This window comes from Maribacter sp. Asnod1-A12 (assembly GCF_045063735.1).
Lineage (GTDB): Bacteria > Bacteroidota > Bacteroidia > Flavobacteriales > Flavobacteriaceae > Maribacter.
In genome coordinates this window covers 1324043-1381713 of record NZ_JBEFNZ010000006.1, presented here as the reverse complement: position 1 = coordinate 1381713, position 57671 = coordinate 1324043, and the positions used below count along the sequence as shown (strand labels likewise).

Below are 57671 nucleotides of genomic sequence, written 5' to 3'. Positions count from 1 at the left end.
GTCGGTGTCTAGTTGTGATATTCTAATACCATTAAATGCTAATCTTTTTAGAAATTCCACTGGTCGTACAGGGTCGCGTTGTTTTTGTTTTATAAAATAAGCATATGGTGGTTCTTGCTTATACTTGTTGATAGTATTTATACCTGCTTGATACTTATTAAAAAGTAAGGTTTCTTTATATTTTGATGCATAATCCAAAACCGCGACTGAGGCTGTTTCCATATATTTTACAGCATTGCCTAAACGCCACCATCCACCTTTCCATGGGCTAGAATACAAGGATTCTACTCGTAAATCCGCTCTTTCTCTGGGAAAATCCTTAATGGTATAAAAATGAGGTGTAGCAAATTTGTACAGAGAAGTCTCCGTCCAAAATGATGGTATGTTCTGCATCATTGGCATGTAGTCAATATAACCTGGGTACCAAGCATCAAAACCCTTACCCATATGTACTGCACCTGGCAAACCTTCAGTTTCTAACTTTTGAGCCATAGCCATGCCAATCATATTTACTTCTCGTGCCATTAATGGTGGAGTTTGGGGAGCAACTGGTTCTGCAAAAGGAGGTAACCATATTCTAGTGGGAAAAGGAGAAGATTGATGATGTACATGAATAATACTTGGTTCCCACTCTCGCCAGATACTACCAACTACGCGAGATTCAAGTTGATTTAACATATATGCATCTCGATTGTTATCATGACCAACATATTTTTGGTATAACCATGGTGTAGACGCTACTTCATAAGGTGTTCCAACATTACCTAAATACCAGTTTGCAATAATATCTTGCCCGTCAGGATTTAATGATGGCCAAAGAATTAAGATAACATCTTCAAAAATTGCGCTATACTTTTCTGATTTGGCATTGTTAACCAGGTCATATGCCAAGGTAATTATGTGTTGTGCTCCTGCTACTTCAGAAGCATGCAAACCACCACTAATATCTACAATGGCCTTTCCTTCTTTTGCTAGTGCTTTTGCCATTTCTCTAGATAGATTTTCTGGATGAGCTAATTGTTGTGAAATAGATTTGTAATGCTCTATTTTTTCTATATTTTCAGGAGTTGATATCATTACATATTGCCATACTCTTCCTTCAGAGGTTTTTCCGGCAGATTTCATCTCTACCATATCACTTGCCGAAGCTAATTTTTCAAAATAAGTAATCGATTGTTCGTAAGTAGCTAGGTGAAAGTCCGACCCAATCTCAAAACCTATAACATTTGTTGGGTTTGGTATGTTCTGTGCATTTGTATTTTGTAAGAAAAAACACACTAAAACCAGAGACAATGACGTTAGGTATTTGAATTTGTTAAATAGAGACAATAAATTTTTAATAGGAGATTCCCTAAAGGAAAGTACGTTCATTAGTTTGAGTCGTTAGTTTGTCTTACTAAATTATTAAATATGAGATAGGTGCAGTTATAAAGCTGGTATAAGTTGTTATCTTTATGATATTCATTATTTTAAAGGTTAAACGAAATCAGTTTGATAATTATATGACATGAATACCAAAGCATATAATATTGCACCATAGATATTATCTATTAGAAACATTAAAACAATAGACAAAATGTTTATAGTTTTGTGTTTAAGAATTAGAAACAACTTAAAATTTATATAATCATGAGTAGTACTAACGATAAAGGTGAAGCTTGGGATGTTAATGATCCTGCTGCAGCGAATTGTCCATTTTTAAATGGCGAAATGCATCAAGCAGCTGGCGGTGGAACAACGAATAGAGATTGGTGGCCAAATATGTTGAATCTTAATATATTAAGATTGCATTCCAAAATGGCGGATCCAATGGACGACGACTTTAATTATACTGAAGAGTTTAAATCTTTGGATTTAGCGGCAATTAAGAAAGATTTGACTGATTTAATGACTACTAGTCAAGATTGGTGGCCTGCGGATTACGGTCATTACGGACCATTCTTTATACGTATGGCTTGGCACAGTGCTGGTACATACCGTATTTCTGATGGTAGAGGTGGTGCTAGTGCGGGTAACCAACGCTTTGCTCCATTAAACAGTTGGCCTGATAATGCCAATTTAGATAAGGCAAGATTATTATTATGGCCTATTAAACAAAAATATGGTAAGAAGATTTCTTGGGCAGATTTACTGATTCTTACAGGTAATGTTGCTCACGAAAGTATGGGCTTACCAATGTTTGGTTTTGCAGGCGGACGTGAAGATATATGGCAACCAGAAGAAGATATTTACTGGGGTTCTGAAACAGAGTGGTTAGGAAACAAAGAGCGATATGACGAAAAAGGAGATAAATTAGAAAATCCATTAGGTGCTGCACATATGGGATTAATTTATGTGAATCCAGAAGGGCATAATGCTAATCCTGATCCTTTAGAAGCTGCTCATTATATAAGACAGACATTCAAAAGAATGGCTATGGATGATTATGAAACGGTTGCTTTAATTGCAGGTGGTCATACATTTGGTAAAACACATGGTGCCGCCAACCCTGATGATTATGTGAGTTCGGAACCTGCTGCTGCAGATATTACGGAACAAGGTTTAGGATGGAAGAATAGCTATGGTACTGGTTCTGGTGCAGATACTATTACTAGTGGTATAGAAGGTGCTTGGTCTCAAACACCTACAAAATGGAGTCATTACTTCTTTGAAAATCTATTCGGATTCGAATGGGAATTAACAAAGAGTCCTGCTGGTGCTTGGCAATATAAGCCAGTTGGCGATGCAGGTGCTGGTGAAATGCCAGATGCCCATATTCCAGGAAAGACACATCAGCCTTTTATGTTGGTTACAGATATGTCTTTACGTATAGATCCAGCTTATGAAGAAATTTCTAGAAACTTCTTAGAAAATCCAGATGAGTTTAAAGATGCTTATGCAAGAGCTTGGTATAAATTAACGCACCGTGACATGGGTCCTGTTGATCGTTATTTAGGTCCTGAAGTACCAAAAGAAGAATTACTTTGGCAAGATCCAGTGCCAGCGGTTGATTTTGATTTGATTGATGATGCTGATATAGAAACGTTGAAGAAAACAATTTTATCTTCAGGTCTTTCTACAGCAGAATTAGTTTCTACTGCTTGGGCTTCTGCTTCAACTTATAGAGGTTCAGATAAACGTGGTGGTGCCAATGGTGGTCGTGTTCGTTTAGCGCCTCAAAAAGGTTGGAAAGTGAATAACCCTACACAATTGGCTAAGGTTACTACCATGTTAGAGAAGATTCAGAAAGAATTTAATGACAGTCAGTCTGGTAATAAGATAGTTACTTTTGCCGACTTAGTTGTTCTAGCTGGTACAGCCGCTGTTGAAAATGCCGCTAAACTTGCTGGTTTTGATACTAAAGTGACATTTAACGCTGGTCGTACGGATGCGACTCAAGAGAAAACGGATATTGAGGCTTTTGATGCACTTGAACCACTTGCGGACGGATTTAGAAATTATACCAATAAGAATGTTTCTATTCAACCAGAAGAGTTATTAATTGATAAAGCGAATTTATTAACCTTAACTGCGCCAGAAATGACCGTATTAGTTGGTGGTCTTCGTGTGCTAGGAGCTAACTATGACGGTTCTAATAACGGAGTGTTTACTGATAAACCGGGGTTACTTACAAATGATTTCTTTATCAATTTATTAGATATGGGTACGACTTGGAAGGCAGCTTCTGATGATGATACTGTGTTTGAAGGAAGTGATCGTAAAACAGGTACAGTTAAATGGACTGGTACTAGAGCAGATTTAATATTCGGCTCTAATTCAGAATTACGTGCTTTAGCAGAAGTTTATGGTACAGAAGATGCGAAACAAAAATTTGTACGCGACTTTAGTAGAACATGGACTAAAGTGATGAATTTAGATCGTTTTGATATCTAATGGATACATTTAATATATAAAAAAAGGCAGCTCGAAAGAGCTGCCTTTTTCTTTTGCTTACAAATCTATTTCTTGATTGATTCTCCGAAAGTTAATAGATTATGATCTGGGTCTAAAAGAGAAAATTCCTTTTGCCCCCAGGGTTTTATTTCTAAGGCGCCATTTGGATGTATGGGCACCCTTGTATTTAATAACGATTGGTATAGGGAATCAATTTCATTAGTACGAATATATACTTGACCGTAATTTTCTTCAGGCTCAAGGGCTCTAAACAAAAAGAAATGTATTTCAATTCCATCCTTTTCTATTATTAAATAGTCAGGATAATCCATTGTACCTACTTTTTTAAATTCGAGCGAATCAATATAATAGGATATAGTATTGTCCCTGTTTCGCATTGGTAGCTTGGGGATTATGGCTGTAAGCATATGTTATATATTACGGTGATGTCAAATTACTAAAACCAAATTACAATTGTGGATGTTGTACTATCTTAGTATGGTAAGAAGTACAATTGTTAAAGCTTAATACATTGATATATCTTTTTTAATTGGCGCTGTTTTGTAACAAATGTGTAAGAAATGCTACTAATTGTATGAAGGCTTTTAGTATCTTCCAATATTAACTTTAAAAGAAAAAAGTATGGGCTCATTTATTTGGATTCCGGTTGCGTTATTAGTGATTTTCACTATTCTGTCGGGTGTATTTATTGTAAAACAACAAACAGCTGTTTTAATTGAAACTTTTGGAAAGTTTACCAGCGTTAGACAATCTGGTATTCAATTTAAGATTCCTTTTGTACAAAGAATCGCAGCAAGAATAGGATTAAAGATTCAGCAATTAGATGTTATCATAGAAACAAAAACTTTAGATGACGTATTTGTAAAGTTGAAAGTATCTGTACAATATGTTGTAATTAGAGAAAAGGTATATGATGCCTACTATAAACTGGAATATCCGCATGAGCAAATTACTTCTTATGTATTTGATGTAGTTAGGGCAGAAGTACCTAAAATGAAATTGGATGATGTGTTCGTGAAGAAAGATGATATTGCTATAGCTGTAAAATCTGAATTACAAGAAGCCATGCTGGATTATGGTTTTGATATTATAAAGACTTTGGTTACCGATATTGATCCAGATGCACAGGTGAAAGAAGCCATGAACCGTATTAACGCTTCTGAACGTCAAAAGACCGCTGCACAGTTTGAAGGTGATGCTGCTCGTATCTTAATTGTAGAAAAGGCAAAAGCCGAAGCAGAAAGTAAAAGATTGCAAGGTCAAGGTATAGCAGATCAAAGAAGAGAAATTGCTCGTGGTTTGGAAGAGTCGGTTGAGGTACTAAATAAAGTAGGTATTAATTCACAAGAAGCTTCTGCCTTAATTGTCGTAACACAACATTATGATACTTTACAAAGTATAGGTGAAGAAACAAATACGAATTTGATTTTATTACCAAATTCTCCGCAAGCGGGTAGTGACATGTTAAACAACATGGTGGCAAGTTTTACCGCTAGTAATATGATCGGTGAAAGCATGAAGAAAACCAATAAGCCTAAACTAAAGGAATAAGTAATTTTACTTTTATCATTTTAAGATACAACCCGAGAATTTTTCTTCTCGGGTTTTTTTATGCTTTTTTAATTCAGTATTTAGCAATATACTTCTTAAGACAAATAACCTGCTCAATCGTCTATTTTAAAGCCAATAGCGAACACTTTTGTTTATATTAATACCAATTAGTCTAAAAAAGAAAAACCACCTTGTAGACAACATGCCTAAAGATGGTTTTTAATAGCGAACCTTAATTAAAACCCGTTTTAACTATAAGATATACCTATACTGCTTTTTTTATTGAATTTTAGCCCAAGAGTCGCGTAAACCAACCGTTCTGTTAAAAACCAATTTATCAGCTGTGGTGTCTGGATCAACACAAAAATATCCGATGCGTTGAAATTGAACTCGGTCTCCAATTTTGGCATCCTTAAGATGAGGTTCTACAAACCCGGTTATTACCTCTAAGGAATTAGGATTTACAAATTCCATAAAATCTTTGTCCTTATGGGTATCTGGACTAGCATCTGTAAATAAACGATCGTATAAACGAACTTCTGCTTCAACAGCATGTTTTATAGATACCCAATGTAAAGTTCCTTTTACTTTACGTAAACTCTCTTCCGTACCACTACCACTTTTGCTTTTTGGGTCATAGGTACATTGTACCTCTATAATATTCCCATCAGTATCTTTTGTACAAGACTCAGCTTTTATAATATATGCGTTCTTTAAACGAACTTCTTTTCCAAGTTTTAATCTAAAGAACTTCTTGTTAGCTTCTTCTCTAAAATCTTCCTTTTCTATGTAGAATTCTCTTGAAAAAGGAACTTTTCTAGAACCTGCACTTTCATCTTCTGGGTTGTTTTCGGCATCTAACCACTCTTCTTCACCTTCTGGGTAATTTGTGATGACCACTTTTAAAGGATCTAAAACACCCATAACCCTAGGAGCAACTTTATTTAAGTGATCTCGTACTTGAAATTCTAATAAAGAAACATCTATTAAGTTATCCCTTTTTGCTATACCTATAGTATCTGTAAAATTGCGGATAGATTCTGGAGTATAACCCCTTCTTCTTAAACCAGAAATAGTTGGCATTCTAGGGTCGTCCCAAGAATCAACAACACCATTTTCTACTAATTTTGCCAATTTTCTTTTACTAACTACGGTGTGGCTTAAATTTCTACGAGCAAATTCACGTTGTTTAGGTCTTACTTTAGTTTGGTCATATACTTGATCTAAAAACCAGTTGTATAGCTCACGGTGCATTGCAAATTCTAAAGTACAGAATGAATGGGATACTTGCTCTATATAATCGCTTTCTCCATGTGTCCAATCATACATCGGATAAATACACCAATCGGTATTTGTTCTGTGATGTGCTTTATGCAGTATACGGTACATAATAGGGTCTCTCATTAACATATTAGAAGAAGCCATATCTATTTTGGCTCTTAATACATGAGTACCCTCTTCAAAGTCTCCGTTTTTCATCTTTTCAAAGAGCTCTAAATTCTCTTCAATAGATCTATTTCTATTTGGACTATCGGTTCCTGGTTCTGTTGGCGTGCCTTTTTGAACGGCCATATCTTCAGATGATTGATTATCGACATAAGCTTTGCCCTTTTTAACCAATTCAACGGACCAATCATATAATTGTTGGAAATAATCTGACGCATACCGTTCGGTATCCCACCTAAAACCTAACCATTCTACATCCTTTTTGATGGCATCTACAAATTCTTGTTCCTCTTTTGCTGGGTTGGTGTCGTCAAACCTCAGATTTACAGGTGCATTATATCTTAGACCTAAACCAAAGTTTAAGCAAATAGAGCTTGCATGCCCAATATGAAGGTAACCATTAGGCTCTGGAGGAAAACGAAAACGTAATTCGTCTTTGGTATAACCATTTACCAAGTCCTCTTCAACAATTTGTTCAATAAAATTCAAAGACTTCGTTGTCTCGCTCATGTCATTATTTTTCAAGGTACAAAAGTAGCAAAATTGCCTTAATTGGTAGGTTTAAAATAAGTACACCTTGTATAAAATGAGTTTCACAACAGAAATCTTCCTTCCGACAACAATAAATTTCACTTCGTCGTATTAAATAACATATTTGTCTATGAAATGATGGAATAGTGAAATTATTTATTAACCGACTTTTCAACCGTAGTGGCCCCCATAACTACAAATACCTATGAAAACCTTGAACAAATTTACCGTATTTACAGCACTATCCATGCTATTTTGCGCTTTTCAATTAACGGCGCAAGCAATAGTAATTAATGCACCCGAACCTGCAGATAATCCGAATTTATCTGGAAGTACGCCATGGTCTGCCGTTTGTGCAGGTAGTGGTGGATTCAATGAATATTTTGTAAATATTACCTGGATCGGTACCGCTAACGCAGGCAATGAGTTTATACTTGAATTGTCTGATGCCAGTGGTAGCTTTTCAAATGCTCAAACTTTGCAAACTATTACGGATCAAAATGATGTAAAAGATTTTGATACGAGTTTTGCTATACCAACAGATACTCGTGGTGAGGGCTATAAGATGCGAGTTAGAAGTACAGATCCTGTAAAAGTAGGTTCTGAATCAGAAGCCTATAATATGTATTATATGGATGTTACTTCGAATTTGAATATTAGTGAATTAGGTGATGGTGTTCCACCTGGTACCGTTTGTAGTACTGGTGCTATAACATTACAGGTAGATAACATAGCCAATCCAGAAACATATCAATATATATGGTTTCGAAGTGGAACTGAATTAACCTCTGAAACTGGGCACACTTTGAATGTATCGCAATCTGGTATGTATAACGTTTATATTGATTATGGACCAAGATGTACTGGATCTGGTAATACAGATTCTAATATTGTTGACGTTACCATAGGTGGATCTGGAACCGGTATTGCAGTTACGGCTCCAACTAAAACTTCTTTATGTAGTACAGATACTGAAACTTTGACTATTGACCAAACAGATGCTTCTTGGAGCTACCAATGGTTTAAAGATGATGTTGAGATTGTTGGTGCTACTTCAACTTCTTATAGTGTTAATGCTGCTAATGCAGGTTTTGAAGGAGACTATGCAGTAGAGATTTCAGGTACAGGAATCTGTAATGAAAGATCGGCCGTAGTAACCATAACCAATGCTGAACTATATACCGTAACTGTAGAGAATGAAATCAACATGGTTTTATTACCTACACAAAATGAAGTTTTATCAGTTAGTACAACAGCAGTTACACCAAGTTATAAGTGGTTTAGAAATACTGTTGAGATTTCTGGTGAGACTGGTAGCTCTATAACAATTACTGAAGATGGTGAGTACTATGCAGAAGTTATACAAACAGGCGGTGCATGTTCTGTGTCTTCTAAAAACTCTGATGTGACTACTGTTGTGTCTCCTGCTTCTTTTGAAATGACCATAAATTATACTGATGCGTATACATCTTGTGAAACCACTAGTACTACATTAAGTGTTGAGCTTATAAACGCAGTTGCAGCAGATGGAACAAAAACAGATGTTACCAGTGCGTTACTTGACGGATTTACCTATGAATGGAGTAAAGATAGTGCTGCCATAAGTGGCGCAACTAGCAACAGTATTAGTCTGGCTTCAAATTCTGAAAATGGTGATTATGATTTAAATGCAACCATTGGCAGTTTTGATGTAGATAGCAATGTTTTACCTGTTCAGTTATTAACTAATGAAACAGTTAGTATTACAAGTTCAGGAACTGTTTTCTGTAGTGGTGGCGAAACTATTACGTTAAGCACAACAACCGACTTAAGTTCTGCTACATACCAGTGGCAATTAGACGGTGCATCCATTAATACTACAGATGCTGTATTAACGGTTTCTACTGCAGGTACATATACTTTAGCAATAGATATAGATGGTTGTTCTCTTATCTCTAATGAGATTGTGGTAACACCGTTAGATGAAAACTTAATTACCCTTGATCCCGGTACAGAAATAGTAATGCCAGAAGGTACTTCTAGAGTAGTTACGGCAAGTGGAGGAACTGCTTACAGATGGTTAGACGAGAATAGTATAGAATTAAGCAACTCCGACAGTATTACCCTTACTGAAGCCGGTACTTATACTTTAATAGCTTCTATAGACAATTGTGAGATTGTTAGACAAGTAGAGGTTACTTATCTAGACACCTTTAAAGTGCCCAATGTAATTACCGTGAATGGAGATGGTATTAATGATCAATGGATCATTCCAAACTCATATTCCAATCAAGCAGATGTTAATGTAATTATTTACAATGAACAGGGTCAGGAACTAGTAAACGAATTTGATTATAAAAATAATTGGCCGCAGTCAACTACTGCGTTCACTAAACAAAACATGGTATTCTACTATAAAATTAGAAATGCCAGTGAAGTACTAAAACAAGGTACGATCACAGTAATACGTTAAGCTCACCATGCTAAAGAAAAGTGTTTTATATCTGTTGTTATTTGTGTTAGCTATCATGAAGGTTAGCGGGCAAGAGGAAAATCCGTTTGTATCATACGATGTTCCTGCTCAGAATCTACTGAAGTATAACCGATTCTTAATTAACCCAACGTTTTCAACCGTTAGGGAAGATAAATCGTATATCAACTTGTTACACCGAAACCAATCGGTACAATTTGATGATAACAACCAAAACTATTTTTTAAGCTATAGTGGACGTATCAATGATAAAACCGGATTAGGTCTTAGTCTATATTCTCAAAGAGAAGGTATTTTAAGCAACTTTGGTGTTTTAGCAAATTATGCCTACGGTATTAAACTGAACGACAAAAGTAATTTTACTTTTGGTGCAAATGTTTCTTACTACCAGAGTGGGTTTGATAACGGCAGAGCATCTACTGTAGAAGAGGATCCTTTCTTAGCAGGTTTACAAGATCAGAACCTTTTATCATTTCAACCTGGTTTTAACCTTTCTTATGGTAAATTCGATGTTGGTGTATTTGCTGAAAACCTTTTTGATTACAACTTAAAGACAAGCGAATCTGTAACGGAGTTTAAAGACAAAACATATTCTGGTCACCTACAATATACTCATCAGTTTGAAAAGCAAGATGGTATTTTTGAGCAAGGGCGTTTAATGCCTTTGGCAAGAGTTAGAAAAGTAGGAGAAGAAGATGTTACTCTTGGAGGAAGTTTAATTCTTGACCTTCCAAAACTAGGATGGATCCAGGGTGGATATGATAGTTTTTATGGTGCAGCCGCAGGTGTAGGTTTTAACCTGAACCAAAGAATTTCTTTAGGCTACACCATGGAAAAAGGTTTGTCTAGCAACTTTGATAATTTCGGTGTTACCCATGAAATCTCTTTTGCATATTCTTTCTCTCCAAATCTTACTGAAGATAGGGTAATGTTAGAAGATGACTTTGAAGATGATTTAGTGCAGAATGATGAGGAGCCGGAGAATATCGCTAGCAATGAAGAAATAGAAGAGTTGAAGATGAAATTGGCAGAGAACGATGCCATCATCGAAGAATTGATGTTTCGTCAAGATTCTTTAGAAGCTATTCGCCAATCAGATTTAGAAAGACGTTTTGCCATGGTTATGCGTATGGTTCGTAATGAAACGAACGGGGAAAGACCAGACCTTGAAAACAAGGCAAAAGAACTGTTCTTGGATGAAGACAGTAATACTGCGGTTGCTTCTAACTATAACCCAAGCAATTCTGGTACTCCAAAAGTTGCGTCTAATTACAATCCAAATAATTCAGGTGAGGCGGTTTCAAGCAATCAAGCAGCAAGTCAAATACAACAAGATAGGGTAGCAGGGGTAACAAACTATAGAAAAGATCCTGTTGCAGAAAGGCAAGAAGTTGCAGAGACCAATACAAATTCAAATACGAATTCTTCAGTTGATAGCAGATTTAAGGAACAAGTTCAACCAAAAGATGCAGTAGTTACAAATAGAGCACGAAATACTTCTACGCCCGTTGCTAAAGCAACTAGAGAAGTAGCTCAGGACGGAGTGAAAAGTAGAAGGTTTAAAGATTTACCTGACGTTACAGATGGCTATTATGTAGTTGCCAATGTATACAAAGGTGGACAGTATATGAACAACTTTATTGACGACCTTAATGGACAAGGCATTAACGCCGATTATATCGACAACCCTAATACTGGTTTAAAGTATGTATACTTAGAACGTTATGACACTTTTGAAGAAGCGGTAGCGGCTCACGATAATAAACTGAACGGTACATATGATGGTGCTACTTGGATTATGAACGTTGATAACAGATACACTAATGATGCTTACGCAAGCAATGTTAATAAAATCAAAGAGAAGTCTTCGAAGTATGACTCTAATGTTCTTACCTCAAATGAGGTGGTTAGAGATAATGTTGCCTCTACCGATACTGATTCTAAAAACATAATTATTGAGGGAGCCGGTTCTGGCTATTACTTAATTGCCAATGTATTTGCCAACCCTAGCAATGCTAAAAAGTTTGTTTCGCTTTTAAACTCATTCGGGTTAAATGCGAGTTACTTCATCAATCCTAAGAACAATTACAGATACGTATACCTTAAAAAGCATGACTCTTGGACCAACGCTTTAATATCTTATTACTCTAAGCTAAACGACGCTTATGATGAGAAGATGTGGATTATGCGAGTCAATAAAGAACTACTCGTGTAGTTGACTATATGTGAACATGACGATTATACAAAGCCCTTATCATCTTAGATGATAAGGGCTTTGTATTTTCATAGATTGAGTTTCATCTCTAATATGAAATATTTAAAAACCAACCATTATATTTTAAGAAGTTGTTTCGGGGTCATTTCATCAAGTTTAACTTATGTAAACTTGAAATGTTTTGATGGAGGGCTTATTAAAAATACCGATGTATTGGCAAACACTTATTCTTATTTTCTTTTTAAAAGAGAGAAGATATTTTATGTTTCAATGCCATCACCTTTTAAAATTTTTAAGTCTTAAATAGCAGATAAAAATTGTTTTTAAGACTTCTTGGTTTTAGCTGTTTTTCTTTGATTTAAGAACGATAATCTTCTTGAGGGCTTTTAGATTTTATAACCATCTTCTAAATACCAAATTATTTCTTCGTTATAATTAAACTAAAATTAGTTGCTTTTTTGAAGTCACCAATAGTTGTCTTTCTGTAAATTCAAAATTAGTCCCAATCATTATGTAAAAACGGTTCTTGTTTTATCTGATTTATGAGAGATTCAATAATATTGCTTATTCTTTTTTTACTCCAAATGAATTCTGGTCAAGTACAATAAGTTTCTGAATCTTATCTGATCGGTAGTTGGACGGTTGATCAGAAACTTCAAGAAAGTGATACTGAAACTACAGTTTATAAACGGAGCAGAACTTTGAAAATCGTTAGTGAACTTGTTTTTTTACTACCAGTGAATTTCGCATAACCTTTAATTCTGGAAGGAGAATCGGGCGGTGATGTGGAAATGAAATTCACCAAGGAGGAATCAATGGATATTATCGTTTTAATACTCAAGATCAATCATTAACTCTTGAAAGCTACAATACTGATCCTAATATGAATTGGAACCTTTTTTTGGGTTGATGAAAGCTCATTTGGAGTTATAAAAGCAAAAGACAATAGTACTTATGATTAAGAAGGTCTTTTTTTGTAGGTGTTTGCCAATCGACACTAAAAAAACACTTTGCAAGTAACCGGAAACCAAATAGATTTCCGGATGTTACTTGTTATATTAAATCTTAATAATCAAGATTATTACCATTGAAAACCAACTCGTCTAAATTGATTTTCAATAGCTCCTATTCCTTTTATTTATAACCCGATAATTACAAATACTATGTTTATCATATTTAATTCTATGCTCAGATAACAGTTGTGTAATTATTTCTCTGGTTTCCTTTTCATCTAGTTGAATTTTTTCTCCCAAGTCGAGAGCATTTAATTGACCTTGGTTTTCAATGAGTGCTTTAAAATATCTTTCTTTATTTTCCATGAATTTGTTTTTTTACGGCTATCATCATGTGCGGACTAAATGGCAAAATGTAGCTATCGTTTTCTGTAACTTGTAGTAGTTCAATTAATGTCTTTCTCTTTTTATGATTTCCCATGTTCGCAAAGAAGTCTTTGTCAAGCCAAGCCATACCTTCAACTGCATATGTGTTTAAGTACGTTAAATCTTGCTGTAAAAATTCCTCTTTTAGTTGTTCGGGTTTGTGATAATAGGCTTCGGTCAAGAGCCAGGGAAAATCATCTGGTGGATTGTGTATTCCTGTCGTCAATTCATTCTTGCACATTTCAAAGAAGGATCTTTTATGTATGAGACCATTTAAGAGCCCAACTAAAGTCGATGCCGTATAATTGATAGCAAATCCTAAAATGATTCCGCCATTTTTTAAAACGCGCCTAGCTTCTATAATGGTTGATTCTCGATCTTCTTTTCTCTGAAGATGATAAAGAGGACCATGAAGTAAGATGAGGTCTGCATAATTATTTGGGAAGTCTAATTTTCTAGATTCGCCCAAATGAACCCAGAACTTGTTCTTTAATTTCTTTGACCTATTTTCTGCTACTTGCAAATGTTTAGCAACGGGTTCTACCAAATGAACTTCATGACCTTTTTTGGCAAGCCACTCAGCATACTTACCTGTACCGCCACCAACATCTATAATTTTAGAAGATGATGTAGAAAGGTATTTTTCAATGAGCGATTTTATTCTTTCAAACTCAAATATACCCATGCCTTTTTCAAGTCTGGTTTCTTCAGATGCTTTGTTATAGAATACTTCTATATTTCTTGATATTAACTGTTCACTTTTCATTTTTGATTTAAGGTAAGAGCATCGCATTTTTGATTGTGTACTACAATTGAAAGAGATACTGCAATCGATTTTTCAATCAATTGTTTTTGTTTAAAATTTTATAAATAATGGGTTGTTATTATGTGTGCATTAGAAAGTATCTATGCACTAAGTACTCGTTGGTCGAGTTCGTCTTTTTAGAAAGACCTAGATAATATGTAGAATTAATATAACAGATTTTAAAGATAGCCTTTCTTAATATATAATTGGCGGGGCTAAAGATTTAAAAAGGTTGTTTGATACACTTTACAGCCTTTTTTAGAGATTATGAATTAGATACCCAACAAAGTAGCTTAAAATTGACAACTGTTCTTTAGAGCGGCTAATTCGCACCTGAATAAGTATATTTTAATGCGTTGTATTACAGATTAATTTTGAGTGCATTATTCTTATTTCTACATCCTTTTTTTATCTATTTAAAGATAATGTCGTAATTAATTTGAGGTGCTTTTGAAGAAAAAATTGACTCTAAAACCCTTATATTTTTAATAGTATTATCTCAATTTTTCTTATAAAAAACCGGGTCTTTCTAATATTTTATTCATCACTTTAAAAGTCAAAAACAGTTAGTTTTTTCGGGAGTTTTCACAACTAAATTTTATCGAGTTATCATAAAAGGCAAAATTTAAAAGTTGCGCTAGTACTTATCTAATCGTTGAAATACACTCTTTTTAAAAAATCACAAACCCAATCTATTTGATGTTTCACAACAGAAATGCTTGTTACTACAACAATTAATTCTTAACCCAACTAGTATGGATAATATTTGTTAATGGAGAATTACCCTGTTGAACGATACTAAATGGATATCGAATGATTGGAAGGCTTCAACAAATTCATAAAATGACCAGACTGACTCGCTTTTTATCTATTACAAAATACATTTCTCTTATGGGAAAACATTACTCCAAATGTTTGTTGTTTATTTTATTCTTGGCGTTAGGTTTACAGACTTCCTTTTCTCAGGTAAAAGAGGAATTTGCTCCGCGTTATAAGGCTGATATTCGTGGTGAACTTACTTTTATCGCTAATAGCATTGTAGGTCGCCAACAGGATGCATATTGTGAAGGCAGAGGAAGAAGGGAAGTTTGCTACCCAGAACAGACCCCCAATGACGCCTTTAATGACATAGGAACCTCATCTACTTCCAATGATTCATTTGATATGAATTATATTGATATAGATGGTGATTCTTCAACATTCAGTTCAAGTGGTGCCACCCTTACAATACCTAATATCGAATGCGCTTTAGTTAGATATGCTGGTCTTTATTGGTCTGCGGTTTATACAAATAGCGATAGAAGCGATTTAGGTGATATTAAATTTAAATTACCAGGAGGTAGCTACCAAGATATTACTGGGGCAGAGGAAATTTATGATGGATTCGGTGATAGTGATTTCGGATATTATTCCCCTTATGTTTATTATAAAGACATTACTTCAATGGTTACGGCAATGCCAAACCCAAATGGGGAGTACTTTGTTGCAAATGTTCGTGCAGATAATGGTAATAGTATAAGAGGAGGGGTATCTGGAGGTTGGAAAATGGTTGTTGTTTATGAAGATCCAAATCTACCTGGTGATAAATTTATTACCACTTTTGATGGTTACGCAGGTATTGCATCAGGTGAAAGTGTCGATATTCTTATAGATGGTTTTACCACTTTACCAGCACCTTTTCCTGTTTTTGCAAATATGGGCGTGGCGGCACTAGAAGGTGATAATGGTATCACTGGTGATGCTCTACAAATAAATGCCAATGGTACTTTTAGTACATTAAGAAACGATAGAAATGAATTAAACAACTTTTTTAATTCTAGTATTACAAATAATGATGTTCAATTTACGGACAGAAATCCAAACAGTGTAAATACCTTGGGTTGGGATGTAGATTATTTTAAGATTGAAAATGGAGGTACAAGTAATACAGTAATACCAAACGGTGCTACCAGTGCTATTTTAAGAGCCAGTTCTTCTCAAGATAAATATGATATCTTTTTTGCTTCTTTTGATGTAGATATTATTGCTCCGAATATTGTGTTGAAGAAAGTTGTAAGAGAACATGGTACCAATATTAATATTACAGGAGAAGGTGTAAACCTAGCTCAGATTATAGATTACGAACTTAATTTTGAAAATATAGGTAATGATGATGGTACTGGTTATACTATTAGAGATATTTTACCTGTTAATGTAGGTCCACAAAATAATCGCAGTTTTTTTAATGCATCAGATTTTTCATTTCCTGCACCAATTTGTGAGGGTTCACCTAGAACGTGTCATGAAATTACATATTCTTATGATCCATTAACTAGGGAAATAATCTTTTATATCCCTGATGTTTTTGTAAATCAAGACGACGGTGATTACTCTATATTATTTACTGTTCAAGTTGCAGAAGATTGTTTTGATTTTATTGATGCTTGTTCAGATAAAATTGAAAATTTAGCTTATGGTACGTATGCAGGTGTACAAAACTCGGCTGTTGTAACAGATGACCCGAGTGTTTCTGATTTTACAGATTGTGGCTTTACGGTTCCTGGAGCAACAAACTTTCTTTTAGACGACCTTGCCGCTTGTAATTTTGAAAGAACTACAGAGCTTTGTGGATTAAATACGTTATTAAATGCAGGTAATGGTTTTGACTCTTATGTGTGGTATCGTGATATTGATAATAATGGCGAACTTGATACGGCAATAGATATTGTAGTTACCGATAGTGATTCAGATAATGATCCAAGCACGCTTTTAGTTACAGACGTCGGCACTTATATCGTTGATAAAATTGTTGCTGACCCATGTAAAGGGTTTAAAGAAATTATAACTGTAGTGCCTTTTGGTTCTGGAGCAACACAAAACCCGGTAATAGAATATTTTAATGAAGTTAATAGCGATACAGATCCAAATAACGATATACCGGGTGAAATAGTTAATTGTGTAGATGGTACTGAACTTCCAAAAATATTCTTGTGTGGTATTAATGATACACAACCATTAGTCGTTAATATAGTTGATGCGCAAAGTGTATCATGGGAACTACTAGACGAGGGTAGTTGTGGTGTAAATGCCGAGGCAGGTGAAGATTGTGCTAATAGAGCTCTTACCTGTACATGGACAGAAGTTGGAACAGGAAGTAACTATACGTTAAACGCACCTGGTGAATATAGACTTTCTGTTATATACACTAATGGTTGTATAAGTCGTTTTTATTTCAAAGCTTTTCAAAACACCGTTGATTTTGGCGAGCCTACCACTAGGGATATCGTTTGTAATACTGATGGTAATATTACTATTCCTGCAAGTGATGGATATGCCTTTCAATTGGTTGATGCATTGACCAATACTATTTTAATTCCTTTTAGTGCGAATAATGGTGCCAGTTTCGATTTTGGAACAGGAGAAGCAGGTTCTTACAGAGTAGAATATACGCCTGTCGATACAAATGGAGACCCAATTGAAAATGCATGTGTGTATTCTACTGAGGCTATCGGTATTCGTGAACGTACGGTAACTTATGATGCAAGCGTAACCCCAGAAACGTGTCTCAATTTAGGTACTGTTACGCTACAGATTACAGATGCTGACCCACCATATTCTTTTGAACTTAGAAGAAATGATGGTGCAGATAGTGGTTTAGGTACTTTAATAGACAGTCAAGATGGTAATGGAGACAACAATCATACGTTTAGAGATGTTAGTGCCGGAGATTATATTGCCTATATTTCCACAGATGATGGTTGTACTTTTAATCAAGCAATAACAGTTTTAGATGAGAATGATTTAGAATTAACTGCTAGTGTAACACAACATATTACCTGTGAAGACGGTATTATTTTAATGGATGCCGATGGTGGTAACCCAGACTACTCATACGTAATTTGGCGTTATGTTAATGAAGGCGGAACTACGATTACTTCGTATTCGGATTTTGCAGATATTCCTGCAACGAATTTTCAGTCTAGCGAAACATTTAATATTTCATCAGCTGGTGACTATACTTTTTTAGTGTTAGACGAAACTGGGTGTTATGTGGAATCTAATACGGTTACCATCGAATTTCAACCAACAGCAGACTTTGATCCAACAACAGTAGATGATGTAGCTTGTTTCGGTGAAGCAAACGGTCGTATTCAGTACAACATTAACAATGCCAACGGGTATACTTTGTCGTTCTCCTTATTTGATTCAAATGATCAGGAATTAGCAACAAACAGTACAGGTAGTTTTCCAAATCTAGTAGCAGGAGACTATTATGTGCAAATAACTCAAACGCGAGGAACTGCTTCATGTGAATCAGAAGATATATTTACATTAAATACACCTACGGATGCCATAAGTGGCGATGCTGTTTTAGTACAAGATTATACTTGTTTACAAGAAGGTATTATTGAAGCTCAGAATGTTGCTGGCGGTACTGCTCCTTATTCATATAGTATTGACGGAATCACTTTTATTTCAGATACAACAGTTAACGCAAATCGGTTTGAAAATCTTACAGATGGTACCTACACCATTACCATAAGAGATGCGAGCGACTGTCCTTTTATTACAAACCAAATAGTAATTGACAGACCAAATCCGCCTACAGATTTAGACATTGTAGAATCTCAAATTACGTGTCCTACAGGTACATCTAACTTAACAGTAAACGCAATAAATGGTACTGCACCTTACGTATATTCTATTACTGCACCCTCTGCCATTGGTCCAACAAGTACTTCGGGGAACGAGGCTGTTTTTGAAGGCTTGGCTCCAAATACATATACGGTACGAGTTATCGATGCCGATGGTTGTTTTTATGAAGAAAATTATACGATAAATTCGATTAACCCAATATCGGCTAGTGGGCAAACTACACAACCAATTAGTTGTTTTGGTGCTGCAGATGGTGTTATCCGTTTTAATGTAAACTTCCAAGCAGGTCAAAACTTTACATATACCATTACAGGTCCTTCAGGAGTGGAAAGAACCGGGGGTACTGAAGCTTTAATTGATAATATCGACAATTTAGCGGCCGGTGTTTATACAATAGAAATTGTAGACACTGATACCAATTGTACATATACTGCTACTCACGAGTTAGAAGGTCCGGCTTCGGCATTGACTATTTCAAGCTTAACCGAAACACAACCCACTTGTACTTCAGCAGGTAGTATAAGTGTTCTTGCCGATGGCGGATGGGGAAGTTATGTATATGTACTTAATAATCCAGATAATTCTGTATTTGGTTCTAATTCTACAGGTTCTTTTACAGGTTTAACAGAACCTGGAACATATAACGGTACGGTAACAGATGCTAATAACTGTAGTGTTTCGTTCACGTTCGATTTGGATGCTGCTGAAGCTCCTGTTCTAGTAATAACACCAAATCAAGATTGTTTTGATAATGCTGTATTATTGACCTTGACCGCTAGTGTTTCTTCTGGTGGTGACGGTACTTTTGAATATAGTTTAAATGGTGGTGCATTTAGTAGTACCAATGTTTTTCCAGATTTGTCCGCAGGAACGTATACTATAGATGTTAGAGATGGAAACAACTGTACAGATACGGAGAGTATTACTGTAAATCCCGCACTAACGGTAACGGCAAGCGTAAGTAACATTATTGCTTGTGGTACCGAAACCGATATAAATATTTCTGCAGCTGGCGGAGATGGTAATTATGTGTATGCAGTAGTTGCTGACGGAGATACTCTAAATGCAGGTGACTTTGACCCAAATACTACTGTGACAGTTACTAGTACAGGTGTATATGATGTATATGTAAGAGATAATAGTGGTAATGCTGATTTCTGTGAATCTTCATATGAGATTACAATAGACCAAGATAATCCATTAGCATTATCTATTTCTAATACAGATATACTTTGTAGTGGAGAAAATCAATCTACTTTAACGATAGTTGCTTCTGGTGGAGAGGCACCATATATGTATAGTATTAATAATGGTGCAAATTATCAAACTCCGAATACTTTTAATAACCTTGGCGCAGGAACTTATAACATTCTTGTTAGAGATGTAAATAATTGCGAGGTTACTCAAGTTTATACTGTTTCTGAACCATTTACACTTTCTGCATCTGCTGCTGTTACGCAACTAGTGGAATGTAACCCAAGTGATGGTGCTGAGGTAAGAATAACGAATGCACAAGGTGGTACTGCACCCTATACTTATAGTTTTGATGGTGGTAGTACTTATGATACTGGTGCAATAGGGTACCTTTTAGCGGGATCACATACTGTAATTATTCGAGATGTAAATAATTGTACATACTCTATGGATGTTACTATTGAGCAGGCTCCAACTCCTCCAAATGTAGTATTGACTCCCGAGGTCGATTATTCATGCGATGGTACCGGTATTGTAACTATATCTCCAGACAACCCAAATTTAGAGTATACTTATAACCTTAATGGAGCGGTAAATACACCAGCTGATTCTAATGTTTTTACGAATGTACCAGTAGGTACGCATACAATTACGGTTGATTATATCAGTAATACCCCACCCGCAAGAAGTGAATTATTACGAGAAGATTTTGGAACGGGACCAAATGTTTCTATTCCTCAAATTGATACTACCTACTATTGTTACGAATCTCAAGATGCCTCGTTAGGTACATGCCCAGATGCAAATTTAAATATCAACGATTTACAATATAGTGTTACTAGTACCATTGTTGCTCCTTTTGGTACTTGGCTAAGCCCTGTAGATAATTCGGGCGACCCTAATGGTAGATATTTAGCTGTTAATGTTGGTGACCCAGGGGTAAATACCATTGTGTATAGTAAAACAGATATTGAAATAGTACCGAATAGAGATGTTGAGGTAGATTTAGATGTCATTAACTTAGTTAGACAAGGGTCGAACTTGATTAGGCCAAATATTTTGGTAGAGATTGTAGACCCCTCAGGAAATGTTATTGATAGTGGCACTACTGGTCTTATTGATGAAAACACTGGTGTAAATGATTGGAGAAATGTAAATATTCCTCCTTTAGATCCAGGTGCAAATAGTACAATTGATATTGTAATCAGAACAATTGCTACAGGAACTAACGGTAATGATGTTGCTATTGACAACATCAAGGCTTTTCAAAGTCCAGAACAATGTTCACAAACGGTTTCCATCGATGTTACTGTAGAAGATGGTAATGCTTTTGAAGCTTCGTTGCTTTCTTCTAAAGATTTGGATTGTAATGCAGATAATTCTGGTTCAATAACTTTTGAAGTTGATAATTACGGTACAAGTGGATTTGAATATAGCTTAGATAATTTTACTAATATTTTAGGTAGTACTACGGTATCTCCCCAAACCATATCAGGACTTTCGGCTGGTAGCTATAGAATATATGTTAGAGAGGTAGGAAGTTCTTTGCCAGGTTGTACTACATTTATCGATGAAACTATTGAGGAACCAACCCTAGTAGTTGCCAGTGCAAACTTGTCACAAGAATATACTTGTGATAACGGCGGAGCAGAAATTACAGCAAGTGCAACAGGTGGCACACCAGGGTATGAGTATCAATTAGAAGAAGATGCTCTTGGAATTGTAACCGCATATCAAACAAGTACAATTTTTAACGGATTGCCGGCAGGTACATACAATGTTAGTGTTAGGGATGCCAATGGATGTACTGATTTAACAGATACGCCTATTGTTGTAACAGATCCAGAAACACCAACTTTTACTTTACTAGAAACAAGTTGTTATAGTGGTAGTAATGATGCTACGATCGTTGTAAATGTTACAGCTGGTAATGGAGATTACCAATTTAGAATTAATTCAGGACCTTGGCTGACACCAACGCCAAGCAATGCATTAAGTTATACATTTAGTAATCTTGCAAACGGAACCTACAACATAGATGTAAAAGATAGTTATGGCTGTCCTTCTGCTCAACAAAGTATTACCATAGAGCCACAATTGCAAGCTTTTGTTGATGTTGTGGATATAAGTAATTGTGCAGACGGTTCCATTACGGTAACAGCTACTGGAGGTGATGGTAACTATGAATATGCTTTTGTGTCAACTACGGTTAACCCTACCGGCTTGTTTGGACCATCAAACTCATTTGCGGTAACCTCAGGTAATGAAGGTATATATGATGTATATGTAAGAGACAATGGGGGCAGTACACCTTTCTGTGAATATGTTGAAACGGTAGAGGTAGACCCAGCATTAGCTTTAGCTTTTACTGCAACACCCACAGATCCAATTTGTCATGATGGTTTAGGAAATATAGAAGTTAATGTTACTTCTGGTGAGAATCCGTTTACTATTGAAATTATCGATTTAGATAATGGTGGAGCATCAAATGAAACTTTGACCAATGTTGTTACCTCAATTACTACATTTTACAATCTTTCACCAGGAAATTATACTATTAATGTAAGAGATACCGATGGTTGTTTGGTTTCTGACACGCCTATAACAATTGATAACCCTGATGAATTAACAGCAGATTTTGATCCTATTTTACCCCCTGGATGTGATCCTGATCCAAACCAGTACGGCTTTAGACTAATTAATTACCCTACCACTTTAGGAACTTTAGAATTTAGTGCAAATGGCGGGTCAACATGGCAGTCAAGCGATTCTTTCGTAGGTGCATCTTACGCTTCTGGAACGGAAGTAGAACCTGCTATTAGGGTAGTTGGTACTAATTGTCGTATCGATTTATCAAGATATACAATACCTTATCCCTTAGATGATCTAAATATTGACCTTACCGCTAATCTTATTAGCTGTAATAACCTTGAGGTTACTGTGCAAGGTACGGCAGGTTTGGCACCTTATCAGTATACATACTCCGAAGATCCGGCAAATTTTGACCCATCTACAGCTGTATGGACTGCTTATACACCAGGAAACCATGTGTATTCTGGATTGATACCTGGGCGTACGTATGTTTTTTATGTGCGTGATAGTAGTCCTTGTCTACGACAAAGTAGTGTTAATGTAAATGACATTGTGCCTCCACCAGTGCAAATAGATGCCTTGGTAATCCCAACATGCGACGGGTTTAACAATGGGCAAATCACATACACTGTCACCGAAAATACATCAGGGGAGCTAGGTGGTTCTTTCGATTGGGATTTTTATCGCCTTGAGCCTTCTTCAACACCGACACTTGTAGATACAGGAACTGTTGCTTCATTTACTTCTGGAGATAGTTTTGTAGTACCAACCCCTGCAAGTTTGCCAGAGGGCGATTACTATGTGGAAATTAGAGGTTCGGCTCCTAATAATTGTATAATTGGAGGTGAAAATATTCGTGTTAGGGAATTAGACCCAATAACGTATACACCAGCTGTTTTAAACCATATTACATGTGCGAATCATGGAATAATTGAGATTCAGAACATTCAAGGAGGAGGTGGAATATATAATTACACTCTTACGAGTAGTAATTTTACCTCGAATATTGTAACAGCGTTACGTTCAATAGAAGTTCCAATTTCTAATCTAGTAGATGTTACAGCAACTCCTTTTGATATAAATATTGATGTAACGGATCAGTATGGCTGTACAGTGGCAACACAGACTGTTTCAATTAATATTGCTCAAAGCCCATCAATTGATAGTATCTCAATTGCAAATTGTGCAACTCCGCTCAGTTTGACAGTAAATGCTTCTGGTGGAACAGGGTCATATTTATACTCAATTGATGGAGGCTCTAATTATTTGGATAATGGAGGCATATTTAACAATATAGCTTCGGGTACATACAATGTATCTATCATTGATGGAAATGGGTGTACTGATACCGATACCGTAGATGTTAACCCTGTTTTAGAAGCTGATGTTAGTCTTACTAAATTATTGGATTGTTCTACTTTACCTGATGCAGAGATTACGATTGATGTGAATTTTGGTTCTGGTAATTATGATTATGAGATTTCAAATGGATTGGGCTCCGTTGTAACAAGGACCAACCTGTCTAGTAACCCATATGTTTTTAATACGTTGGTGCCAGAAGATTATATTATTACGATATATGACAATGACACTTCATTACCTGAATGTAATAGGATGTATACTATTACAGTTCCACCGGCTGTAATGCCAGTTTTATCAATTGACGCTTATTTTGATGCTAATTGTTATGGTTCTGATGATGGAATTATTACGGTATCTGTATTAGATAGTGGTATTAGTCCTTTTACTTTTGAGATTATTTCAGGACCAGGAAGCGGTGCAATCTTTCCAATTACGGCAACATCGTCTACAGCTACAAGGGCTACCTTTGAAGGTCTGGAAGGTGCCGTTACAACAGGTATTACTTACACAATTAGGGCAACGGCAGCTAATGGTTGTTTTGATGATATAACCCAAAGCATTTTAGAACCAGATGCTATTAGTAATATCAATGCTTCGGTAATAGAATTTATCTGTACTGTTGGCAATAATGATAATAATGCTTCTATTACTATAGATGATACCTTGATAGACGGAGGTTCTGGAAATTATGTACGATATGAATTTATTGAAGAGGATGATCCCAATACCGCTACTGTTGAAACGCCTGTAGTTGTTCAGTCAGGTTCTAATACAGTGTATACCGAAACTGATATTGCTGGTGGAGTTTACACCATCAATGTATATGATGACAAAGGCTGTTCTGGTAGTACTATTGCTACAATACTTCCTTTTGATGAGATTACTAATGCAGTTGCAAATGTTTCCAATACGGTTACTTGTGATCCAATTAGTGATGGAGAATTAACAGTAGTCGTAACTTCAACCTTAGGTGATGCTACTAAATTCGAGTATAGTATTGATAATGGTGCAAACTACCAAGTATCTAACGAGTTCGGCGGATTATCTGCGGGATCGTATACGATTCTTGTGAAGCATTTAGATACAGATTGTATCGTTTCTGCGACTCAAACTTTAGAAGAGCCAAATACATTTACCATTGATGTTGTTAAAACAAGTGATGTTATATGTTATGGTACGGCAACTGGTGCAGTGAACTTTGCATTGGTAGACGCTACATACCCTGGCGGATTTACTTGGACTATCTATGATACCAATGGTACTTTAGCAGATGTTAGCGATGATACAACTGTGATTTCTGGCACAGAAGCTACAACAAACGGTCCTACAGCAGATATTAACTTATTTGCAGGTAGTTACTATGTTTCTATAAGGCAAGATAACAACCCGTTCTGTACAAATACGGAAGCGTTCACTATTAACGGTCCAACAGCTGATATTAGTGGATCTACGGTAGTGACGGATATTACTTGTGCTTTAGGCGATGGTTCAATAACGATTACTGACGTAGTTGGTGGTTGGGGTGGCTATGAGTATTATGTAGGCTTACAGTCTGCAGGCATTCCTGCAACTACAGATTTTGTCGTAGATGCTAGATTCGCTCCACTTTCAGCAGGTACATACCATGCATATGTTCTAGATGCTGAAGGTTGTATGCAACTTATAGAGGATGATATTCTTCTTGAAGTTCCTGAGGATATTAATGCCGATTTACTTGTTACCGTAGAGAATTGTACAAACCTACAAGGAGTGTTAACGGTAAGCAATGTAGTTGGCGGACAAGGAAGTAACTATACCTACCAATTGGTAATGGACAATGCTAACTTCCGCGCACCACAGAATACCACAGTTTTCTCTGGTCTAGGTGCTGGTAAATATGAAGTAATTATTACAGATCAGTGGGGTTGTACATTTACTACTGGTTCTAGGTTCTTATATGAACAAATGGATGTTTCTACCACAGTAGATAAGTCTATTGATTGTACTATTACACCAGGAGGTGAAATTACGGTTAACGTAACCGGTGGTTCTACAAACCTTGAGTTTGAAATGACAACTCCATCATCAAGTGTTGTAACTCAAACAACAGGTGTATTTACAAACCTGACCGAGGCAGGACCATATCGTTTCATAGTAAGAGATTTAGATACAACTAACCCTGTTTGTGAAAGAGAAGTCACTCAGACATTAGATGCACCAGTTGATCCAGTATTATTAGACGCAACTATTGTTAATGTAAGTTGTTTTGGAGATACTAATGGTAGTATTAGGGCCAATATTGACCCAAGTACAGACGATAATCCTATTTATCAATATGAATTATATGAAATAGCCGATTTGGTAAATCCAATTGTTCCTGCTCAAGATGAGCCTTTGTTTACAGGTTTAGCGACAGGTGATTATCAAGTAAGAGTAATATCTAGTAGAGGTTGTGAGGGCTTTAAGAACGAAACAATCGATCAACCTACACAATTAACCGTTTCTGCAACAGCTACGGAATTTAGTTGTGCGGCAGATAATAGCGTAAACACTGCAACTATAACAGCTACGGCTGGTACGGGTACAGGAACCGCACCATACTTATACAGTATTGATAATGTTATTTTCCAAGCGTCAAATACATTCAATGTTACTGACGATAGAAGTGTACAAAATATAGATGTATATGTAAAAGATGCCAATGGTTGTACTACGTTCGATACCGTTACAATTCAACCTATAAATACATTTACAGCTACAATAGCTCAAGATGTCGAAATTACATGTACCAACGATGAAAGAATAACAATTTCAGTAGTTGATAATGGTTTGGCACATAACTACGGTTATGAGTTGTTACCAATTGGTAATGCAACTGGTACTTTATTAAGTACGACAATAAGCTCTGCAACGTACGATTTAAATACTGTTGGCTCTTATGTATTTAGAGTTACAGATTTAGATACAGGTTGTTATGTAAACACAGCTAGTTATACGGTTGCTCCGTTCGATTTCATTACGGCAACAGCTACTGCGGTATCTGAGGTTACATGTTTTGGCGATACCAATGGAAGTTTGGAAATTGATATTGATGGGTATATGGGTAATTATACTTACGAGGTATTTACCACGGCAGGTGTTTCTGTTATAGCAGCAACTGCTTCGGATACCAGTGTTAATCCAAGAACAATAACAGGGTTATCCGGTGGTAGCTACTATGTTACCATTACAGAAACAGATGTTCCCTTTTGTACTGAAGATACAAATATGGTGACTATAATTTCTCCGGACATGGCTTTAAGTGGGGTTGTTACTGTAGTTGCAGAAGCTACTTGTACCGATGATCTTGGTGAAATTAGAGTTGAGGTAGAAGGTGGTTATAGCCCATATGATATTGAATTATCAAACACTAGTGGTGATAGTTTCATCATGGAAGATGTTGATGGTGCTCTATTCACAGCATTGGCTTCTGGTGATTATACGGTTACTATAACTGATGATATTGGTTGTGTGGTTACGTATACAGAATCAATTACTCCGGCAATACCTATAGTGGCTAATGCAACACCGTTGGTTACCGACCTAGCTTGTTATGGAGATACAGGAGCGGTTGTAACTGCAAATGTAACAGGTGGTGGTAGTGGAAATTATAGTTATCAGTTGAACTATTATGATGAAACCGGTACTACGATTACAACTACAACGGGAGCACAAACGAATCCTAATTTCAGTGATTTAGGCGCAGGTTTCTATAGCGTTACCGTAGTTGATGGGTGGAACTGTGATACCACGACCAATATAGTAGAGGTAAGGGAGCCAACAGAAGTACAGGCTAGCTTAATTAGAACAGATGCATTAACATGTGCAGAAGGTGCTGAGTTTGAACTTACTGCAACTGGTGGTAGCGGAACGTATGAGTATAGTGTTGATAATATCAACTTCTTGCCAATGCCTGTATCGGGTGTAGTTTACTTGCCAGAAACAGGTACGTATCAAGCAGGTAGATATCAATTCTATGTACGTGATGCAATCAACGGTTGTGAGTCTGCAATCTCTAATGCAATTACAGAAAACGAAATACCACCGCTACTACTATTCGTAGATGAAACTGCTGCAGTACTGAATTGTACTGGTGAAAGCACGGCAATTATTTATGCAACTGCTGATGGCGGGTTAGGAAACTACCAATATGAATTGTTTACTGATAGTTCTTTAAGTGTAGCTTCTAGAATTGCCGGTCCACAATCTCAAGGTGTGTTTAGAGATTTAGGTGCAGGTACGTATTATGTTACTGTAATTAGTAATGATTGTGAAACAGCACCAGAAACTGTAGTTATTGATGAGCCAACACCGCTTTCTTATACGGACAATGTTATTGATATTACCTGTGAAGGTGAGAATAATGGTGAGATAACCGTAACGTTATCTGGTGGAGCTGGTGGTTATCAATATGCGATTTCTCCAAACTTGAATCAATTCTATGATGAAAACACATTTACAGAATTAGGTCCTGGAGAGTATACGGTAATCGCACAGGATCAAAATGGTTGTTTCGAATATTTGACGTATACGATTTCAGAACCATCAAGTTTGGCTGTAACAGTAGAGACTACAGCAGAAATTTGCGTAGATAGTCAAGATGGTTCTATCATCCTTGAAATAACAGGAGGTACAGCACCATACAGCACAGCACTGAATTCGAATAGTGACACAGATTTTGTATTGAACAGAACAGAATTCTATGACATGGCCGCTGGTAATTATTTAATAGTAATTAAAGATGCTAATGGCTGTGATACTAATGTTGTGGTTGATATTGAAACCGGTGTAAATCTTAATGCCGCTGTAGTACCCGTATATGAATGTTCAAGTGATACGCCAGATAATTTTGTAAACATAACGTTAGAAGATGACAGTGTAATCGGTGATGTGCTTTATGCGATAGATTCTGTTGACCCAGCTGATTTACAGTTGAATCCTGATTTTAGAAATTCAGCACCAGGCAATCATTATATAACCATTACTCATTCTAATGGATGTATACAAACAGTTGACTTCGTAATTGAAGCCTTTGAACCGTTAACACTTGTATTGGAGCAGAATAACATGAACGAAATAACTGCTGTTGTTGAAGGTGGTCGTGAAGGTTATACATACTATTTCGATGGCTATGATAATGGTGATAATAATACGTTCTATATCACTAGAACAGATACCTATGAAGTTCGTGTTGTTGATGGGAACGGATGTTCTACTGTTGCAAATATATTTATGGAGTTTATAGACATTGAATTGCCTAATTTCTTTACCCCTGATGGCGATGGACAGAACGATTTATGGATCCCTAGAAACATTGAACAATACCCTCAAATACTAATAAAAATATTTGATCGTTATGGTAGAGTGGTTTCCGAACAATCGGTTGATTCTGAAGGTTGGGACGGAACATATTTAGATAACGAATTGCCTACTGGAGACTACTGGTATGTAGTTAAACTGAATGGCGATCGAGATGAAAGAGAATTTGTTGGACACTTTACTTTATACCGTTAAAAACTTAACCTAAAATGATGATGCGGAACAGTCTATTGACACTGGTATTATTTATAAGCGTATTCTCCCTAAGAGGGCAGGAGCTTACTATACCTCAATTATCTCAATATCTAGCCGATAACCCCTTTGTAATGTCCCCAACTTACGCTGGTATCGGTGACCATGTTAAAATAAGACTTAACGGTCTTACACAGTGGGTAGGTATTAAAGATGCACCCGATACCCAATCTCTAGCTGCAGATATGCGAATTGGAGAAAAATCTGGTATTGGTATGCTATTGTATAATGATAGTAATGGTGAAACTAAGCAACAAGGAGCTCGTTTCTCATTTGCGCATCACCTTACGTTAGACCGTTATGATGATGAGTTTTTGTCATTCGGTATCTCGTATAATTTTAACCAGTTTAGAATTGACAATACAAACCCTGAGCTAATAGCGGATCCTGCATATGTAGGTGATAAAGCTACCACAAACCACAACTTTGATATTGGGGCACTTTATAGGTATGACAAATTTTATTTCAGTATCAATGCCTCAAATATTTTAGATAAGGACTTAAGTAATTTCAACGCCTTATATGAGCCTAATAGACTGAGAAACTATTATGTGTATACAGGTTATAGATACATGAAGAAAAGAACTAGTAAAATGGAGATTGAGCCTTCTGTATTGTTTCAATTATTTGAGAGTGATGGGCGTTCTGTTACAGATTTAAACTTGAAATTCAGATTTTACGATTTTGAAGATTATTTCTATGCAGGTGTCAACTATCGTTTCTTGAACGATCAAATTGGTAATCCTCTGTATATAGCTCCTATCGCAGGTTTAAAGAAAAGTAATTTTTACTTCGGATATTCTTATCAAGTAATTCTTAACGAACTTCTTGGTTATAGTTCTGGTACACATGTTCTCACCTTAGGGGTAGATTTATTTCAAGGTATCAGTAATTGTCGTTGTACGTATTAATCCTTCATGGAGAATCATTAAATTTGATATCCAGAACATAAATAATGGGTAAAGTACAATTAGAGAATATAAAAGCATATGCCCACCACGGGTGTTTGCCTCAAGAAACTAATATTGGTAGTGATTATTTGGTCAACGTATCCGTTGACACAAACTTATTGATTGCCTCAGTTTCAGATGAGTTGAAAGATACTGTTGATTATGTTCATATCAACAGAATTGTAAAGCAAGAGATGGCTACGCCTTCAAAGTTACTAGAGCATGTAGCCAAAAGAATAATAGACAGAATTTTTGTTGAACTTCCAACCGTAGATGCAGCTATGGTTTCCGTTTCTAAAATTAATCCGCCTATAAACGGTGACGTTGAAAAAGTAACGGTATCATTGAATTTGCAAAGGGGACAATCTGTTCAATAATCCATCCGACCTTAAATAAATATAATTTCTTAGTTGTTAATGCAGCTTAAATTGGGAATATTGTTTATTTTTGCTCTCGCTAAAAATGGCATCGTGGCCGAGTGGCTAGGCACAGCTCTGCAAAAGCTTGTACAGCGGTTCGAATCCGCTCGATGCCTCCAAGACCCTCCTAACTAGGAGGGTTTTTTGTTTCCAAAACATTGGAATAAAAATGGGTCATCTTTTACAAGCAGTTTTACCTCTTATTAAAAATGATAGCTCTGAGCTTGTAGTAGAAATACAAGAAGAATTGTTGGTATAAAATAAACAGCTATTGTTTTAGCACCTTCATAATCTTTTGCAAGTCTCTGCCCAAATAATAGCATTAGCAATGTTATACCTGATAGTATTGCACCATACAGTGCGAAACTTAATTTCCCTGAACTAAAAATTTCATATACACCTACTACACATAGCAAACCTGCAACAACTTCGGTAACCAAAATAATACCAACCAATAAAGGGACTATGTTTTTAAAAATAGTTTTTGAGAAGTGATCTTTGAGCCAAGATATATTACCGTTCCAATCGGTTATTTTATCAAATCCGCTTTGTAAAAAGGTGATAATCAAAAATAAGAGCAACAATATTACAGTAGAATTTTTTAGTAAAATATTCATGGTGGTTTACTTAATTTCAGACTTCTTTCTGTGAAGTAGTCTAGTTAGTTTAATAGAAAGGTCGGTAAATATGATTTTAGAATTCCCATTTCTTTCCACATGGTAAATAGCATCTTCTAGCTCTTTGGTAATGTCCAAAATATTGTTTTCATGTACAAAAGGTGCAAATTTCTTTAGTTGAAACCCTTCGGCATGTATTTTTAGATAAGCAAGTTCTTCAGCGCCATAATTAATCATCAAAGCTTGCCTCATCACGGTAATGCAATAACTTAGAAAATTCTTCTGCGTTTCTCTACCGGTTTTTGCAACCTCTTCGCTCCATAATAATAATTCATGGATTGCGGCTTTGTTACCTTTTGCCTTGAATGCGGTTCTTACCCATTGTACAAACCAATTTTCAAACACGAGGTCTTCAGAATCTTTGTTTAAAAGGTCTAGAGCTTTGTTATAATTACCGTTGGCTTCATGAGCCAATAGCATTGCTTCTGCATTGCTTGCCCCTTTCTCACTTAAAGCCGTGGCTATGGCGTCTTCCGACAAAGGAGGAAAATGAACTATTTGACATCTAGATTTTATGGTCTGTATAATTTGCTCCTCGTCCTCGCACAATAGTAAGAAGATGGTTTTATCTGGCGGTTCTTCAATCAGTTTTAATAATTTATTTGAAGCAGCCGTGTTCATTTTTTCAGTCATCCAAATAAGCATCACTTTATATCCGCCTTCATAAGATTTTAAGGATAATTTTTTTACGATATCCTGTGCTTCATCAACACCAATTTGACCTTGTTTCTTTTCAATTTCAATATGGCGATACCAATCGAACAGATTTCCATAGGGCTGTTCCGTAATAAACTCTCGCCACTCTTTCATGTAATGGTTGCTAACGGCGTGAGATTTCACCTTATCTGAATTAGAAACAGGAAATGCAAAATGAACATCTGGGTGGGCAAACGACTTGAACTTTAAATTACAAGCTTCATTGCCACCACTGTTATCTCCGTTAGTATTCTGACAGATAATATATTGGGCATAAGCCAATGCCATAGGCAGAAGCCCACAGCCTTCTGGACCAACAAATAACTGGGCATGTGGTATTCTACCTGCATCTGCACTAGAGGACAAATGCTTTTTAATATGTGAAAGTCCTAAAATTTCATTGAATAACATAGATTCAAATATAGTTGTTTAAATGGACAACAAATTTAAGGGTATTGGGTGTAAATTATCCTATTTAGCACTTTATCACAAACCTTTTAATCTTTACATTTGTTACTTAACAAAAGGAAAATCACATGAAAGTATTAAACGACTTTAATTTTGAAGATAAAAAGGCATTAATAAGGGTAGATTTTAATGTTCCCTTGAATGACAAATTTGAGGTAACGGATACCAATAGAATTGAAGCCGCTAAGCCAACAATAATAAAGGTTTTGGAAGACGGAGGTAGCGCTGTGCTTATGAGTCATTTAGGTAGACCAAAAGGAGAACGTAATCCAGATTTGTCTTTAAGTCATATTGTAGATGCTGTTTCTGAAATTATTGGAGTTGCCGTAAAATTTGTCGGTGACTGTGTAGGTGATGTTGCCGAAAAGGCGGTTGCAGAATTAAAAAGTGGTGAAGTACTTTTATTGGAAAACCTTAGATATTATAATGAAGAAGAAAAAGGCGACGAAGAATTTGCAGAAAAATTATCAAAGCTTGGTGATATATATGTAAATGATGCCTTTGGCACAGCACACCGGGCCCATGCGTCTACTACGGTAGTGGCTAAGTACTTTCCCCAAGCTAAATGTTTTGGTTACTTACTGGCTAAAGAAATTGAAGCAATTGATAAAGTAATGGCTACTGGAGAAAAACCGGTATTGGCCATTCTTGGCGGCGCAAAAGTTTCGTCTAAAATTACTATCATAGAGAACATACTTGATAAGGTCGATGATTTGATTATTGGAGGAGGAATGACCTATACATTCATTAAAGCTCAAGGAGGAAAGGTAGGAGATTCTATTTGTGAAGACGATAAGATGGAACTTGCTATGGAGATTCTTGAACAGGCTAAAGAGAAAAATGTAAACGTTCATATACCTGTAGACGTAATTGCTGCAGATGCTTTCGATGCAAATGCCAATACACAAGTGGTTGATGTAGATAAAATACCAGACGGTTGGCAAGGTTTAGATGCTGGACCAGATACTTTACAAAACTTTAAAAAAGTGATTCTAACTTCTAAAACTATTCTTTGGAACGGACCAATAGGTGTTTTTGAAATGGAGAAATTTGCTGCCGGGACCATAGCTGTTGGTGATTATATTGCTGAAGCTACAAAAGAAGGTGCATTTTCTTTAGTTGGTGGTGGAGATTCTGTTGCCGCTGTGAAACAATTTGGCTTTGAAAACAAAGTTAGTTATGTATCAACAGGCGGAGGTGCAATGTTAGAAAGTTTAGAAGGCAAAACATTACCTGGGATCGCTGCAATATTAGCGTAGTAAAGGGGTTATCGATAAACGGTATACGACGAAAAATTGTGCATTTTAAGAGAATTTATTTTATTCTCATTAAAAAATGTACGATTTTCGTTCGTTCCGTTAACATATTTCGCCCCATTATGAATAAAGTAACCTATAAATGTTTTTATTTTCTTGGATTAGCTTTGACCCCAGTCTTAGGTTCTGCTCAACAAGAAAATATTGTTTCTTCAGTTTCAGACTCTTTAAGTAATAACATTACAATTGTCAATGATTCACTATCAGAGGTGATCCCTTTAGGTAAATTAGATGTTGTAAAGAGTTCACAGACCGAAAGTCTAGCTTTATATAAACCAACAGAATCATCTTCGTATAATCTTCAGGATAATGAATTAGCAGCAAAGTTCGATAGTCTTTGGATGAAAGAACTAGTCGATGCAGCACCGCTTTTTGATGAAATGTACCAAGAGGTAATGGAGTTGGATACCGTTTCTACCTATGTTTTAGATTTACCTACAGATACGTTAAAGATGCGTTTGGCAAAATTAAATGCAAAAACACCTTTTAACGTTGAATACAATAAATCTTTAGAAAGTGTTATTAAATCTTTTCTTACTAGAAAAAGAGGTTTAATGGAGCGTATGCTAACTATTAGTCAATTCTATTTTCCTTTATTTGAGCAAGAGTTAGACAATAAGAATATTCCATTAGAGATGAAGTATTTGTCTATTGTTGAGTCTGCATTGAATCCAAAGGCACGCTCTAGGGTAGGTGCAACCGGCTTGTGGCAGTTTATGTACGGTACGGGTAAAGAAATGAAATTGAATATTAATAGTTATGTCGATGAGCGTAGTGATCCAATTAAATCAACAGAAGCAGCCGCTAACTATCTAAATAGACTACATAGAATATATGACGACTGGGATTTGGCATTGGCAGCATATAATTCAGGACCGGGCAATGTAAATAAAGCTATTCGTAGAAGTGGTGGTCAACGAAATTACTGGAATATTAGAAGAAACCTACCAAGAGAAACTGCAGGCTACGTTCCTGCTTTTCAGGCTACCATGTATATTTTCGAGTATGCAGAGGAGCATGGTTTAAGATCAAAAAAAGCTGATCGGGCTTATTTTGAAACGGATACGATACATGTAAAAAATTTAATCACTTTTGATCAGATTTCTGAATTGGCAGGTATAGATAAAGAAGAATTAAAAGTATTGAACCCTCAGTACAAATTAGATGTAATTCCTTTTGTTGAAGGAAGGCCGCATGCTTTAAGACTGCCTGTTCATAAAATGGGAAAATTTGTTGCGAATGAGGAAGCTATTTATGCACATGTAGAAAAAGAACTAAAAAGTAAGGAAAGCCCTATTGCACAAATAACAAAACAGGCAGAAGAGAACAGTATAAGATATAGAGTTAGAGATGGTGATTTTCTTGGGAAAATTGCTGAACGCTATGGAGTACGTGTAAGCCAATTAAAGCAGTGGAACGGATTACGAAGTAATAATTTACGTATTGGACAGCGTTTAACCATTTACCCAAGAAAAAATGCTAGTTCTACTGTAAAACCTAAGGAAACCCCTTCTAGAACTGCGGTTGCCAGTAATTCAAAAACGCACGAGGTGAGAAGTGGAGACTCTTTATGGACGATTTCTAGAAAATATCCTGGTGTAACTATTGAAAATTTACGAAAGTGGAACGGTATTAGTGGTAATAATTTAAAACTAGGCACAAAACTTAAATTGTGCGACTGTTCATCGTAAACCAAAACACCAATGAAAAAAAAATTTTTACTTTGTTTTATGGCAATTTTAGGATTGTCTATTGCCTGCAAAGAAGAAGGCAAAGCAGATTATTTGCCAGAATCTGTAGGAGCTATGAATACATTAACGGTTGTCATAGATAATGATTTATGGAACAGTAGTGTAGGGGATGCCATTCGCGAAAATTATACTGCTGCGGCACAAGGACTGACTTGGGATGAAGCACTTTTTAGCGTAACCCAAATTCCACAACAAATATTTTCAGGAGCCATTCGTAATACTAGTTCTGTACTTTATGTAATGGAAGACACTTTGAACGTGGCTCACATGAAATCTAACATGTATGCCAAACCGCAAAAGGTAGGCGTAATTAAAGGGCTTAATAAAGAGGAGTTAATTGCAAATATAAATAAAACGGCACCTGATTTTATTAAAGATTTTAAAGCCTTGGAAATAGGGAAGGCCCAAAAGAGATTTGAAAAATCTTTAAATAAAGAAAAAGCTTTGGAAAACAAGTTTGACATCTCAATGAAAATACCTTCCATATATAGAGTAGGTAGAGAAGAAGATAATTTTGTTTGGATCGATCGTCAGATTCAAAAGGGAAATATGAATATTATTGCTTATACCATGCCTTGGGATAGTTTTAAGAACGACTCTACTTTTGTAAAAGATATTATAAAGATGCGAGACTCAATAGGCGGACTTTTTATTGGAGGAGAAGATGTTCCTGGTAAAAAGAACCATATGATTACAGAGAAAGCTTTTTCGCCATATATCTTCCCTGCTGAGGTTTCAGGAAAAAAAGCAGCTGAGGTTAGGGGAATATGGGAAATGTCAGCATATCCGATGGCGGGTCCTTTCTTGACCTATATCATTAACGACAAAGAGAACAACCGTAAGTTGATTTTAGAAGGGTTTGTTTTTGCTCCTGCTACCAAGAAAAGAGATTATATGTTCGAGTTGGAGGCTATAATGAAATCAGTACAATTTAAGGAAGACGAAGAGTAGAAGTAAATGAAATTTTAGAGATAATAAAACAAAATGCTCAGGGTTTTCCTGAGCATTTTTTATGTGAATTTAGTTTGTTGAAGCAAACTTTGTATTAGCAGTTTGTTATAAGTTACTGAAAGAAAAACCTGTGGATACTCTAAATACTAAAGCGTATGCAGCAAATGCAATTAATATAAAACAAAGCCAAGAGAACACTTTAAAATAGTGTTCTAAGATGAAACTCTTCCAATTTCTAAAAGCTTCAATATATATTTCTTTAACTAGAGTAATTTTTTCCATAATCAATAATTTAGTTGTTGCTTGGTAAAGATGTATATTATTAAAAAGCTTATTGAAAAGTTTAGATAAAAGGAAAAATTAAACTGCGAAAAGTAACTCATAGAAAAGAGATTCTATGAACAGTAATTTTTATAAGTTGAATAACAAATATCTCTTTTTTAAGAGGTTCGATGAACTGTTTTAAAATATAGATTAAAGAAACTAGGTTTGTTTTATTTCATGGAAAAGGAAGTATAGGATATTGATTGATATATAAACATAAAAAACCCGCCATTAGGCGGGTTTTTTATGTTTTGTTTATTGATTTTTACATCTCTACGATTATAAATTCTGATCTACGGTTAAGGTAATGTTGTTCTTCTGTACAACGTACCGTACCATCACAGTCATTAATTAGCTGTTCTTCTCCGTAACCTATGGCACTTTCAATTCTTGATGCATCAATACCTTGTGCAATTATATAATCTCTTGTAGATTTAGCACGCTTATCAGATAAGTACTTATTGTAAACAGCATCACCCCTAGAATCTGTATGAGATTCAATTTTTATGACCATATTAGGTGAATCGTTCATTACTTCTACTAGTTTGTCAAGTTCTAAAGCGGCATCTGTGCGTATGTAAGATTTATCGAAGTTAAAGTGAATCATCTCCGTCTTAAGCTTCTTAATGCCATTTTCAACAGCAATCATATCATTAAGCTTTCTCATAGATACATCTACATTAACAATCTCGTTATTTTTCGTTGCGGTTTCCCTAGTGTCATCAAAATATGATCCTTTTGTAGTTTTTAATACGTATCGGGTATCAGCATCCAAATCTTCAAAAATGAAGTTACCGTTTTCATCGGTTTCCATTTCTTTAAGTTTAATATTGTTCTCATCAAGTAACTGAACCAATGCATTCGGCATTAAATCTCCTGTTATAAGTTCGGTAACAATACCAGATATAGCATTTATACTAGTTGGTATTTCTTCAAGTTGTAACATTTTAAATGAATAGATATCATCATCTCCTTTTCCTCCATCACGGTTTGAAGCAAAGTAGCCCATTTGAGACTCTTCATTTACAATAAATGAAAAATCATCTTTTTTACTGTTTACAGGTTTACCTACGTTTTGTACTTCTAAAAAGCCAGCTTCGTCATCAAAGGCTACTTCAAAAACATCTAACCCTCCTAAACCTACGTGTCCATCAGATGAGAAGTATAATTTCTTGTCATTTATAAAAGGAAACATTTCTTTATGTTCCGTATTAATTTCTGGACCTAAATTCCTTGGAGAAGAGAATGTACCATCTTCTAATACATCTACAACGAAAATATCTGTTTCACCTATACTGCCTGGCATATCAGAAACAAAGTATAATTGTTTTCCGTCAGGACTTAGTGCCGGGTGGCCAGTAGAATAGTTATCACTATTAAAAGATACTTCTTCTGCTTCTAACCACTCTCCATTTATTTTTTTAGAACGATAGATTTTAAGATGATTTATACCGTTTTTATCACGTTTTAGTTTTTTACCATAATTATTTCTAGTAAAATACATTGTTTCGTTGTCAGGTGAGAATGCGACAGAGGCTTCGTGATATTTAGTGTTTATCTTCTTAGAGAATTTTATGGCATCTTTAAAATCTTGGGACTCTTCGTTTACACTAGCAACAAATAAGTCTAAGTAAGGTTGATTGTTCCACTTATACCGTCTGGTATTAAAAATAGAAGAATCTTTGGCAGACGCAAAAACCATTTCATCAGTACCGTAATACATTGGTGAAAATTCAGAATATTTGGAATTGATATTAAGGTTATCAACATCAAATTTTTCTTCCATTCTTAAAAGTCCATCTAAAACTATTTCGTTCTGTTCAGTATCTTTTTCAATCTCTTCACCCGCTAATTTTTTATTATATAATTTAAGAAGACGCTTAGACCTTTTATAGTTTCCAATACCTTTAAGAGAGTGAGCATATTTAAAAAGATAGTCAGAACTTATGTTAGATTCATATCTTGTATATAGAATATTGTACCATTTATAGGCATTTTCCATATCCGTATTAAAGTAATGGGCATCACCTGCCTTTTTTAATACATCGTAAGAATAAGATTTCTCTCCTTTAGATAATGCTTGCTCATATAATTTTGCAGCTTCAGCATACCACATTTTATCAAAATACTCATCTGCTTTTTTTACTAGCTTAGTTTTAGCTTCAGGGGTGGCTTTTTCTTCGGAGGTTGTCAACATTTCATACGAAACATCTTCAAGTGGAACTGGCGTTGTTTCTGGTACGGTGCTTAATTCGTCATTAAAAATTTTAAGTACCCAAACCTCATCTTCGTATTGGTTATTGAATTTAGTAGAACAATCGTTCAAAGCTACTTTCCAAGAATCATAATGATTAAGGTATAAGTAGAATAATTGATTTTCAGGGTTTTGAAAATACCCAGAATCAAATCCTTTTTTATTAAGTTTTCTAACTTGGGACTTTAAATGCTTAATCTTAGAATAGGTACCTGCAATAACATAATACCCATCTTCTGTATTCCCAATATTTGTGAATGCTCGGTATGGAATTGCTAGAGCCTCTGCAGCCTTTTGAAATTCTTTTTTTTCATCTGCCTCTGTTTCAGATACAATGGTAGTGTCAAAACTATTTGACATCTCGGATTCAAGTTCATCTTGAAAATTTTGTGCATTTACAAAAAAAGCAAGAAATAGAAATAATAGGTTAATTAAAGCTCTCATAGACATAATTCTTAGTTGAACATTAAATTCAACACGGGTTTTAAGTATAGTACCAACGGTTAATTATGAATTTTTAGTACTATATGTCTAACGAAATTAGTAGTAAAGGAATATTCTAGATATTAATTGTTGTGAAAGTGGGTTTTTTTGTCGTGTATGATTACTATTTAGTAGCTTTCATATAGTTCGAAGGTTCGTTGAACCTATTATTCGAGCGTTTTGTAGAGTATTTGGTTGTTTTAAAATATGAATCTAAAAGATAGGATGTAAAAAAACCCTGATATTCAGGGTTTTATATATTTTGTTAAGTGGTCAAAGTTATTTAATCCTTTTTATTTTCTTCTAATTGTTCGTCTTCTTTAGAAGCATCTTTGAATTCTTTGATTCCACTACCTAAGCCTCTCATGAGTTCAGGAATTTTTTTACCTCCGAATAATAGTAAAATTACAACTACCACTAATATAATCTGTGGTGCGCCTATGGCCAAAAAAGTAGATAAGAATGTCATAAGACCTATATTTAAAATGGATTTCAAAGATACTAAAAAGTAATATAGAAAACCTTAGTATTATTAAATACGTTGTATTGTAAAAATAATTTAACTATAAATTAAGTAGATAGGCAATTTATGATAAAGATATTGGCTTTAATTTCCGAAACGAAATGTGATAAATTTAAATTCTAAGTTTATCTTTGTTAAGATGGCCAAAAAGAAAGTCAAAAAGAGAAAAGAAATAAAACGAAAGTTGCTTCATAAGTACCGTTTGGTGATTTTGAATGAAAACACTTTTGAAGAAAAAATTTCTTTCAAGTTAAGTCGCCTTAATGTATTTGTTACCGGGTCTCTTTTTATGATTACCTTAATAGGACTTACTACATTGTTAATTGCTTTTACCCCATTACGGGAATATATACCCGGTTATTCATCTACGAGGCTAAAAAAAGAAGCTACCGAGCTGACCTATAAAACGGATTCTCTTGTTAGAACCTTAAATTATACCAATAAGTATTTAGAAAACATACGTATGGTTTTGAAAGGTGATATAGAAAACACAGTAGTAAATAGAGATTCTTTGTTTCAACAATATAAACTTGATCCTGCCTCTGTTGACCTTAACCCAATAAAAGAAGATTCATTATTAAGAGCTGAAGTTGCTCTCGAAGACAAGTACAATTTATTTGAACGAACAATCGACAAAAAAAATTTAGCATTTTTCACTCCTGTATCCGGGTCAATTTCTATGGGTTTTAATCCGAATGAAAAGCACTACGCTGTTGATGTTACCGCAGTAACAGATAGCCCTGTAAAAGCGATTGCAAATGGCACGGTGATTTTTTCTGAATGGACAGCAGATACCGGTTATGTAATAATAATTGAACATGAAGGAGGTTTATTAAGTGTGTATAAGCATAATGGGTCATTATCAAAATATCAAGGTAATATTGTAAGAGGTGGGGAGGTTATAGCTGCTGTAGGAAATACTGGTGAACTTACAACAGGCCCACATCTTCATTTTGAAATTTGGGATAATGGTACACCGATAAATCCTGAAAACTATATAGATTTTAATTAGAAATTACATGTCCTTAAAGACTATTGCTGCTAAAATTTTTGCGCACCGTATCGCCAAAAGGACCGATAAGTGGGTCAATAATCCAATTGATACGCAAAAGAAAGTATTCAACGAACTTATTCAAAAAGGAAGCGAGACTAAGTTTGGTAAAGATCATGGTTTAAAAACCATTAAATCACATAACGATTTTGTAGCTCAAGTTCCTATACGTGATTATGAAGAGCTAAAAGAATACGTAAGCCTGGTTGTTGCAGGAAGGGATAATATTCTTTGGCCAGGCAAACCCTTATACTTTGCAAAAACTTCGGGCACGACTTCGGGTGCCAAATATATACCAATTACTGAAGGTAGTATTAAAGAACAGGTAAAGGCTTCAAGAAATGCTATACTAAATTATATTCATGAAACCGGCAAAGCAGATTTCGTTTCCGGAAAAATGATTTTTTTACAGGGTAGTCCTGTTTTAAAAGAACAAAATGGAGTTAAATTGGGTAGACTTTCAGGCATATCGGCACATTATGTTCCAAACTATTTACAGAAAAATAGAATGCCTAGTTGGGAGACCAACTGTATAGAAGATTGGGAAACCAAGGTGAATGCTATAGTTGAAGAAACCAAGAACGAAGATATGACAGTCATTGCCGGCATACCATCTTGGGTTCAAATGTATTTTGAAAAGCTAAAAGAAAATACCAATGAGTATGTAGGTGATTTGTTCAAGAATTTTGAACTTTTTATTTATGGCGGAGTAAATTATGAACCGTATAGGAAGAAATTTGAAACCCTAATAGGGAGAAAAATAGCCAGTATAGAATTGTTTCCGGCAAGTGAAGGCTTTTTTGCTTATCAGAATTCTCAAAAAGAAAACGGAATGCTGCTGCTTTTAGATGCAGGAATATTTTATGAATTTGTACGGTCGGATGAATTTTTTGATGAACATCCGAAAAGAATCACTTTAAAAGATGTTGAAATCGGTGTTGATTATGTAATGATAATAACCACTAATGCTGGTCTATGGGCTTACAATCTTGGGGATACCATTCGGTTTATTTCAGTACATCCTTTTAAGATTGTAGTGTCTGGGCGGATAAAGCACTTTATTTCAGCTTTTGGGGAACATGTTATTGCCAAAGAAGTGGAAGAGGCAATGTTGGTAGCTACAAAGGCCACCGATGCCAGTGTAAGTGAATTTACTGTGGCACCACAAATAAGTCCAAAAGAAAACGAGCTACCGTATCATGAGTGGTTTATAGAGTTCGAAATACTACCCTCAAATATGGAACGTTTTATTCAAGAATTAGATTTGGCACTGCAAAAACAAAATAGTTATTATTTTGATTTAATTGTAGGCAAGGTATTGCAGACCTTGAAAATAACCCCGGTAAGAACAGGAGGGTTTTTAGAGTACATGAAATCTATAGGAAAACTTGGTGGACAGAATAAAGTTCAGCGTTTATCTAATGATAGAAAAGTTGTTGAGGGACTGTCTAAATTCAAGCTGCCGAATAACTAGCTTTTATATTACAAATTATAAATCGTAATTTCGTTTGAAATCATCAATGGGAAAAGCAATTACAACAACAAGAGCTCAGGAATCTACAAATGCAATAGAACGCATGTATATTACTATGCGTCATCTTTTTAATAGGGGATTTTATAAACCTAACGGAGTTTCTGGTGAAGCCTTAAAAAATGCATTACTTCAATTAAGACCAGAAATATATGGTTCGGTAGGAGAAGAAAAAGCCGAATTAAACGGACTGATTTATGTCTTAGAAAGATTACCGGAAGGCATAGAGCAATGCTCATTTATAAATTTGACTTCAGATGAAGGGTATGGTATTTCTCATATCAACCCGATAATTCCACCTAAAAGAAGAAGAAACTGCTATCGTATTGATGATGAGCAAATGAATATTGAAATCACGAGAGGTCGTTCAGACATTTATGATATTCTTACTCACCTAACTTTCTTATTCATTGAATCTGAAAAAATATGCAAACGTGTTTTAATAACAGATACCGATAAAACCATTAGAGATTGGACAAAATTAGAAAGTGCGGTACGCAAAGAAGATTTATCTCAGTCAGAGCGTGAAATCGCTTTAATTCATACGGCGAATATATTAGGTAGGTCATTTGAAGAAATATTAGAAGTCTACAAAAAATTCAGCAGCAAAAATAATCCCGATAGATTTCTTAACGTAATTTATTGGTTAGGTAAACTAGCGTTAGATGAAGAGATTTCAGGAGAGAAAAGAGCGGTTACTTTTAGTGCTTTACTAAGAGAACGGTTAGGGCATCACATTCATGGAGAAAGATGGGCGAATAATATCAAAGAGGTTTTAACCAAAAACAATCTTATGCATAGGCCAATTCATATTATCTCTGCCAACATGCATAGTGTTATGAATTCGTTATTTGCCAAGGCAGCTCTAAAAAAGGAGTTTCCAAATACAGATTCATTAGAAATATTTGAAGCACTTAGTAGTTCTGGTAATGCAGCGCTAAGAAAGAAAGTCACGGACTTGGCAGAGAAGAATGGTATGATTATAATGGATGATACCTCTGGAACAAATATAGACGTACAGATTTTTGATACCGCAAAAATAAAGACTAATAATTGTTCGTATGAATTTTCTGAGGAAGAGCTTGATAAAAAACCTGTTATATTTGTAATGGATTACGCATTTGGCGAACAGGCGTATGAGACAATTGATGAATTATTGAAACCATATAATACTAAAAAGAATAGTGTTTCTTTAATAAATGTTGATTCCGTTTCGATAATGGGAAAAGCAGGTATTTTGGAAGGCGGAAAAGGAGATTTAATGATTCCTTCTGCACATATTTTTGAGGGAACAGCAGATAATTACCCATTTAAAAATGAATTGTGTGCAAAAGACTTTGAAGGTTATGGTTTAGAGGTTTTTGAAGGTACGATGGTGACAGTTTTAGGAACATCACTTCAAAATAAAGATATTCTTAAGTTCTTTCATAAATCAACCTGGAACGTTATTGGATTAGAAATGGAAGGTGTACACTATCAAAAAGCGATACAATCAGCTTCTAAGATTAGAAAGAGTATAGGCGAAGACGTAAAAGTTCGTTATGCATATTATGCATCGGATAACCCTTTAGAAACGGGAAGTACATTAGCTTCTGGAGGATTAGGGACAACAGGGGTAAAACCGACATACCTTATTACAGATAAAATTTTAAAGCAAATTTTTAATTTATAGAATGGCAAGCAATCAATCACCATCAACTCAGAACAATTCCGATGAAATTGATTTGGGACAATTATTTCAATTAATAAGAAGAGGTTTCAATACTATTTTTCGTTGGATTTTAAGAGTATTTCTATACCTTAAAAAGAACATGCTTTTACTTATTGGTCTTGTAGTTGTTGGACTTGCAATAGGTTACGGTTTAAATCAAATTATATCAAAAAAGTATAAAACAGAGGTAATTGTAAAGCCACAAATAGAAAGCAAGAATTATTTGTATGACGTAGTAAACGAAATACAGGCTAATATAAAATCAAAAGACACTTTATTTTTTAAGTTATTAGGCGTTGAAAATATTAACTTTGATGGATTAAATATTGAAATCTCTAGAGTTGCAGAGGTTGGTAATTCGGAGAGCGACCTTAAATATTTAGAATTGCTTCAAAGTTTTGAAAATACTGATGCTATAGCAGATATTGTTAGGGCAGAGTTACAGAATAAAAGTTCTTTTAATCATAGAATTACATTCTACTATAAAGATGCAGCGTTCGGTAAAATATTTGCAGAAAAAGTATTGAATTATATTAATACAAATACGTATTTCAATGGACTTTTAGAAGTGTACAGAGGTAATGCAAATGCGCGTATTGATGAGAATCAAAAGCTTTTGACTCAAGTCGATCAAATCATTACTAATTATACGCTTGGATTAATAAGCAAAGGGAGTGCCTCTTCCAATGAAAAAATCGTGTTAGATAATCAAGAACAAGTAAATATTGCCGATATTTTTGAATATAAAACAAAACTAATTAGAGATATTGAAACCAAGAAGCTAGAATTAGAGGAGCAAACATTGCCAGTAAGTATTATTAACTTAGGTCAACCTCAAGTAGAGCAAAAGTCGTTTTTCGGTAAAAGTATTGTGTTAATACCTATTATATTTATTTCTGTATTTTTCATTTTATCGGTCTTGTTATATTTAAACAAAAAAGCAAAAATTATATTATAATTCATGGTGGGTCACCAATCTAAAAAGACAATTTTAATTACTGGGGGCGCTGGTTTTATTGGCAGTAATTTTATCCCTTATTTTCTAGATAAAAACCCTGGTATTAACGTTGTTAATTTAGATGCCTTAACCTATGCTGGAGATCTAGATAATCTGCGAGAAATTGATGCTCAACCAAACTATACATTTGTAAAAGGAGACATTTGTGATTATGTGTTAGTTAATCAATTATTTGAAAAGTATAAAATTACAGATGTTATTAATTTTGCAGCCGAATCACATGTAGATAACTCTATTAATTCACCTGGTCAGTTTATAAAAACGAATATTGAAGGCACATTTAATCTTATAGAAATTGCCAGAAATTATTGGAAAAGTAAAAATAATAGATTTCATCATATATCAACAGATGAGGTCTATGGTTCATTGGGTGAAAACGGCTATTTTACTGAAGCGTCGAACTATCAACCAAACAGTCCCTATAGTGCATCAAAAGCATCTTCTGACTTTTTAGTAAGAAGCTATCACCATACTTATGGCATGAACGTAGTAACCAGTAATTGTTCCAATAATTATGGACCAAAACAACATGATGAAAAATTAATACCGACTATCATTAGATCAGCAATAAAAGGAATGAAAATTCCGATTTATGGAAATGGAAAAAATGTGAGAGATTGGCTGTTTGTTCAAGATCATTGCATTGGTATTGATACGATTTTTAAAAAAGGAGTTGCCGGTGAAACATATGTTTTGGGAGGAAATAGTGAATATGACAACTTAACTATAGCTAAAAAAGTTTGTGATATTTTGGACCTTAAACTAGCTAATTCTAAGGGGAGCTACAAAAATCAAATCGAGTTTGTCGAAGATCGTTTAGGACATGATTTCAGATACGCTATAGATGCATCTAAAGTTTTTGAAAAATTGGGCTGGAAAGCCTCAGAAAGCTTTGAATCAGGTTTAGAGAAGACAGTTAATTGGTATCTTAATAAATACAGACCCTAATACTATGAAAGGAATAATACTAGCAGGTGGTACAGGTTCTCGTTTATGGCCATTGACAAAGGCTTTAAGTAAGCAATTGATGCCTATTTATGATAAACCAATGATATATTACCCCTTGTCTACTTTAATAACAACAGGTATAAGAGAAATTTTGATTATTACGACTCCTGAAGATTTGCCTTTATTCGAAAAGCTACTCTCTGACGGAAGTCAATTAGGGTGTAAATTTAAATATGCCATTCAATCTGAACCCAAGGGACTAGCAGAAGCTTTTATTATCGGAAAAGATTTTATAGGCTCTAGCAAAGTGGTATTAATACTTGGTGATAATATTTTTTATGGAAATGGTCTTGAGAAATTGTTAAAGGAAAATTATAAGCCAGACGGGGGTGTTATCTATGGTTATCACGTAAATAACCCCAAAAGATACGGTGTAGTGGAGTTTGATGCTAAAGGGAAAGCTATTTCAATAGTTGAAAAACCTAAAATTCCTAAATCTAATTACGCCATTCCTGGAATTTACTTTTATGATAACGAAGTAATAGAGATTGCTGAAAATATAAAACCTAGCAGTAGAGGTGAATTGGAGATTACAGATGTTAATATTGCTTATTTAAAAAAAGAAAAGTTACAAGTAAGTGTTCTTGATAAAGGAATTGCATGGCTAGATACAGGAACCTTTAGTTCTTTAATGCAAGCATCTCAATTTGTTCAGGTTATAGAGGAGCGACAAGGTCTTAAAATAGGCTGTATAGAAGAAGTTGCATATAAACAAGGTTTTATAGATTCAAAACAACTTGAAAAATTAGCAGAACCTTTGTTAAAGAGTGGTTACGGTGAATATTTAATGAATTTGATTAAATGAAAATAACCGAAACAAAACTAAAAGGTTGCTTAATTCTAGAACCTCAAATTTTTGAAGATAATAGAGGTGTCTTTTTTGAGATCTTTAAAAAAAAGCAACTAGAAAATGTTTTAGGGTATGAAGTTGATTTTGTACAAGAGAACACATCTATTTCTAAGAAAGGAGTTTTAAGGGGGTTACATTTTCAAATAGGAGATAGCGCACAAGCCAAGTTAGTTTCAGTTCAAAAAGGCGATGTGGCTGATGTAATAGTTGATATTAGACCAAATAGTGCAACGTTTGGCCAACACGTTAAGGTTAACTTATCTGAGGTAAATAAAAAAAGCATTTTTATACCAAAAGGTATGGCTCATGGTTTCGTAACGCGAACTAATGAGGCGACATTCACTTATTTGTGTGACAACTACTATAACCCTAAAATGGAATCAGGTATTTTATATAATGATTCTGATTTGGACATAGATTGGGGTATTGATCCACTAGAATTAATAGTTTCGGATAAGGATTTGATTTTGCCAAGTTTTAAAGAACTGATAAAATGAAGAAAGTTTTAGTTACTGGGGCAAATGGGCAATTAGGGAGGTGTTTACAAAAAATTGCCCCACAGTATAAAGATTTTGAATTTACTTTTAAAAATTCTAATGATTTAGATATAACTGATATCTTATCAATTAAAAAATCCTTCGACCTAGTTGGCTTTGACTATTGTGTCAACTGTGCTGCTTATACAAATGTTGAGCAGGCAGAAAAAATGCCTGAGATTGCCTTTAGCGTGAATGCTGAAGGAGTTAAAAACCTAGCTTTAATATGTAAAAAATACAATACCTTACTAATACATATTTCTACGGACTATGTCTTTAACGGTGAGAAAAAGGAACCATATACCATAAAAGATACTCCTATGCCAATTAATGAATACGGAAAATCTAAATTATTAGGAGAAAATTATATTCAGGAGATAACGAATGATTACTGCATCATTAGAACTTCATGGTTGTATTCTGAGTTTGGAAAGAATTTTTATACTACTATTTTGAAGAAGGCCAAGGCAGGAGACAATCTTTCTGTTACCGACGAACAAATCGGCTGTCCTACGAATGCGAATAATTTGGCATCGTTTATAATCAGTCTTGTTTCAAACTTAAACTCCAGAAGTGGTATATATCATTTTACAGATGGTTTATCTTGTACTTGGTATGATTTTGCTCAAAAAATAATTTTAGATCAAAATTTACAATATAGAATACTCTTAAAAAAAGACAATAATTATAAAACTATTGCTAAAAGACCTAAATATTCGGTTTTGGCTCTAGAATAAGTTTAATGATTTTTAATAATAGTACTTTTTTAAACCATGAGGCTTTTAAGCTTAAACTTTGAAACCAGGTGATAGCGATAAAAAAATTCTTAACCATTTCAATAGTAAGATGATTTTTTATAATTGAATTGTTAATAAAGATTCGGTATTTATATTTTTGCAAACTAGAAATGTCCAAATTTATATTGGAGGATATTGAATATATAAGAGTGCAAGAAAAACATTTATTCGAGCATTTTAAATTTTAAATCAAAAGGGATTTAAAGATTAACTATTTTTTACAGGTTAAGGGAAAATTATAGTTAGATAAACGTAAGCTTTAAGGCCAGTAAAAGCCAACTAAAATATGAAAAAACTTCATCTAATTTCAGCTATGTACAGTTCTAAAGGACATGGTCGGGAGTATATAAGAAATATGTGTTGTAGATTGGAGGATTTCTATAGTATAACTCTTCATATAGCTTCTGATAAAATACTAGAAACACCAGAGGGGATAGAAACAAATTATTTGAAAATAGATTATTCAAAGACAGATGCAAATAATTTCGTAAAATTTTCAATATTTGCCCCCTATATTAGGGCTATTACCAAACAATATTTTTCATTTTGTTATTACAAAAAAATATTAAAATCAGAATTAATTAGAGAAGGTGATTTAGTTTATATCATGGATTATGATGTAATCCCTTTGGTCTTTCTTATAAAGGGCTTAAAGAGAAAGAAAACCTCAAAAGTTTTTTTGTGGATTCATAGTGCTAAATTTAAGTCAAGAGATATTATATATTCTATATATAAAAGTATTTTTAAAGTTATCTTTAATCATATTGTATTTTCCAATATTACAGCGATTGTTGTGAATGGTAAATACATTAAAACAGAAATTCTTAAGAACCTTAAGATTTCTCAAGAAAGAATACATATAATACAATATCCAAGTGAAATTTTATTTAAAAAAATTCCTAAAGATATTGCGCGTGAACGATTGAACTTAAATAAGAAAGATAAGATTATCTTATTTTTTGGAATGCTAAGAAAAGATAAAAACATTGAACTTCTGATTAAAAGCGTGTCTGAGGCCTCAATACTGCCAAAACTTATAATTGCAGGGTCAGAGGCATCTGTTACTAGATTGGAAATAGAAAATTGGATTGAAAAATATAATTTAGAAAATTATATATTAGATATTGATTACATTTCTGAGGAAAAAATGTCTCTTTATTATAGTTGTAGTGATTTGTTGATGCTGACTTATGAACTAGAGTCTGGATCGCAAAGCGGGCCATTATCTCTTGCAAGAGAATTTGAATTGCCATCTCTAGTTTCAAATGTTGGAGAGATTGGTAAATATGTTGAAGAAAATAATGTAGGGCTTACCGCTGACCCAAATATAGAGGCTGATTTTACAAAAAAGATAAATATTATCCTTGATAATGATTTTACATTAAAAGATAGTTTACGGTCGGCAAAGGAAAAATATTCTTGGGAATCAGCGAGTTTAAAATATCGTAATTTATTTGATGGATAAGCTAAAAACACTACTTAAGCCTCTGAAGTCATTGAGCAAGGATGTTTTTATTCTCTCTGCTGGCATCTTGATAGCTCAATTAATACCACTTATTTTACAGCCTTTATTAAAAAGAACATTTACTCCAGAAGATTTTGGAACATTCGATGTTTTCTTAAAATCATTTTCAATTTTAGTAGCTCTATCATGCCTAAAATATGATAACGCAATTCTACTTCCAAAAAAAGATTCTGAGTCTAAACACGTTCTTTATTTATGCCTATTAATAAGCTCTTTTATTTTTACCATACTACTTTTAATCATTTTTTTTTTAAAAAATTGGTTAATGATAAAACTAGAAGGGTTTACATTTTTAGCCTTATTACTTTTACCATTTAGTGTTTTGGCTTTTTCTGTTTTTAATGTTTTTAATATGTATTTGATTAGAAGACGAAAATTTGTATTGTCCTCTACAAATAAAATATCTAGAAGGTTTTCAGAAGGATTAATTCAAGTTTTATTGGGGTTTTTAAATAATTCAAATGGATTAATAATAGGCGACGTGATTGGAAATGTTGTTCAAGGTGCTTTTTCTTTTTGGAAAGTAAAATTACTAACGCCTTTAAATCACTTTAGTTTTGATAAAATAAAAAAGGTTTTATATGAATATAGAGAACTTCCTATTTTTACTTTAGTGCCAAATATTTTGAACACATTTGTTTTGGGTTCTTTAACTTTTCTGATTTTGAGTAAGTTTGATTTACAAGAGGTTGGATATTTGGAGTTCACACAGAAAATATTAGCTATTCCTACAGTTTTCATTTCTACTGCAATATCTCAAGTGGTATTTCAACGTGTTAGTAAACATATTGCAAAAAAAGAAAATATAATTCCGTTATTGTTTTCTGTTATGGCTATTTTATTAATATGCTCATCCCTTTTTATTTTGATAATTGAATGCATGGGAACGGATATTTTTGTTTTAATTGGAGGAGAAGGTTGGGAAAGTTCTGGAGAATATGCACAAATATTAGTCTACGGGGCTGCAACAATGCTCATCTTTTCCCCTTTGGGAAAAGTCCTTATCGCCTTAAAGAAATTTAAGGTAAATTCGCTATGGGAAATATTGAAATTTATTGCAATAATTCAATTATTTAATATTGATAGAATATCTATAAATGAATATTTAAAAATATATACTCTTATTATTATTTGTTCATATTTGATTTACGGGGTATTAATAATTTATTTTTCATATAAGTATCAACTTGATAATAAAATTAAAATATAACAAGAAGAACGTTTTTTATTTAGAGGTTCTGATTTTTTTGCTTATAACTATTGTATATGTGTATGTTGTTAAAGACGTATATGGTTATATGGGTTTTAAGGGTGAAATTTTAGTAAAAAATGTATTTATCGGATGGCTTTTTTTCCTGCCGTTACTTTTTCTAGGAACCAAAATAAGAGAAGATTTTTTCTATAGTATATGGCATACCATATTTGTACTATATTTTTTTGGTCAGGTTATTTATTTTCAATTTAGTGATGGGTCGCTTAAACCTGTTTTAGCGAATACTATACTTCTATTAGTACTATTTCTCTTTTCTTTTGTAAAATGGGACTTTAATATAATTAGGCTTAAAGGTAAACAGATGCTAATTATAACTTTGGTTTCTATAGTGCTGTTTATTCCAATTTTTATTAAATACTTGCCCTATGTAAACATTAAAAGTTTATTACTTCAGGATATCTATGTTACCAGAATATTTTTTAGAAGTTTTGACGATCCATATTTTGGTTATTTAAGGGCTCCACTTTCGAGAGTAGTCTTACCTTCTTTATTAATTATTTCAATTATTAAGCGCAAATTTTGGTTGACAATTTTAGTTGGATTTATGATAATTTTTATTTTTCTAGTTGGTGCTTTAAAAAGTGTTTTTATTGGTATGATCGCTGTTATAATATTTTATCCCGGTAAAAATTTTATTGATAAAGTATACCTTTTGTTATATTTATTTTTAGGTGTAACAGTATTTGGATTAATTGTTTATGTATTTAGCGGAAACACTTTTTTGTTAAATTCTTTTGTAAGGAGAGTTTTGTTTATTCCGCCAATGTTAGATAATTATTATTATGATCTTTTTGATAAAGAACCTCTGTTTTGGAGTTATAACTTCATTGGAAATATTTTCTTTGATTATCCTTTAGATCGCCCACCTAATATGTATATAGGAGAAACTATATTGAATAAAGAAGGTATGAGTGCAAACGTGGGTTTAATAACTGAAGGTTTTTTTTCTTTTAATTATTTAGGTGTTATAATTCATTCATTGATTGTTGGTTTTGTATTTGTCATACTTAAACAGATTAAGATTAAGCCAGTTTTTTTTGGAATAATTTTTGTCTATATATACTATATTAACACTTCCTTTTTGACCGTTTTATTACTAACTCATGGATTGCTTTTTTTTGTTATTTATTCATATTTTTTTCTAAATAAAAACTATGAATAAAAAAATTCTTCAAATATCAAATGATTTTGCTGATCAGAAAATTTATATAAACTTAGTTAAATCACTTTCTAAAAAAGGTTTTAAACAAGTGGTATACGTTCCAGTAAAAAAACAAAATAAAATTGATGGTAATAGAGATGATTCTGTAGAGAATGTAGATTATTTTTTTTCCTTTATTTTGAAGACAAATCTTCTTTTTAAATTAAGGTACTACAAAAAAATCAAGCTTATTTTAAATGATATCGAGAGTAAAATTGATTTGGACAAAATCGACATAGTCCATTCTCATTTTCTTTTTAGTGATGGAGGCGTGGCTTATTTGTTAAAGAAGAAATATGGCATTCCTTATGTAGTAAGTGTTAGAGCATCTGATATTTTTACTTTTTTTAATAAAATGGTTCATTTACGAAAGTTTGGAAATGAAATAATGAAAGAGGCTAGTCAAGTTATATTTATAAATCACTCTTATGTAAATATATTTAAAAAGAAATATTTATGTAAAGGGTTTGAAGATGTTCTACAAAAAACAACTATAATACCTAATGCGATTGATCAAAAATGGTTAACATCTAAACCTATATTTAAGGAAATTTCTAATTCGATTAAACTTCTATATGTTGGGCGTATTATTAAGAGAAAAAAATTAGATGTGGTCATTAAAGCAGTTAATAGGTTAAATGAGCAGGAGAAAGGTTTAAATGTTACCTTAGATGTAGTTGGTACCGGTGATTATTTAAGTAAAGTTAAAGAGTTAGCAAATGAAAATATAAGCTTCCACGGATCAATAACAAGTCATGAAAAGTTAATGAAAGTTTATAGTAAATGTCATGTTTTCGTTATGCCATCAATTAAGGAAACATTTGGTTTAGTTTATATTGAAGCCTTAAGTCAAGGGCTCCCTATTATTTATTGTGAGAACGAAGGTGTTGATGGTTTTTTTCAAGATGTAAAAGTTGGCTATTCTGTAAGAGCAAATTCTATTGAAGATGTTTATGATAGAGTTTTAGATGTTAGACAGAATTATCAGAAACTTAGTAAAAATGCAAGACAATCATCTATGAACTTTAATTGGAATGAGATTACTGAAAAATATATTGCTGCATACTCCAATGCTTAATGTTGAAAATAAGGAAGATAATTTATTTCAAATTTTATTTTGGAATAGCTTATGCATAGCTTTTTTTTTACTGCCGTTTGGAACTAATATTCCAACCCCTTTTTTTATTCTCGCTATTGTTTTTGGATTTGGAAATATATTAAGAGCTCGAAATTTTCGGATTTCAGAGAATAAAATCTTGCTGTTTCTTCCATTATATTTTACCATAATGGTATTTAGCTTGGTCTATACTGATAATATTAGCGTTGGCGTAAAGTTACTGGAGAGGTCGTTGTCTTTTCTTTTTTTTCCAATTATATTTCTGTATACAAAAGAGAATTCATTAATGATAAAAAGACTCCTTATCTTTTTGCTTATCGGATTGCTTGTTAGTTTTTTGGTTAATCTTGTAATTGCTAGTTATAATTCGATATCTATAATTGATGGAGTTCTTTCTATTGATACATCAATAAATGGAGGTTATTCTTTTTTAGACTCTTTTAGTCATGGTGGAAGTTATTTTATTAGTGGAGAATTTTCAAAATTACTACACCCTAGTTATGTTTCTGTATATATTCTTGTCGTGTTAGTTTATTTTATTAAAAATAAATTTAAGAATTGGCTTCAAATTCTAGTAACTATATTCTTATTGGCTTATCTATTCTTATTGGCTTCAAGAAGTGCTTTTATGATTCTTGTTGTTATCTCAATATTCTTAATTTTTTATACTAAAGATGTTAGAAAAAAATATATTATGGTTGGGTGTTTTTTAGTCGGTTTATTGTTTCTTAGTAGTAATCCAAGAATATCACATTTTTATTCTAGACTTAAAGGGCTTAGTAGTATGGAACACTATAAATACGCAACTTCTGAACAAGCTCGCTTATTGACTTGGGATGCAAGTATTAAACTAATTAAAAGTGAGCCTATATTTGGATATGGAGTTGGGGATGCAAATGATGTATTAATAGATAAATTTAAAGACTTAGATTACATTTATAATTATAAAAAGCAATATAACGCGCATAATCAATTTTTACAAACGCTACTCCAAACAGGAATTATAGGTTTTATCTTTTTGTTAGTTCCTTTTGTTTTTTTAGCAATTGGATTAAGGAAAAACTATGGTTTTTTAATTTTACTTATTTTATTTTTTTCTCTCATGTTTGAGTCTATGTTAATTCGTTTTAATGGAATTGTTTTTTATGCTATAATGCTGTCTTTGTTGTTTAAAAAGAATTTATTTAATAATAAAATTTTGTAATGGGTTATCTCCGATTAATTTTAGCGCTATCTGTAGTAATAGCACATTCTAATTCAATTCTTGGTATTAATATTGTTGGCGGAAGAGTTGCGGTTCAAGCTTTTTTTATAATATCAGGCTTTTATATGACTCTTATTTTAAAGGAGAAATATATTGGGAATAATAATTCTTATAGTTTGTTTATCTCAAATAGACTTTTGCGATTATACCCATTGTATTGGTTTGTACTAATTTTAGTTATTGTGTATTCAATGTTTGTTTTTTTTAATTCCGGTGGAACTAATTTTGGTAAGCTTCAGTTGTATTTGGAATATTTTGAAAATTTAGAATTTAGTAGTTGGGTTTTTTTAATACTGTCTAATATATTTATTGTTTTTCAGGATATGGTAATGTTTATGGGTTTAGATACTAATACTGGAGAACTTTTTTTTACTGATAATTTCAAAGAAACAAATCCAATGCTATTCAAGTTTTTAGTTATACCACAGGCTTGGAGTGTTGCAATAGAAATATCTTTTTATTTAATAGCTCCGTTCTTAGTTAGGAAAAAATTAGGACTTATTTTATTGTTTATACTTTTTTCTATTAGCTTGAAATATATTTTATTTCAATATGGATTTACAAAAGATCCTTGGAATCAAAGGTTTTTTCCAAGCGAATTAACTTTTTTCCTTTTAGGTACGATTTCTTATCATATTTATAGTAAAATAAAACATGTCAAAATAAAACCTATATTTCTCAAATTAGTATTTTCTCTTGTGATATTTTTCACATTATTTTATAATAAAATGAATTTTGACTATAAATATTTTGTTTACTTCATTTCGTTATTTCTTAGTATTCCTTTTATTTTTTTATGGTCAAAGAATATGAGAACAGATAGGTATGTTGGAGAATTATCTTACCCGATATATATCTCTCATTTATTTTTATTAATGATTATAAAAAACCATAAAATTCCAATTCCAAAACAAGAAATTGGGTTGGGGTTAGTGGTGTTTTCCATTTTGTTTTCTATTCTATTAAATGAACTTGTTTCAAAGAGAATAGAATTAATTAGGCAAAGAAGAGTTGGTTGAAATATATTAAGTATTTTTTTAGTAAAACCTTGGGCGTTACAAATGTTTATTAAAGGATATAAGTACTAGATAATTTTGGAATAATTGGAATTTTTCAACAATAGTAATCACACTAATATATTTGTTATAGATGCCATAGCAAACGAATTGTTAAATTCGTTTGAAATAGATTCTCCGGACTTTATAGCTTCTACAGGAGTAAATCGTAGTACATATGGATTTTTATTTTCTTCTGGTGGTATATAGTTGTTTTTGGGAATAAATCAGAAGAAGAGGTTGATGTTAGTATTAGTATGGAAGATGCGTATAGAAGTCCTCGTGTTTTTGAAAGTTGCTATCAGCTGCTAGAACCAACAGGTAATAGCTGAAAAGAAAATACATATGATGTAACTTTTCTTACGAATTTTACAACTGGTGTTTTTACATTACACATGTGGTTTACATATTACCCTTCTGTCAAAGTTAATATCGATAATATTACCTTAGAAAGAATGGATTAAATAAAAACATTATGAAGAATTTTACTTATTGCTTAATACGGTTAATTTTAGGCTGTAGTACCTCAGATGATACGAAGAATACTATTGCTTTAGAATCAACTTTAGAGGCAATTATAGATACGGAAGATACAATTGATATTTTTGAAGCAATTACATTAGATGGCTCTAGTTCTAAGGGCGATATAGTAGATTATTCTTGGAAATTAATTGGTCTCCCTGAAAAAATAAGTGAATCTTTAATAGCCGTATTTAAAGAATAAGTAAGCAACCAAACAGATGTTGTTCTAAATTTTATACCGCGTATATCTGGTACGTATACTTTTGAATTTACCGTAAGAGACAAATTAGAAAACATCAGCTTTATTACAAAAAGTATTATCGTAAACTCTATTTGTAATATCGATGTTACGGCAGAGAATTTATTTACAGAATCATTCGATTTACAGATCACTGGTCAGTAGATTTAGGAGAGTTTAATGATCCAGATAGCAGTCGTTGTCCTCATTTAATTTTAGAAGAAGGGTATTTTATTCTTGATAATGGATATTTAGAAATAAGTTCAGGTACCAATCGGGTTTACAGTTATGTAACAAGAGACTTGTCTAATATTGATATTTCTAAAGATGATTATGTTCGGTTTAGAATAAAAATAGATGGTGCTTTTGAAGGACCTAGTTATCAATTTGATTATGTGGATGTTGAGAATAAAAATGCTAATATTAAAATTACATTTTCAAATTACGAAATAAGAATACGAAATGATACAGACTTGTGGTACAAAAGGAGATTCAGATA

At 33.9% G+C, this 57671-nt stretch carries 36 protein-coding genes and 1 tRNA gene (2 of these 37 running past the window's edge); 27 read left to right on the top strand and 10 right to left on the bottom strand.

Annotation, left to right across the window (positions count from 1 at the left end; genetic code table 11):
- Nucleotides 1-1371, bottom strand: the 5' end (the start) of a protein-coding gene (locus ACJJVP_RS05725) for a M14 family zinc carboxypeptidase (RefSeq protein ID WP_405411589.1). It extends 1404 nt beyond the left edge of the window; the window shows 1371 of its 2775 coding nt (coding positions 1-1371); its start codon is at nt 1369-1371; the stop codon falls past the left edge of the window.
- Nucleotides 1372-1629: 258 nt separating this feature from the next.
- Here ACJJVP_RS05725 and katG point away from each other — a divergent pair, with 258 nt between their 5' ends.
- Nucleotides 1630-3873, top strand: a complete 2244-nt coding sequence (gene katG, locus ACJJVP_RS05720) for a catalase/peroxidase HPI (RefSeq protein WP_405411588.1) — start codon at nt 1630-1632, stop codon at nt 3871-3873.
- Nucleotides 3874-3938: 65 nt separating this feature from the next.
- Here the strand turns inward: katG and ACJJVP_RS05715 are convergent, their stop codons facing one another.
- Nucleotides 3939-4301, bottom strand: a complete 363-nt coding sequence (locus ACJJVP_RS05715) for a bleomycin resistance protein (protein ID WP_405411586.1) — start codon at nt 4299-4301, stop codon at nt 3939-3941.
- Nucleotides 4302-4515: 214 nt separating this feature from the next.
- Here ACJJVP_RS05715 and ACJJVP_RS05710 point away from each other — a divergent pair, with 214 nt between their 5' ends.
- Nucleotides 4516-5445, top strand: coding sequence for an SPFH domain-containing protein (locus ACJJVP_RS05710; RefSeq protein WP_405411583.1), 930 nt, complete (start codon nt 4516-4518; stop codon nt 5443-5445).
- Nucleotides 5446-5724: 279 nt separating this feature from the next.
- On the opposite strand, the gene ACJJVP_RS05705 is transcribed toward ACJJVP_RS05710, so the two are convergent.
- The gene (locus ACJJVP_RS05705; RefSeq protein WP_405411582.1) at nt 5725-7401 is read right to left on the bottom strand and encodes a glutamine--tRNA ligase/YqeY domain fusion protein; all 1677 of its coding nucleotides are present in this window, start codon (nt 7399-7401) and stop codon (nt 5725-5727) included.
- Between the two features lie 226 nt (nt 7402-7627).
- Between ACJJVP_RS05705 and ACJJVP_RS05700 the strand changes: the two genes are divergently transcribed.
- Together ACJJVP_RS05700 and ACJJVP_RS05695 are read left to right on the top strand one after the other, a co-directional pair.
- Nucleotides 7628-9874 (top strand): gliding motility-associated C-terminal domain-containing protein, encoded by a 2247-nt coding sequence (locus tag ACJJVP_RS05700; protein ID WP_405411580.1) that lies wholly within the window; start codon nt 7628-7630, stop codon nt 9872-9874.
- A gap of 7 nt (nt 9875-9881) precedes the next feature.
- A complete protein-coding gene (locus ACJJVP_RS05695; RefSeq protein ID WP_405411578.1) occupies nt 9882-12107 on the top strand; it encodes a PorP/SprF family type IX secretion system membrane protein in 2226 nt (741 codons plus the stop codon).
- A 1115-nt stretch (nt 12108-13222) separates the two neighbouring features.
- Here ACJJVP_RS05695 and ACJJVP_RS05690 read toward each other — a convergent pair.
- Together ACJJVP_RS05690 and ACJJVP_RS05685 are read right to left on the bottom strand one after the other, a co-directional pair.
- A complete protein-coding gene (locus tag ACJJVP_RS05690; protein ID WP_405411575.1) occupies nt 13223-13426 on the bottom strand; it encodes a hypothetical protein in 204 nt (67 codons plus the stop codon).
- Nucleotides 13416-14252 (bottom strand): class I SAM-dependent methyltransferase, encoded by an 837-nt coding sequence (locus ACJJVP_RS05685; protein WP_405411572.1) that lies wholly within the window; start codon nt 14250-14252, stop codon nt 13416-13418. Before ACJJVP_RS05685 ends, ACJJVP_RS05690 begins: the two co-directional genes overlap by 11 nt.
- 882 nt (nt 14253-15134) lie before the next feature.
- On the opposite strand from ACJJVP_RS05685, the gene ACJJVP_RS05680 reads away from it, so the two are divergent.
- From ACJJVP_RS05680 to ACJJVP_RS05665, 4 genes are all read left to right on the top strand, one after another.
- Nucleotides 15135-29606, top strand: coding sequence for a T9SS type B sorting domain-containing protein (locus tag ACJJVP_RS05680; protein WP_405411571.1), 14472 nt, complete (start codon nt 15135-15137; stop codon nt 29604-29606).
- Nucleotides 29607-29626: 20 nt separating this feature from the next.
- A complete protein-coding gene (locus ACJJVP_RS05675; RefSeq protein WP_405416141.1) occupies nt 29627-30574 on the top strand; it encodes a type IX secretion system membrane protein PorP/SprF in 948 nt (315 codons plus the stop codon).
- Between the two features lie 44 nt (nt 30575-30618).
- Complete coding sequence (folB, locus tag ACJJVP_RS05670) at nt 30619-30990, top strand: dihydroneopterin aldolase (protein WP_405411568.1); 372 nt, start codon at nt 30619-30621, stop codon at nt 30988-30990.
- Between the two features lie 87 nt (nt 30991-31077).
- Nucleotides 31078-31151 (top strand) — tRNA-Cys (locus ACJJVP_RS05665).
- An 84-nt stretch (nt 31152-31235) separates the two neighbouring features.
- On the opposite strand, the gene ACJJVP_RS05660 is transcribed toward ACJJVP_RS05665, so the two are convergent.
- Complete coding sequence (locus tag ACJJVP_RS05660) at nt 31236-31649, bottom strand: DoxX family protein (RefSeq protein WP_405411566.1); 414 nt, start codon at nt 31647-31649, stop codon at nt 31236-31238.
- A gap of 6 nt (nt 31650-31655) precedes the next feature.
- On the bottom strand, nt 31656-32816 hold the full coding sequence (locus tag ACJJVP_RS05655) for an ATP-binding protein (protein WP_405411565.1): 1161 nt from the start codon (nt 32814-32816) through the stop codon (nt 31656-31658).
- Between the two features lie 125 nt (nt 32817-32941).
- On the opposite strand from ACJJVP_RS05655, the gene ACJJVP_RS05650 reads away from it, so the two are divergent.
- The 3 genes from ACJJVP_RS05650 (at nt 32942) to ACJJVP_RS05640 (ending at nt 36891) form a co-directional block, all read left to right on the top strand.
- Nucleotides 32942-34132 carry a phosphoglycerate kinase gene (locus ACJJVP_RS05650; protein WP_405411563.1) on the top strand — a complete coding sequence of 397 codons (1191 nt, stop codon included), beginning with the start codon at nt 32942-32944 and terminating at the stop codon, nt 34130-34132.
- A gap of 119 nt (nt 34133-34251) precedes the next feature.
- On the top strand, nt 34252-35880 hold the full coding sequence (locus tag ACJJVP_RS05645) for a LysM peptidoglycan-binding domain-containing protein (RefSeq protein ID WP_405411562.1): 1629 nt from the start codon (nt 34252-34254) through the stop codon (nt 35878-35880).
- Between the two features lie 12 nt (nt 35881-35892).
- Complete coding sequence (locus ACJJVP_RS05640; protein ID WP_405411560.1) at nt 35893-36891, top strand: DUF4837 family protein; 999 nt, start codon at nt 35893-35895, stop codon at nt 36889-36891.
- 105 nt (nt 36892-36996) lie between these two features.
- Here ACJJVP_RS05640 and ACJJVP_RS05635 read toward each other — a convergent pair whose 3' ends face one another.
- From ACJJVP_RS05635 to ACJJVP_RS05625, 3 genes are all read right to left on the bottom strand, one after another.
- A complete protein-coding gene (locus tag ACJJVP_RS05635) occupies nt 36997-37173 on the bottom strand; it encodes a DUF6747 family protein (protein ID WP_405411558.1) in 177 nt (58 codons plus the stop codon).
- Between the two features lie 307 nt (nt 37174-37480).
- Nucleotides 37481-39913 (bottom strand): OmpA family protein, encoded by a 2433-nt coding sequence (locus ACJJVP_RS05630; RefSeq protein ID WP_405411557.1) that lies wholly within the window; start codon nt 39911-39913, stop codon nt 37481-37483.
- 322 nt (nt 39914-40235) lie between these two features.
- Nucleotides 40236-40421, bottom strand: coding sequence for a twin-arginine translocase TatA/TatE family subunit (locus ACJJVP_RS05625; protein ID WP_076546694.1), 186 nt, complete (start codon nt 40419-40421; stop codon nt 40236-40238).
- A gap of 193 nt (nt 40422-40614) precedes the next feature.
- Between ACJJVP_RS05625 and ACJJVP_RS05620 the strand changes: the two genes are divergently transcribed.
- The 16 genes from ACJJVP_RS05620 to ACJJVP_RS05545 form a co-directional block, all read left to right on the top strand.
- Nucleotides 40615-41487 carry a M23 family metallopeptidase gene (locus ACJJVP_RS05620; RefSeq protein WP_405411554.1) on the top strand — a complete coding sequence of 291 codons (873 nt, stop codon included), beginning with the start codon at nt 40615-40617 and terminating at the stop codon, nt 41485-41487.
- 7 nt (nt 41488-41494) lie between these two features.
- Nucleotides 41495-43000: a GH3 auxin-responsive promoter family protein gene (locus tag ACJJVP_RS05615; protein WP_405411552.1), complete on the top strand. Its 1506-nt coding sequence runs from the start codon at nt 41495-41497 to the stop codon at nt 42998-43000.
- Nucleotides 43001-43046: 46 nt separating this feature from the next.
- A complete protein-coding gene (locus ACJJVP_RS05610; RefSeq protein WP_405411550.1) occupies nt 43047-44729 on the top strand; it encodes a DUF6909 family protein in 1683 nt (560 codons plus the stop codon).
- A 1-nt stretch (nt 44730) separates the two neighbouring features.
- Complete coding sequence (locus tag ACJJVP_RS05605; protein ID WP_405411548.1) at nt 44731-45726, top strand: hypothetical protein; 996 nt, start codon at nt 44731-44733, stop codon at nt 45724-45726.
- 3 nt (nt 45727-45729) lie between these two features.
- On the top strand, nt 45730-46734 hold the full coding sequence (rfbB, locus tag ACJJVP_RS05600; protein ID WP_405411545.1) for a dTDP-glucose 4,6-dehydratase: 1005 nt from the start codon (nt 45730-45732) through the stop codon (nt 46732-46734).
- 4 nt (nt 46735-46738) lie between these two features.
- Nucleotides 46739-47599 carry a glucose-1-phosphate thymidylyltransferase RfbA gene (gene rfbA, locus ACJJVP_RS05595; RefSeq protein ID WP_405411543.1) on the top strand — a complete coding sequence of 287 codons (861 nt, stop codon included), beginning with the start codon at nt 46739-46741 and terminating at the stop codon, nt 47597-47599.
- Nucleotides 47596-48141 (top strand): dTDP-4-dehydrorhamnose 3,5-epimerase, encoded by a 546-nt coding sequence (rfbC, locus tag ACJJVP_RS05590; RefSeq protein WP_405411542.1) that lies wholly within the window; start codon nt 47596-47598, stop codon nt 48139-48141. Before rfbA ends, rfbC begins: the two co-directional genes overlap by 4 nt.
- The gene (gene rfbD, locus ACJJVP_RS05585) at nt 48138-48917 is read left to right on the top strand and encodes a dTDP-4-dehydrorhamnose reductase (protein ID WP_405411539.1); all 780 of its coding nucleotides are present in this window, start codon (nt 48138-48140) and stop codon (nt 48915-48917) included. Before rfbC ends, rfbD begins: the two co-directional genes overlap by 4 nt.
- A gap of 346 nt (nt 48918-49263) precedes the next feature.
- The gene (locus tag ACJJVP_RS05580) at nt 49264-50442 is read left to right on the top strand and encodes a glycosyltransferase family 4 protein (protein WP_405411536.1); all 1179 of its coding nucleotides are present in this window, start codon (nt 49264-49266) and stop codon (nt 50440-50442) included.
- Nucleotides 50435-51712 carry a lipopolysaccharide biosynthesis protein gene (locus ACJJVP_RS05575; RefSeq protein WP_405411533.1) on the top strand — a complete coding sequence of 426 codons (1278 nt, stop codon included), beginning with the start codon at nt 50435-50437 and terminating at the stop codon, nt 51710-51712. Before ACJJVP_RS05580 ends, ACJJVP_RS05575 begins: the two co-directional genes overlap by 8 nt.
- Nucleotides 51713-51800: 88 nt before the next feature.
- Nucleotides 51801-52937 (top strand): O-antigen polymerase, encoded by a 1137-nt coding sequence (locus ACJJVP_RS05570; RefSeq protein ID WP_405411530.1) that lies wholly within the window; start codon nt 51801-51803, stop codon nt 52935-52937.
- Nucleotides 52930-54054 carry a glycosyltransferase family 4 protein gene (locus ACJJVP_RS05565; protein ID WP_405411529.1) on the top strand — a complete coding sequence of 375 codons (1125 nt, stop codon included), beginning with the start codon at nt 52930-52932 and terminating at the stop codon, nt 54052-54054. Before ACJJVP_RS05570 ends, ACJJVP_RS05565 begins: the two co-directional genes overlap by 8 nt.
- The gene (locus tag ACJJVP_RS05560; protein WP_405411527.1) at nt 54011-55297 is read left to right on the top strand and encodes an O-antigen ligase family protein; all 1287 of its coding nucleotides are present in this window, start codon (nt 54011-54013) and stop codon (nt 55295-55297) included. The genes ACJJVP_RS05565 and ACJJVP_RS05560 overlap by 44 nt, the downstream gene beginning before the upstream one ends.
- A complete protein-coding gene (locus ACJJVP_RS05555) occupies nt 55297-56376 on the top strand; it encodes an acyltransferase family protein (RefSeq protein ID WP_405411524.1) in 1080 nt (359 codons plus the stop codon). The genes ACJJVP_RS05560 and ACJJVP_RS05555 overlap by 1 nt, the downstream gene beginning before the upstream one ends.
- A 511-nt stretch (nt 56377-56887) precedes the next feature.
- The gene (locus ACJJVP_RS05550) at nt 56888-57136 is read left to right on the top strand and encodes a hypothetical protein (protein ID WP_405411522.1); all 249 of its coding nucleotides are present in this window, start codon (nt 56888-56890) and stop codon (nt 57134-57136) included.
- Nucleotides 57137-57474: 338 nt separating this feature from the next.
- A protein-coding gene (locus ACJJVP_RS05545; RefSeq protein WP_405411520.1) for a hypothetical protein crosses the window boundary here: on the top strand, nt 57475-57671 show its 5' portion. 127 nt of this gene lie beyond the right edge of the window; only the first 197 of its 324 coding nucleotides appear in the window; its start codon is at nt 57475-57477; the stop codon falls past the right edge of the window.

Coding starts and splice junctions, on each gene's coding strand:
- katG (WP_405411588.1), top strand. CDS start 1,630: ATGAGTAGTACTAACGATAAAGGTGAAGCTTGGGATGTTAATGATCCT.
- ACJJVP_RS05715 (WP_405411586.1), bottom strand. CDS start 4,301: ATGCTTACAGCCATAATCCCCAAGCTACCAATGCGAAACAGGGACAAT.
- ACJJVP_RS05710 (WP_405411583.1), top strand. CDS start 4,516: ATGGGCTCATTTATTTGGATTCCGGTTGCGTTATTAGTGATTTTCACT.
- ACJJVP_RS05705 (WP_405411582.1), bottom strand. CDS start 7,401: ATGAGCGAGACAACGAAGTCTTTGAATTTTATTGAACAAATTGTTGAA.
- ACJJVP_RS05700 (WP_405411580.1), top strand. CDS start 7,628: ATGAAAACCTTGAACAAATTTACCGTATTTACAGCACTATCCATGCTA.
- ACJJVP_RS05695 (WP_405411578.1), top strand. CDS start 9,882: ATGCTAAAGAAAAGTGTTTTATATCTGTTGTTATTTGTGTTAGCTATC.
- ACJJVP_RS05690 (WP_405411575.1), bottom strand. CDS start 13,426: ATGGAAAATAAAGAAAGATATTTTAAAGCACTCATTGAAAACCAAGGT.
- ACJJVP_RS05685 (WP_405411572.1), bottom strand. CDS start 14,252: ATGAAAAGTGAACAGTTAATATCAAGAAATATAGAAGTATTCTATAAC.
- ACJJVP_RS05680 (WP_405411571.1), top strand. CDS start 15,135: ATGACCAGACTGACTCGCTTTTTATCTATTACAAAATACATTTCTCTT.
- ACJJVP_RS05675 (WP_405416141.1), top strand. CDS start 29,627: ATGCGGAACAGTCTATTGACACTGGTATTATTTATAAGCGTATTCTCC.
- folB (WP_405411568.1), top strand. CDS start 30,619: ATGGGTAAAGTACAATTAGAGAATATAAAAGCATATGCCCACCACGGG.
- ACJJVP_RS05660 (WP_405411566.1), bottom strand. CDS start 31,649: ATGAATATTTTACTAAAAAATTCTACTGTAATATTGTTGCTCTTATTT.
- ACJJVP_RS05655 (WP_405411565.1), bottom strand. CDS start 32,816: ATGTTATTCAATGAAATTTTAGGACTTTCACATATTAAAAAGCATTTG.
- ACJJVP_RS05650 (WP_405411563.1), top strand. CDS start 32,942: ATGAAAGTATTAAACGACTTTAATTTTGAAGATAAAAAGGCATTAATA.
- ACJJVP_RS05645 (WP_405411562.1), top strand. CDS start 34,252: ATGAATAAAGTAACCTATAAATGTTTTTATTTTCTTGGATTAGCTTTG.
- ACJJVP_RS05640 (WP_405411560.1), top strand. CDS start 35,893: ATGAAAAAAAAATTTTTACTTTGTTTTATGGCAATTTTAGGATTGTCT.
- ACJJVP_RS05635 (WP_405411558.1), bottom strand. CDS start 37,173: ATGGAAAAAATTACTCTAGTTAAAGAAATATATATTGAAGCTTTTAGA.
- ACJJVP_RS05630 (WP_405411557.1), bottom strand. CDS start 39,913: ATGAGAGCTTTAATTAACCTATTATTTCTATTTCTTGCTTTTTTTGTA.
- ACJJVP_RS05625 (WP_076546694.1), bottom strand. CDS start 40,421: ATGACATTCTTATCTACTTTTTTGGCCATAGGCGCACCACAGATTATA.
- ACJJVP_RS05620 (WP_405411554.1), top strand. CDS start 40,615: ATGGCCAAAAAGAAAGTCAAAAAGAGAAAAGAAATAAAACGAAAGTTG.
- ACJJVP_RS05615 (WP_405411552.1), top strand. CDS start 41,495: ATGTCCTTAAAGACTATTGCTGCTAAAATTTTTGCGCACCGTATCGCC.
- ACJJVP_RS05610 (WP_405411550.1), top strand. CDS start 43,047: ATGGGAAAAGCAATTACAACAACAAGAGCTCAGGAATCTACAAATGCA.
- ACJJVP_RS05605 (WP_405411548.1), top strand. CDS start 44,731: ATGGCAAGCAATCAATCACCATCAACTCAGAACAATTCCGATGAAATT.
- rfbB (WP_405411545.1), top strand. CDS start 45,730: ATGGTGGGTCACCAATCTAAAAAGACAATTTTAATTACTGGGGGCGCT.
- rfbA (WP_405411543.1), top strand. CDS start 46,739: ATGAAAGGAATAATACTAGCAGGTGGTACAGGTTCTCGTTTATGGCCA.
- rfbC (WP_405411542.1), top strand. CDS start 47,596: ATGAAAATAACCGAAACAAAACTAAAAGGTTGCTTAATTCTAGAACCT.
- rfbD (WP_405411539.1), top strand. CDS start 48,138: ATGAAGAAAGTTTTAGTTACTGGGGCAAATGGGCAATTAGGGAGGTGT.
- ACJJVP_RS05580 (WP_405411536.1), top strand. CDS start 49,264: ATGAAAAAACTTCATCTAATTTCAGCTATGTACAGTTCTAAAGGACAT.
- ACJJVP_RS05575 (WP_405411533.1), top strand. CDS start 50,435: ATGGATAAGCTAAAAACACTACTTAAGCCTCTGAAGTCATTGAGCAAG.
- ACJJVP_RS05570 (WP_405411530.1), top strand. CDS start 51,801: ATGGGTTTTAAGGGTGAAATTTTAGTAAAAAATGTATTTATCGGATGG.
- ACJJVP_RS05565 (WP_405411529.1), top strand. CDS start 52,930: ATGAATAAAAAAATTCTTCAAATATCAAATGATTTTGCTGATCAGAAA.
- ACJJVP_RS05560 (WP_405411527.1), top strand. CDS start 54,011: ATGAGATTACTGAAAAATATATTGCTGCATACTCCAATGCTTAATGTT.
- ACJJVP_RS05555 (WP_405411524.1), top strand. CDS start 55,297: ATGGGTTATCTCCGATTAATTTTAGCGCTATCTGTAGTAATAGCACAT.
- ACJJVP_RS05550 (WP_405411522.1), top strand. CDS start 56,888: ATGAAGAATTTTACTTATTGCTTAATACGGTTAATTTTAGGCTGTAGT.